Origin of the sequence: Amycolatopsis coloradensis (assembly GCF_037997115.1) — a bacterium.
Taxonomy (GTDB): Bacteria; Actinomycetota; Actinomycetes; order Mycobacteriales; family Pseudonocardiaceae; genus Amycolatopsis; species Amycolatopsis coloradensis_A.
In genome coordinates, this window is sequence record NZ_CP150484.1 from 1714409 (window position 1) to 1769599 (window position 55191).

Genomic DNA, 55191 nt, shown 5'->3' on the forward strand with positions numbered 1-55191 from the left:
CTTCCGATCTCTTCACTGCGCTAGACGCAGTGAAGGGGGCCTTCACGTACCGCGAGGTCAGCGCCCCTGGAACGCCTTCACGGCCTCCAGCGCGGTGTCCGGGTGGTCCGCGAAGTACCCGTCGACACCCGCCTTGAGGAACGCCTCCTGCTCGGCGAACGCGTTGCCGTATTCGGCGAGGTTCGCCGACGAGCGCAGGCTCTGCGGGAGGAAGTTGTTCTCGTTGCGGAACGTGTACGGCCCGACCTTCAGCCCGGCCTGGTGCGCGTCGGCGACCAGCTTGGTCGGCTGCCCCAGCGCGCCGTTCACCACCGGGATGACCTGCGCCTTCTCCGGGCCCAGGTAGTCCGCGTACTTCGAGATCTCCTTCAGGCCCGCCGGCGTCACGAGGTCGGCGTACGTCCGCGGGTCGCCCTTGGCGACGAAGTCGGCCGGAGCGCCGGTCGCCGAAGTCAGCTGCAGCAGCGGCACCCGCACCTGGCGCGAAAGCGCGATCAGGTTCGACACCTCGAACGACTGGATGATCACCGGCGCCTTCGGGTGGTTGAGCCCGTTGCGCTTGAGCAGCTCGACCAGCTTCGGCTCGGTCGGGTTCTTGATCGAGGAGAAGTAGGTCGAGTGCTTGATCTCCGGGTACGTCCCCAGTTCACGGCGCAGTTCGCGGCCCAGGCGGCGCGTCAGGTCGATGACCTCCTGGTAGGTGGCGATCTGGTAGCGGCCGTCGTAGATCTTGTTGTTCGGCCGCAGCTGCGGGATCCGCTCGGTCGCGCGCAGGGTCTTCAGCTCGGCGAGTGTGAAGTCCTCGGTGAACCAGCCGGTGAACGACGTGCCGTCGATGACCTTCGTCGTCTTCCGGTTCGCGAACTCGGGGTGCTTCGCGACGTCGGTGGTCCCGCCGATCTCGTTCTCGTGCCGCGCGACGAGCTGGCCGTCCTTGGTGGGCACGAGGTCGACGTCGACCCAGTCGACGCCCTGGCGGTAGGCGAGCTCATACGAGGCGAGCGTGTGCTCCGGGCGGTAGCCGGGGGCGCCGCGGTGTCCGACGATCACCGGACCATCGTGACCCTTCGCCAGCGCCGACACATCTTGGGCGCTCGGCTCGGCAGCGCCTGCCAGCCCTGTGACGCTGAGTACGGCGAGTCCGGACAGGGCGAGCACGCCCAGGCGCTTTCGCATGGTGGGTAACCTCTTTCGCTTCAACTCGGGGTACCGCGCAACCCTTGACGCAGGAGGCGTCCGGACGGCGAAGACGGACCGGCGGAGCGCTGACCGCCGGGTGAACGCCGGATGGAACCACCCGCTCGAGGACGGCGACGTGTTCGGGGCTGTGTTGATCGGTGACCCGCGACCGCGATCGCATCACCGGGGCAGGTTCGTGTTTCCGCAGGTCAGACGTTATGGTGCCCCGCCGCCACGATAGCGGGGCCTCCGGCCGGGGCGGGTTTCACGTGGCTCCGCCGACAGGGCGTCCCCGGCCCGGTTACCCTGTGCGTCGTGCGCGTACTGGTAATCGGGTCCGGCGCCCGTGAGCATGCACTCGTCCTCGCGGTCGCGGAAGACCCTTCCGTCACCGCGCTGGCCTGTGCCCCGGGCAACGCCGGCACCGCGGCGGTGGCCGAACAACTCGGCGTGGACGCGGCCGACCCCGAGTCCGTCTCCGCCCTCGCCAAGCAGTGGCAGGCGGATCTGGTGGTGGTCGGTCCCGAGGTCCCGCTGGTGGCCGGTGTCGCCGACGCGGTCCGGAAGGCGGGCATCGCCTGCTTCGGTCCGTCCGCGTCCGCGGCAAGGATCGAGGGTTCGAAGGCGTTCGCGAAGGACGTCATGGCGGCCGCCAAGGTGCCGACGGCGCACTGCGAGGTCGTCGACAACCCGGCCCGCCTCGACGCCGCGCTCGGCCGCTTCGGCCCCACCTGGGTGGTCAAGGACGACGGCCTCGCCGCGGGCAAGGGCGTCGTGGTCACCAAGGACGTCGACGTCGCGCGCAAGCACGCCCTGATGCTGCTCGACGGTGGGCACCCGGTGCTCCTGGAGTCCTTCCTCGACGGCCCGGAGGCCTCTCTCTTCTGCTTCGTCGACGGCCGCACGGTCGTCCCGTTGCTGCCCGCGCAGGACTTCAAGCGCGTCGGTGACGGCGACGCGGGCCCGAACACCGGCGGCATGGGCGCGTACGCCCCGTTGCCGTGGGCGCCGAAGGACCTGGTCGACGACGTCGTCGCCCGCATCGTGCAGCCCGTGGTCGACGAGCTCGACAACCGCGGCGCCACCTTCTCCGGCCTGCTCTACGCCGGTCTCGCGCTGACTTCCGAGGGCCCGCAGGTCATCGAGTTCAACTGCCGTTTCGGCGACCCGGAGACCCAGGTCGTCCTGGCGCTGCTGCGCAGCCCGCTCGGCAAGGTCCTGCACGCGACGGCGACCGGCGAACTCGCCGATCTGCCGCCGCTGGAGTGGGACTCCGGCGCGGCGGTCACCGTCGTGCTCGCCGCGGACGGCTACCCCGGCAAGCCGAGGACCGGCGACGTCATCACCGGTGGCGAGCTCGAAGGCGTGCTCCACGCCGGCACCCGCCGCCGTGACGACGGTGCCGTCGTCTCCTCCGGCGGCCGCGTGCTGTCGGTGGTCGGCACCGGCAAGAACCTGAAGGCCGCCCGCAAGGACGCCTACGCGACGGTCGAGAAGGTCCACCTGGCCGGCTCCCACCACCGCACCGACATCGCCCTGCTCGCCGCCAAGGGAGAGATCGCCACCCCGGTCTCGTGAATTCCGGACGGAACCGCTCGGGCGGCCGCTGCGTCTAACCCGGTATTTCCTGAGAAGCTTAGGCGCTCGATACATCGGCGTTGGTAGCCTCGACAGGGCGAACGGTCACCGTGCGTGTTTCCAAGGGGTGGGGAATGGCAGCATCGAGCAAGGTCCAGGACCTCACGTCGGCGGTCCCGACGCCACCGTCGGTGGCCGACATCAGAGTCGACCCGTCGAAGCTGCTCGAAGTGGCGAAGATCGTCGAAGAGCAGGTCGACGCGTTGCAGGACAAGCTCATGACGCGGCTCGACCAGCTGCGGATCGACACTCCGGCCAACGACACCGTGAGCGTGCACGCGACCAGCGTCTGGAACGAGCTCGTGGCCGACGGCGACCAGTCGTACGCCGCGCAGGTCCGGGCGTACGTGGCCGGTCTGCGGGGCCTGGTCAACCAGCTCCGCACGGCGGCCAAGGAGTACAAGACCAGTGATGCGGACAAGGCCGCCGCGTTCGGGGACCGTGGTGTACACCGGGCGTAGGCCTCGTGTGCTGGTGACCGGCGGGGTGCTCACCCTCGTGCTGGCCGGATGCGCCACGGACACGGGCGGGCAGGCGTTCCCCGACGAACCCGCGCTGGCCTCGGCCACGCAGGGCGCCAAAGCGTCGGCACTGCCTGCCAGGCCCGCCGAACTGAGCCTGCGGGGTGTCGATCCGTGTGCCCTGCTCACCGATCCGCAGCTCGACCAGCTCAAGATCAACAGCAAACCGCGCGCGGCCGCGGAACCGATCGACGGCCCGACCTGTGTCCTCGACTCGGACGCCGCGCAGCCCTTCCATGGCTATTACGTCCGCACGATCACCGCGGACGTCGAAGAGTGGTTCACCGGCAAGCGCCGCAAGAACAGCATGACGACGGAACCGACGGCGGTCGGCGGGTTCCCGGCCATCCGGAACCACCGTGACGCCGGCACGCCGGGCGACTGCGAAACGCTCGTCGGTGTCGCTCAGGGACAGACGCTGGCGGTGCGGGCGGTCGCCGTCACCGCCGGCGCGTTCACCATGCCGCAGCTGTGTGAAATGTCCGCACAGGCGGCCGATTCGGCTTTGCAGACCTTGAAAGCACGCAACTAGGGAGGGCGGCGTGAACGTTTCCGACCTCGCGGGCAGGCTCCGCGATCTTCGGTTCGACGGCTACACCGACACCGGGATCGCGACCGAGATCGAACGCTTCCGCAGCGGTGACGGCACCGGCAGTATCGGTATCGCCGTCGACGCGTTGAAATCCGTCGCGGGCGCGCTCGCGGACACCGACAAGACGCTGCGTGACGAGCTGGGCAAGCTCGGCGTGGAATGGCAGAGCGAGGCCGGTGGCGCCGCCGGTCAGGTGTTCACCGAACAGGCCGGCTTCTCCCAGGACGCGAACTCGAAAGTCTCGCACTCCGCGGAGATGATCTTCGCGCAGGGTGAGGCCTTCAACCGGACCCTGCACAAGCTTCCGGATCCGGAAGTGGTCCGGAAAGGCGCCGGCGGCCTGACCATCGGTGACGTCGTCCTGAGCCTCATCGGGTTCGAGACCGACCACGCCAAGAGTGTCAGCGCCGCGAACAACGCGCGGGCGCAGGCACAGGAGGCGTTGAACGACTACGCCAAGACGAGCGGCGAGAACCTGCTGTCGACCGACACGCTGGCCGACCCGCAGGCGATGAACCTGACCCAGACCACGACGGCCGCCGGAGCGGGTGGCGGTTCCGCCCCGCTCGACTTGGCGGGCACGGCCACGGACCTGACCCCGGACGGCAGTGTGCGGCCCGCGTCGGCCGCCGTCGAATCGAAGTACGTGCCGCCGGTCGCGCAGCCCGTCGGCAACCCGAAGGCGCCGTCCTACGACGCGCCGACCCCTGCCTACGGCGTCGCCATGGGCGGCGGGACGGTACGCAAAACCGGTGCGTCGTCGCCGAACGCCGGGGCCACGGCTCCCGCGGCCGCCGCCCCGACCACGCCGTCCGGCACGTCGAGGCCGGCTCCCTCGCCGGGCGCCGGATGGGTGACGCCGAACCGGCCGTCCCCGCAGCCCGAACAGAGCAGGCCGTCGTACCCGGTCACCGGCTCGCCGACCTCGCCGCCGTTCGTTCCGCCGGGCGCGCCGAACACCCCGAACGTCCCGCCGGGTCAGTCCACCGGCAGTGCGCCGCCGAACAGCACCACGTCGGCGCAGCCGGTCGGCAAAGCGTTCGGCACCGGCCCCGGTCTCGACAGCGCTGTCGGCAAGGGCCCGGGCTCCAGTTCGGGTCCCGGTGTCTTCGGCAACGTCGGTGGTGGCGCGGGCGGCGACCAGGCGCTCGGCAAGGGCCGCTCGGTCGGCTCCGGACCGCAGGCGCCGATGGCCCCCGGCAACGAATCCGGCCGCGGTTTCCCCGCCGTCTCGAAGATCACCGGCCCGGCCGCGGGCGACCTGGGTGCCGGTGCCGCGGCGCTCGGCGCCGGTGTCGCCGGTGGTGCGCTGAGCGGCGACAGGGAACGCGACCGCCGTCCCCGTCAGGAAGGCGGCGTGAAGCCGACCCGCCAGCTCCCGATCGGCGAGCTTCCCGAAGAGGAGGCCATGCGGCGCTCGGAGAAGATCGGCGCGAAGCAGCCGAAGCCCGAGTCGAAGTTCATGGAGCGCGCGGCCACCCAGGACGTCGAAGAGGACGCGGAGCACATCAGGCGTTACGGCGTCGACGACAAGGACCTGTTCACCGACGAGCGGCTGGTTTCGCCGGACGTGATCGGTGACCACGGCAACCGGGAAGCGCGCTGAACCTGTGCCGAACGACAACGGCAGCCTGGTGCTGTCCGCACTCGAGTTCGAAATGCTCTGGGAAGCCGAACGGCTGCCCGGCCGCCATGTCGCACTCGACGTGCCGAGCCCCGGAACGACCCACACGGAGCGGGCGGCGCTGATCGAAGAGGCCTGGGAATCCCTGCGCGCGCGAGGTCTCGCGCGGGGACACCAGGCGTCGGGCGAGCTGGTCGACATGCTGAACCTGTTCGCGCATCCCCGCGTCGCGATCGACGTCTGGGTGTGGACCGACCGCGAGATCAAGGGCCAGGCGGTGAGCGTCGGCAACCAGGCCTTGCTCGGCGTGATCGACTCCGGTCAGGTGTGGCTCATCCCCGCCAGGGAGAGCTCCCTCGCCGAGGCCGCGGTCTCGGTCGCGGGTGATCTCGGCCCCGGCGTCGGCCAGTCGATCAGCATCCCGCACGACGTCCTCGTCCAGGCCGACGCCGCCGCCCGCGGCGACGCGAAAGCCCTGGTCACCGCGCTGGAAGACCTGGACGTGCCCCTCTGGCAGGCCCAGGAGGTGGCGGGCATGCTGCTCGGCCAGGAGGCGCGCGGCCAGTTCGGTGTCGAACGCGCGGGCCGCGACGGCCGCCCCCGGCGGGCGGACAGCGTGGTCGCCTTCTACGACACGGACGCGGGCCGGTACCTGTTCCAGGTCGCGCGGAACCGGGACGGGCGGGATTGGGCGACCATCACCCCGGCGGACAACCAGTTGCTGGCGACCAGGATCCGGGAAGTCGCCGATTTCTGACTTGCCCGATTCGGTTGTTTCGTGAAGTCGATATCGGCGGGGTGGAAGTTGGCGTGGATGCGCGCACGGCCCACTGACGAGGTCTTAAAGTATGCGCGGGAACCGTCCTGATCGGCCGCGCGTCTGATCGGGCGGATACGAGTTTTTCCGTGAAGGGGATGACGAACCGTGCCTGTGTACGACCCGGAATCCATGGGGATCGCCGCCGGTCAGGTGGAGAAGCTCAAGGACGAGTTCGAGAAGACCAAAAAAGGCGTCACCGGGATGGATGACGAGAAGGAAAGCCCCTTCGGCGGAGTGGACGAGCACGGCGACGCCCAGGGCGCGGTCGGCAAGTTCAAACAGGGCGTCCACAACGAATTCGATTCGGCCGGTCAGCTGATGGAGGCCACGGCCTTCGTGCTGCGAAAGGCGGCGGGTTTGATCAAGGAGACCGAAGCGGTCCACGTGGACAACCTGAAGGTGCACGGAGACCTGTGACGATTCGCCAGGCCGGGGGCCGGAGAACAAGGGGGCTTGAGCAGTGGGTTTGAACGGTGTCGGCGCCGGGGTGCCGGACGGCTGGGGCGAACTGGTCAAGAAGGCCGAGCAGATCGAAAAGGTGAACCTGGCCGCCATTCAGAATGCCTCGAAGCAGTTCAAGACGGCCGCTGACAACGCGGGCGACCACAGCGCGGCGTTGTCCAACTCGACCCAAGCGTTGAACGGCGGGGTCTGGGCCGGGCCCGCCGCGGACGCCTTCTTCGAGTACGTCAAGTCGATCACCAAGGCCGGGAAGAACGTCGAAGAGCAGCTGGGCAAGGTCGTCGACGACCTCGATCGTGTCCACGCCGATCTCGGCAACATCAAGACCCAGGTCGCCGACGCCTACAAGGGCGCCGAGGAAGCGATCAACAAGCGGAACACCCAGGCGGAGACGGACAAGAACGCGGCGATCCAGGCCGCCGCGCAGGCCGAGAAGGATCACAAGCCGGCGCCGAGCCCTTCGGCCGACGAGATCATCCAGAAGGCCAAGACCGACATCAACAAGATCGCCGGCGACGCCGACACCCGGGTCAAGGGCCTGCTCGACCAGGCCAACCAGATGATCCAGAAGTCCCAAGAGCTGATGAAGAAGGACATCGAGGGCGGCTACTCGAAGGTCCCGATGCCCGGCAAGGACGGCAGCGTCCCCAAGCGCACCGGCGGTCTCCACGCCGGTGGCGGTGGCGGTGGAGGAGGCGGCGGTGGCGGTGGGGGCGGCGGTCTCGGGCCGAGCGGTGGCCCGCCGTCGACGACGCCGCCGGGCAACGTCCAGCAGTGGATCCAGGAGGCCATCAAGATCCTGCAGGCCAACGGGATCCCGGTGACCGAGGCGGATATCCAGAAGATCTGGACGATCATCGAGAAGGAGTCCGGCGGTAACCCCAACGCCATCAACAACTGGGACTCCAACGCGGCGAAGGGCACGCCGTCCAAGGGTTTGATGCAGTGCATCGACCCGACCTTCAACGCGCACAAGCTTCCCGGGCACGACGACATCTACAACCCGGTCGACAACATCATCGCGGGCGTCCGGTACACGTTCTCGCGATACGGCGGCTTCGAGGGGCACCCGGGGCTGAAGTCCATGGCCGGCGGCGGCGGGTACCAGGGCTACTAGCGACCTCGTGAGTGGCGTTTCGGATCAGAACCCGAAACGCCACTCACGACCAACGGAGGGGCTGACCGCCACGCCGACTGGGCCACCCGCGCCCTCGACGGGTTCTCGGTTCTCCTCGCGAAGGCAAGTTAGCCTCACCCGCATGTCCTTCCCTGGCCCCGCCGCACGTTCCGCCGTCCCGCCGTTCCACGTCATGGACGTCCTTTCGGCCGCGCAGGCCCGGCAGCGCAGTCACGGCGACCTGGTCCCGCTGCTCGCGGGGCAGCCGTCCGCGCCGGCGCCGCGGCCCGTGCTCGAAGCGGCGCAGCGGGCGCTGAAGGACCACAACCTCGGCTACACCGAGCAACTCGGCATCCCGGAACTGCGTGAGGCCGTCGCGGAGCACTACAACCGCACTTACCCGGTCGACGTGAGCCCGCAGGACGTCATCATGACGACCGGTTCCTCCGGTGGCTTCCTGCTCTCGTTCCTCAGCGCCTTCGAGGCGGGTGACCGGGTCGCGATGGCGCGTCCCGGCTATCCGGCCTACCGGAACCTGCTGAAGGTGCTCGGTTGCGAGGTCGTCGAGTTCGCCACCGAGGCCGAGACGAACTTCCAGCCGACCGTCGCGCTGCTCGACGAGCTGGGGCCGATCAAGGGACTCATCGTGGCCAGCCCGAGCAATCCCACCGGCACCGTCCTGCCGCCGGGTGAACTGGCGGCGATCAGCGGCTGGTGCGCGTCACACGGCGTGCAGCTGATCAGCGACGAGATCTACCACGGGATCTCCTACGGCGCCGGGCTCGATTGCGCCTGGCAGTACGGCGACGAAGCGCTCGTCCTCGGCTCGTTTTCCAAGTACTTCGCCATGACCGGCTGGCGGCTCGGCTGGATGCTCGCGCCCCAGCGGCTGCATCGCGCGATCGACGTCCTGACCGGTAACTTCACCATCTGCCCGCCCGCGGTCTCCCAGCACGCCGCGGTCTCCGCGTTCACCCCGGAGTCGTACGCGGAGGCCGACGGCCACGTCGAGCGCTACCGGGCCAACCGCGATGTGCTCTTCGCCGGCCTCAAGGGCATCGGCATCGACAAGCTCGCGCCGGCCGAAGGCGCCTTCTACGCCTACGCCGACGTCTCCGCTTACACGAACGACAGCCTCAGCTGGTGCCAGCGGCTCCTCGCCGACACCGGTGTCGCGATCGCCCCCGGGATCGACTTCGACGTGAGCGACGGCGGCCGGTTCGTGCGGTTCTCCTTCGCGGGCTCGCGCGAGGACATCGACGAGGGCGTCCGCAGGCTCGGCGACTGGCTCGCTCAGGGGGAACCCGGAATTCACCCTGAACGTTAGGCGGAATGAAGGCGCTCGCGAGCTCCGCCTGACAACCTGGACTCACCGGGCCCGCACGGGCACGGTGAGGCAATCGGAGGATGCCATGTTCTGGAAGATCGTCGGCGGGCTGATCCTGGCTTGGGTGGCCTTCATGGTGCTCGGATCCGTGCTCGGTTTCCTCGTGAAGGCCGTTTTCTGGATCGCCGTCATCGGCGGCGCGGTCTTCCTCGGCACGGCCGCGTACGGCGCCATCAAGGGCAAGGGCACCCCGAAGCAGCTCCGCCGTTAGGGCTTACGCGCCACCCCGCCGAGCGACGTGAAGTTCACGGGCGAAAGCGGGGTGAAGCGCGGCCCGTCCGGCCACCACAGGTGCGGATACGTCAGGCCGGGCTCCATGAGATCGAGTCCCTCGAAGAAGGACTCGATCTCGTCACGCGTGCGGTACAGCGTGTCCAGCCCTGTGCCGTTGAAGCGCTTCTCGAGTGCCGTCGCGACGTCGGCGGCTTCGGAGCCGTCCGCTGGATTGTGCTGGTGCAGCAACACGACGAATGAGCCCGGCGCCAGCGCGTCGACGTAGGTGCGGACGATCTTCCGCGCCTCGTCGAGATCCTGGATGTGGTGGACGATCGCGCACAGGATCAGCCCGGCCGGCCGGTCGAACTCCAGCCGGTGGGTGCGGGTGAGCCCCTCGATGACCTCGGCCGGTTCGGTCAGGTCGGCGGCCGTCATATGCGCGAAGTCGTTCGCCGCGAGCAGCGCGCGGCCGTGCGCCTGCACCACCGGATCCCGGTCGACGTAGACGACCTGGGCCTCGGGGTTGTACCGCTGCGCGACCTGGTGCGTGTTGTCCATGCTCGGGAAGCCGGAGCCGAGGTCGAGGAACTGGTCGATACCTTCCCGGTCGGTCAGATAGCGCACGGTCCGGACCAGCCAGTGCCGGACCTCCTTGGCCATCGCCGGCGCGTCCGGCGAGATCTCCAGGATCTGGCGCAGCGCCACCCTGTCGGCCTCGTAGTTGTCCTGGCCGCCCATGAGGGCGTCGAAGACCCGCGCGATGCTCGGCCGGTCGAAATCGACGGGCACGAACGGGCGTCGGTCCGCGGACATGGGCACCTACCGGGGGTGAATCGGTTTGGACGCGTTCAGCGTAGGTCATCCGCTTCACCGCGCGTAAGCGGATGAGCGGCGAGGGTGAATTATTCCTCCGAAGAGCCGAAGCCGGATTTCGCCGTGGTCACGCCGACCCAGCGTTCCGCCCGCATCCCGACCGCCCGCGCACCGTCCACATTGGACTGCCGGTCGTCGAAGAACAGGCAGTCGGCCGGTTCGGCGCCGAGTTCGGCGAGCAGGATCCGATAGATCTTCGCGTCCGGCTTCATGCAGCCGAGGTCACCCGAAAAGAGCTTCACGCGGAACAGCTTCGCCCACTCCTGCTCGCGCACCCAGCGGCCGAAGGTGGACGACGCGTTCGAGAGCAGCGCGAGCGCCGCGCCCGCCTCGTGCAGCCCTTCCAGCAGTTCGAGCACGTCGGGCTCGACGTGCGTCCAGCCGGTGACGTCGATGGCGGTCAGTTCATCGGAGAACGCCTTGTCCACCGGGACGTCCAGCGCGCGGCCGATGCTCTGCCAGTACTCGAGGTCCGTGCCGCCGGAGTCGTACCGGACCCGCTCGGCCCAGTAATGCGGCTCGAAGTCGGCGACTTCGAGACCGAAGGCCTTGGCCAGGGTCGGCAGCGCGTCGGTGTGTGCGCTGATGACGTCGCCGTAGTCGAAGACGATCCAGTTCATGTTCAGCCCCCGGTCTTGACGCGTTGAAGGGTTTCCTCGATGTCCGCCGCCGAAAGGTCCCGGTGCGCCACGAACCGGATCCGGCCGGAGCTGGGCAGCGTCCGGATCCCGAGCCCGGCCAGCCACGCCAGCCTGCCTTCGAGGTCGGGAGCGGTCACCTGCACGATATTGGTTTCGGGAGTGTTGACCTCCCAGCCGTGCTCCGCGAGCCCGGTCGCGAGCCGTGTCGCGTTCTCGTGCGTCTCGGCGAGGTCGCCGATGCGATCCAGCGCGACCATGCAGGCCGCGGCCAGCACGCCGCCCTGGCGGATGCCGCCGCCGAGCATCTGACGCATCCGCCGTGCCTTCTCGACGAACTCCGTGCTGCCCGCCACCACCGAACCGACGGGCGCCCCGAGCCCCTTGGAGAAGCAAGCGGAAACGGTGTCGACGCCGACCGTGAGCGCCGCGGGCGGGATCCCCAGCGCGACCGACGCGTGCCAGATGCGGGCACCGTCGAGGTGCACGGTCAGCCCGGCCTCCTTCGCCACCGCGACCAGCTGGGCGTGTTCGTCGGGCGGGGTGACCGCGCCACCGGCCGTGTTGTGCGTGTTCTCCAGGCACAGCAGCGGCGTGCGCATCGCGTAGTACGGCCCGCGCGGGACGCCGATCGCGGCCGAAAGCGTCTCCGGCGTCGGACGGCCCGGTCCGGCGTCGTGTTCCAGCGGCTCCGGCATACCGCCCGCGAGCCAGGCGGCGGACCCGAGTTCGTCGGTGATCACGTGCGCGCCGCGCGGCGCGAGGAACCGGTCGCCGCGCTGGAGATGGCTGCTCAGCGCGATCAGGTTCGCCATGGTCCCGGTCGGTGTCCAGAGCGCGGCGGGCATGCCGAGCAGTTTCGCGGCGCGCTGTTCCAACGCGCCGACGGTCGGGTCGCCGTCGAGGACGTTGTCGCCGACCTCGGCCTTCGCCATGGCCTGGCGCATGACGTCGTCCGGCCGGGTCACGGTGTCGGAGCGGAAATCGATCTGCGGGAGAGAGCGCGAGGTCACGGTACGATCACATCACATCGACGGGCCTGCGGTGAATCTCCTCCCCGGCTGGTCCGCCACGCCCGCTCATGCAACCGTGGACGCCCCCGGTTCCGTCCTACCCACCGACGAGGCAAGAGCGGAGACAACAACCGCGTGAACCAGCGCGACGAACAAGAGTTCGCGGAGTACTTCGCCGCGAAGCGGGACTCCGTGCGCAGGACCGCGTACATGCTCTGCGGTGACTGGCATCGTGCGGACGACCTCGCGCAGACGGCGTTCGTCGCGCTGCACCGGAGGTGGAAGAAGATCAGAGAACGGGCGGCGACCGACGCCTACGTACGGAAGACGCTGGTCAGGGCGGCCATCGACGAGTCGAGGCGGCCGTGGCGGCGGGAGTGGCAGACCGAGGAGCTGCCCGAGCCGCCGCAGGACGGCTTCGACCTCGGCGAGCAGGTCGTCACCAGGGAAGACCTGCTGGCCGCGTTGCGCGAAGTGCCCCCGAAGCAACGGGCCGTGCTGGTGCTCAGGTTCTTCGAGGGGCTGGACGTCGGTGCGGCGGCGAAGGCGCTCGGCTGCAGCGAAGGAAACGTGAAGAGCCAGACCGCGCGCGGGCTGGCGAACCTCAGGCAGGTCATGGAGAAGGAGGAGGTGGCACGGGATGGACGAGAATGACCTGAAGGCGTTGTTCCGTGACGCCCCCGGTGAAGCGCCGTCGCCGACCTTCGACACCGCCGACGTGGTCCGCGCCTCCAAACGCGCCACCGCTCGACGCCGAAACGGTATCGCGGTGGCCTGTAGTGCGCTGGTTTTGGCCTTGGCCGGAGTGGGCATGTTCGGCGTGCTCGGCGGAACCGAGCTCCAGACGGGGAGCGCGGTCAAATCCGACAACGAAGCGGCTTCCGCGGAGCAACCCGGGGCGCAGTCCGCACGTCCTCTTGACAACGGGGACCCCTCGAACTTCTCGAACCCGCCGCCTCAGCAGGGGGGCGACGGGCCAGAGAGGACCGGCCAGAAGACGGCCGAAGGCACCTACGGGTGCGACCAGGTGGACCGGGAGCTCGCCACCGCCCTCGCTGGCGAGCTCCCGGTCCCCGTGGATGTCGCCAAGTCGACGCCCGGCGACCTCTGTACGACGGGAGCCAGGTCCGCGGGGTTCCAGGTGCCGGGCGGCACGGTCTCCGCCGCGGTTTACCCGGCGGGCTCGTCCGTCCCGGTGATGCCCACCGGAGCGGCCGAGGCGCGGCGGACCACCCCCAAGGGCTCTCTCGTGGTCGTGGTGAGCCTCGGCGACGGCTCGGGCAGGCCCGCCTTCCCCGAGTCCGACGTCGACAGGCTGGTCGGCGTGCTCGCCGCCCGCTACTGACCGAGCTGGCAAAATAGCCCGCCATGACCGCCGCAGCGACCACGCCAAAGGGTGAGCGACGCCGTGCCGAACTCATCGAGGCCGCCGCGTCGCTGCTGGCCGAGGGCGGTTTCGACGCCGTGCGGCATCGTGCGGTCGCCGAACGCGCGGGGTTGCCGCTGGCTTCGACGACGTACTACTTCGATTCGCTCGAAGAGCTGGTCACCGCCGCGGTGGAGCATCACGCGAAAGTCGAGCTGGAGGACGGGAGGCAGCGTCTCGACGAGCTGGCGACCCGCAACCGCGGCGTCGAGGCCACCGTCGACCTGGTGCTGGACATGCTCCTCGGCCCGCTTCGCCCCGATCGCGAGGCCGACGCCGAAGCGGTCCTTCTGCGTTACGAACGCCTCGTCGGGACAGGGCGCCGTCCGTACCTTCGCCCCCTGATGCGGACGCTGTCGGCCCAGCTGTACGAGCTGCTCCACGAGATCTTCGCGCGCTCCGGCACTCCTGTGGACGCCACCGAGCTGGAGCGGCTCGTCGCTCTGGTCGACGGCGCCGTGGTCAACGCGCTCATCGAGGTCGACCCGGAGCCGCGGGCCGCCGCCGCGCGCATGCTCCAGGCGGCCCTCGCCTAGCGCCGGTTAGTCTGGCCGCGTGACGGACAAGCCCCGCATCCCCAACGTGCTCGCCGGCCGCTACGCCTCGCCTGAGCTGGTCGAACTCTGGTCCCCGGAACGCAAGGTCGTGCTGGAGCGCGAGCTCTGGCTCGCCGTGCTCCGTGCGCAGGCCGACCTCGGCGTCGAGGTGCCGGACGGCGTCGTCGCCGACTACGAACGCGTCCTGGAGCAGGTCGACCTCGATTCGATCGCCGCGCGCGAGCGGGTCACCCGGCACGACGTGAAGGCCCGTATCGAGGAGTTCAACGCGCTCGCCGGGCACGAGCACGTCCACAAGGGCATGACGTCGCGGGACCTCACCGAGAACGTCGAGCAGCTGCAGGTGCTGCGTTCGCTGGAGCTGGTGCGTAGCCGCGTCGGTGCGGTGCTCGCCCGGCTCGCCGCGATCGCGGTCGAGCACGCCGACACGGTGATGGCCGGTCGTTCGCACAACGTCGCCGCGCAGGCGACGACGCTGGGCAAGCGCTTCGCCACCGCCGCGGACGAACTGCTGGTCGCCTTCGACCGGCTCGAAAACCTCATCGGTCGCTACCCGCTGCGCGGGATCAAGGGCCCGGTCGGCACCGCGCAGGACATGCTCGACCTGCTCGGCGACGAGTCCACTTTGGACGAATTGGAGTCGCGGGTCGCGGCCCACCTCGGTTTCGAGAACGTGTTCACCAGCGTCGGCCAGGTGTACCCGCGCTCGCTCGACTTCGACGTGCTGTCCACCGTCGTCCAGCTCGCGGCCGCCCCGTCGAGCCTCGCGAAGACGATCCGCCTGATGGCGGGCCACGAGCTGGTCACCGAGGGCTTCAAGCCCGGGCAGGTCGGCTCGTCGGCCATGCCGCACAAGATGAACACCCGTTCGTGTGAGCGCGTCAACGGGCTCGCCGTGGTCCTGCGCGGCTACCTGTCGATGATCGGCGAACTCGCCGGCGACCAGTGGAACGAAGGCGACGTGTCCGACTCCGTCGTCCGCCGGGTCGCGCTGCCCGACGCGTTCTTCGCGCTCGACGGCCTGCTGGAGACCTTCCTCACGGTGCTGGCCGAATTCGGCGCCTTCCCGGCGGTCATCGGACGTGAGCTCGATCGCTATCTGCCGTTCCTCGCGACCACCAAGGTGCTCATGGCCTCGGTCCGCGCGGGCGTCGGGCGTGAAACCGCTCACGAGGCGATCAAGGAGAACGCCGTCGGCGTCGCGCTCGCGATGCGGGAGCAGGGGCTGGCCGAGAACGATCTCCTCGACCGGCTCGCCGCCGACGAGCGTATCCCGCTCGACCGTGGTGAGCTGGACAAACTCCTCGCGGACCGGATCTCGTTCACCGGTGTCGCGCCCCGTCAGGTGGCGGCGATCGCGTCCCGCGTTGAGGGCATCCTTGAGCGTTTCCCGGAGGCGGCGAACTACTCGCCGTCCCCGATTCTCTGACCTGTGAGGAGCCCCACCCGGGGGCGTTCACAGAGTGAGACGAAGTTACTCGATCGGGCGAAATGCCTAATCTCGATCGCTGAACCCGGAGCGCCAGGCCGCCCATGAGGCGGCCTGGCGTGTTTGTATCGCGCCTTGCGCGCCGAAACCCACGGAAGAAGCGATGAGATCCACGCTGTCGAAAATCGTCGCCGTCGTCACAGCCGGAGCGGCCACCCTCGCCCTCGCCGCCTGTGGCTCCGGTGACGCGGGTGCGAGCGCCCAGAAGCTGCGGGTCGGCACCCTGACCGACGCACCGCCGTCCATCTACCTGGAGAACGGCACCTTCACCGGCTACGACAACGAGCTGCTGCGCGACATCGCGAAGCGCGAGGGCTTCGAGGTCGAGTTCGTCGGCACCGAGTTCGCCGGCCTGCTCGCCGCCGTCGCCTCCAACAAGTTCGACATCGGCAGCTCCACGATCTCCACCACCGAGGCCCGCAAGAAGACCGTCGCGTTCAGCAACGGCTACAGCACCGGGTTCACCACGATCCTCACCAAGAAGGGCGCGTCCCTCAAGGACGTCGGCGCTTTCAACGGCAAGCGGCTCGGCGTCGTGCAGGCGTCGGTGCAGGACGACTTCGCCGGCGGCAAGGTCCCGGGCGCCAACGTCGTCCGCTTCCCCGACTACAACGCCGGTTTCGCGCAGCTCAAGGCGGGCAGCCTCGACGGCTGGGTCGTGCCGAAGGACATCGGGCAGAAGTACATCGACCAGAACCCGGACGTGCCGCTGGAGTTCGGCTACACCGTCGAGACCAAGGACACGCCGTCCGCGTTCGCCGTCCGCAAGGACAACAAGGAACTGCTGAAGAAGCTCAACGACGGCCTCGCGAAGGCCGTGGCGGACGGCACCGTCGCCCGCCTGCACGCTCAGTTCTTCAAGACCGAGCCGCTGCCCAAGGAACTCGAAAAGGGCGGCCCCGGCCTGCCCGTCCAGAACGCGGGGGTCTGAAAACCATGAAGACGACACCAAGGGTTCGGGACATCAGCGGGCGGCCTATGAGGCAGTCCTTGCTCGCCACGCTGGCCGTGGGTCTCGTCGCCGTCCTCGCCGCTTGTGGTGGCGGCGAGTCCTCCACCGAGAAGACCCTGCGCGTCGGGACACTGAGCGACGCGCCGCCGAACATCTACGTCGAGAACGGCAACTACACCGGCTTCGACAACGAGCTGCTGAAGGCCATCGCCGCCAAGCAGAACCTGAAGCTCGAGTTCGCCTCGACCGATTTCTCGTCGCTGCTGGGCCAGGTCGCGAACAACCAGTTCGACATCGGCAGCTCGGCCATCGCGCAGACCGACGAGCGCAAGAAGAACGTCGACTTCTCCAGCCCGTACAACTTCGAGGTCATGAGCATCCAGACCAAGGACGGCTCGCCGATCACCGAGGAGAAGGGCCTGTCCGGCAAGCGGGTCGCGGTCATCCAGGCGACCGTCGGCGACAAGTGGCTCACCTCGACGGTGCCCGACGCGCAGGCCGTGCGCTTCCCGGGGTACGCCCCGGCGCTGGCCGCGCTCAAAAGCGGCGCCGTCGACGCCTACATCCTCGACCAGGCGATCGCCGAGACGAACGTCAAGGAGAGCGCCGACGTGAAGCTCAAGGTCGTCAAGTCCTTCACCACCGACGTGCCCCACGGCTTCGCGGTGAAGAAGGGCAACGCCGAGCTGCTCACCAAGATCAACGAGGGCCTGAAGCAGGTCATCGCCGACGGCACCTGGGTCAAGCTGCACGAGAAGTTCCTGCCGACGGCCCCGGTCCCGGACCAGTTCAAGGCGTGAGGATCACGATGAAGAAGTCACTCGCCGCCGCTGTCGGTGCTGTCCTCGTGGCGGTACTGGCGGCGTGCGGTGGAGGAGAGAACTCCAGTACAAGGCCGCTGCGCGTCGGCACGCTCAGCGACTCGAAACCCAACGCCTACCAGGAAAACGGCGTGTTCACCGGGTTCGACAACGAGCTGCTGAAGGCCATCGCCGCGCACCAGAACCTGAAACTCGAGTTCGTCTCCACGGAGTTCTCGACCCTGCTGAGCCAGGTCGCGAACGGCAAGTTCGACATCGGCAGCTCGGGGATCTCGCAGACCGACGAACGCCGCAAGACCGTCGACTTCTCGGCGCCGTACAACTACCAGTCGCTCGGTATCGAGGCCCGCGAGGGCACCGGTATCACCGACGAGAACTCCTTGGCCGGTAAGCGGATCGGGGTCGTGCAGGGCACGGTGTCGGACAGCTGGCTGGCGGCCAACGCGCCCACCGCGCAGGCCGTCAAGTTCCCGCAGGACGCCGCCGCCCTCGCCGCGCTCAAATCGGGCGCGATCGACGGCGCGATCTTCGACCAGGCGACCGCCGAGGAATACGCGGCGAAGAACCCGGACGCGAAGCTCAAGGTGGTCAAGGCGATCACCACGACCATCCCGCACGGGTTCGCGGTCAAGAAGGGCAACACCGAGCTGGCGGGCAAGATCAACGCCGGGCTCAAGGCGGTCATCGCCGACGGCACCTGGGAAAAGGTGCACCAGCGCTTCGAGCCGAACGCGCCGGTGCCCGCGGAGTTCAAGGCCGGGCAGAAGTAAGTGGACGATTTCCTCAACAGCTTTCTGAACTGGGAGTACATCTGGGAGGTCTTCCCGGACCTCCTCGGGACCGGTCTGCTGAACACGCTGATCCTGTCGGTGTTCTCGGCGCTGATCGGCACCGTGCTCGGCATGCTGCTGGCCACGATGGGCCTCTCCGGCAAGGCGTGGCTGCGCTGGCCCGCCAGGGTGTACACGGACATCTTCCGCGGTCTGCCCGCGATCCTGACCATCCTGGTGATCGGACAGGGCGGCGGGATCCTCATCCCGTCGTTGTCGCGGAACCCGTACCCGCTGGGCATTCTCGCGCTGAGCCTGATCGCCGCCGCGTACATCGGCGAGATCTTCCGCGCCGGTATCCAGAGTGTCGAAAAAGGACAGATGGAGGCCAGCCGCGCGCTGGGCATGAGCTACACCAAGGCGATGACGCTCGTCGTCATCCCGCAGGGCGTGCGGCGGGTGCTGCCCGCGCTGGTGAACCAGTTCATCGCGCTGGTGAAGGACTCCAGCCTGGTGTACTTCCTCGGCTTCCTCGCCGAGCAGCGCGACCTGTTCCGCATCGGGCAGGACCTCGCGGCGAACACCGGAAACCTGTCGCCGCTGGTCGCGGCGGGTGCGGTGTACCTGGTGATCACCGTGCCGCTGACGCATCTGGTCAACTACATCGACAAGAAGCTCCGCACCGGCAAGAAGATCCGGGTCGACGACGAGGGCGGCGAGCCGGAACTCCTGAACACCGGAAAGGTGCCGATGCCATGACGTCCGCCGTACGTTCCTCCAGCGTCGAGCTCCGCGACATCCACGTCTCCTTCGGCACCCTCGAAGTGTTGAAGGGTGTGAATCTCAAGGTCGAGAAGGGCCGCACTACCTGCATCATCGGCCCGTCCGGCTCCGGTAAGTCGACGCTACTGCGCTGCGTGAACCGCCTCCAGGAGCCCGATTCCGGCGACCTGCTGCTGGGCGGCGAGAGCGTCATTTCGTCCGACCCGGACGCGCTGCGGCAGCGGGTCGGCATGGTGTTCCAGCATTTCAACCTGTTCGGGCACCGCAGCGTGCTGGACAACATCACGCTGCCGCTGCGTAGCGTCCGCAAGCTCGGCAAGGAGGAAGCGGCGGAGATCGCGCAGGCCCGTCTCGCCGAGGTCGGCCTCGCCGACAAGGCGCCGTACCGGCCGAGCGCGCTCTCGGGCGGGCAGCAGCAGCGGGTCGCGATCGCGCGGGCGCTCGCCATGGAGCCCGAGGTCATGCTGTTCGACGAGGCGACCAGCGCGCTGGACCCGGAGCTGGTCAAGGGCGTCCTCACCCTGATGGCGGGGCTGGCCGAGCGCGGCCTGACGCTGCTCGTGGTCACCCACGAGATGGGTTTCGCGCGTGGCGTCGCCGACGAGGTCGCGTTCATGGACGAGGGGAAGATCGTCGAACAGGGTGCTCCGGAGGCGATTTTCGACGCTCCGCGGAGCGAGCGTTTGCAGCGGTTCCTGTCGCAGGTGTTGTGAGGAGCCGGCGAGCAAGGGCGGCGGTGGCGTGGTGGGGCACGTCTCGTGAGTGGTAAGGACGGTTCTAACCGTCCTTACCACTCACGAGGCCTGAGTCGTTAACCTGCGGCTATGGCGAGAGTGGCGAAGCTGGTCTATTACCCGGTCAAGGGCTGCGCCGGGACGGCGGTCGAAACGGCCGACGTCACCCCGGCGGGCCTGCGGTTCGATCGTGCCTGGATGGTCGTCTCCCCGGAGGGTGAGTTCCGCAGCCAGCGGAAGCATCCGGTGATGGCCGCGATCCGGGCCGAGGTCCTGGACGACGGCGCCCGTCTGCGACTCGCCGCTCCCGGCGTCGAAGATCTCCTGGTCGAGACGGTCACGGACGGACCGCGGCATCCCGCGGCGACGTTCACCTGGCAGGGCAAGGGCGTCCACCAGGGTGACGAGGCCGCCGAGTGGTTCTCCACCGTCCTCGGCCTGCCGTCGGTGTTCGTCGGGCTCGCGCCGGAACACGAGCGCGTCACCAACGGCGAGATCCCCGGCACCGCGGCCTTCGCCGACGCGCACGCGATCCTGCTGACCTCCGAGTCCTCTTTGGACGGTCTTAACGAGCGCATCGCGTCGCGCGGCGCCGAGGCCGTGCCGATGGACCGCTTCCGGCCCAACATCGTCGTCTCGGGCTGGCCGGAACCGCACCGCGAGGACGACGTCCGTTCGCTCACCGCCGGTGGCCTCGAACTGGGGTACGCCAAGGTCTGCGTCCGCTGCACGGTGCCGATGGTCGACCAGGAGACCGGTGAGAAGGCCGGTCCGGAACCGATCCGTTCGCTCGCCGACTACCGCCGCGAGCCCGAGGGCGGCGTCTCGTTCGGGATCAAGATGGCGGTGACCGGCCCTGGTCAGGTGTCCGTCGGCGACGAGGTGATCGTGCACTCCTGGGCAGGCCCCAGCCCGAGCACGTCCGACGCCGAGCCGCCGTTCACGGCGACCGCGAGCCGTCCCGCGGAATCGGTGTAGAGCACGTTCCGGCCCGGTGGCACCGTGCCGAAGGTGTCGCCGACCAGCGCTTTCACCAGAACGTGTTCGCTGCTGACGGAGACCGTGCCGGACAGCCCGGCCAGTTCGAGGTCGGCGGGGCTCGCGGCGAGCTGGACGTTGCCGAAGTGGTCGACCGTGAGCACCTCGGCCACCAGCTTGCCGGGGAACACCGCGACGAACGGGTCCGGCAGGCGCACGAGATCGTCGACGCGTGGCCCGAACTCCTCCGGGGCGACGCCGAGCGCGAGATGCGCCGCCGCGGGGGCGAAGACGTCGCGTCCGTGGAACGTCGACGAAGTCACCGGAAGGTGGTACTCCGGGGCCGCGAGTTCGTACGCCGCTATCACCCCGCTGAGTGTTTCGGCGGCGGGAATGAGAAGTCCGTTGTCCGGGCCGACGAGCATTCCGCGCTCGGCGACCACCACGACACCGCGCCGCGCCGTGCCGACGCCGGGGTCCACGACGGCGAGATGGACCGACTCCGGCAGATACGGCGCGGTCTGGGCGAGGACCTCGGCGCCGGTCCTGACCTGCTGCGGAGGGATCTCGTGGCTCACGTCGATCACCCGTACGGACGGCGCGATCCGCGCGATCACGCCGTGGCACGCGGCCACGAAACCGTCTCTCAGCCCGTAGTCGGTCGTGAACGAAACGCAGTGGATCGGCATGATCAGCCATCATCCTTGATCGCTAGGGTGCAGCCGTGACGACGCTCGAATACCCGAAGATCGCCGCCGGCAAGGTCCGTGAGCTCTACGCCGTCGATGACGAGCATCTGCTGCTCGTCACTTCGGATCGGATCTCCGCCTACGACGTCGTCTTCGACACGCCCATCCCGGACAAGGGGCGGGTGCTCACCGCGATGAGCGTGTTCTGGTTCTCCCTGCTCTCCGATGTTCTCCCCAACCACCTGGTCTCCTACGCAGACGAACGCATCCCCGCCGAGGTCCGCGGCCGCGCGCTGCTGGTGCGGCGGCTGGCGATGCTGCCGCTCGAAGCCGTCGCCCGCGGATATCTCACCGGTACCGGTCTCGCCGATTATCGCGCGTGCGGCAGGGTTTGCGGCGTCGAACTTCCCCCGGGCCTGACCGAGTCGTCCCGGCTCCCCGAACCGATCTTCACTCCCGCGACGAAGGCCGACCACGGCTCGCACGACGAGAACATCGCCTTCTCCGACGTCGTCGGGCAACTCGGCCGCGAACTGGCCGAGGAGGTCCGTGAGGCGACGCTGGCGGTGTATCGCCGCGGCGCGGAGTTCGCCGCCGAACGCGGCATCCTGCTCGCGGACACGAAGCTCGAATTCGGCATCGACCGCGAGGGGAACCTCGTGCTCGCCGACGAGGTCCTGACCCCGGATTCCTCGCGCTACTGGCCCGCCGGTGGATACGCGCCGGACCGCCCGCAGCCGTCGTTCGACAAGCAGCCCCTGCGGGACTGGCTCACCAGTCCCGCGTCCGGCTGGCATCGCCGGGACAGACCGGGGTCGCCGCGCCTGCCCGAGGACATCGTCGCCGCCACGCGGGCGAGGTACATCGAGTCGTACGAACGCATCACCGGCCGGTCGCTGCAGGATTGGCCCGCCTGACCTGCGGAGTTCACTCCGACGTCAGTCCGCCGAAAGCCCGGGCTGGCTCACTGGCGGGGTGGATGCACGTTTGCTGGTTTCCCTGTCCGGCGTGACCACCCGGACGTTGCACCGCTGTGCCGATCTCGCGGCCGAGCTCGACCGGCGCAGGGTCCCGTTGTCGGTGCTCTACGCCGCTCGCACCGGCGAGGGCCCCGTGACCGAGTGGGTCCGGACGCGCCGTACCCACGGCGACTCCGTCCTCCTGCACGGTTACGACCACCAGGTCCCGCCCACCCATCGTGCCGTCTACCTGGGCAAACGCGCCGAGTTCGCGGCTCTTCCCGCGCACGAGGCGCGGCTGCGGCTCATCGCGGCGAAGGCGGCGCTCGACGCCAACGGCATGGCCGTCGACGGGTTCGCGCCGCCGCGCTGGATCGCGTCCGAGGGCACTCTGCAGGCCCTGCGCGAGCACGGGTTCACGCTGTGCGCGGACTTGGTCTCGGTGCGGGATCTGGTGTCCGGCCAGGTCCAGCGCGCCAGGGTTCAGGAGTTCGGTGGGCCGAAACACCGGACGGAGACCGTCCGGTGTTTCGCGCTCGTGCTGGCCGCCGCCAGGGCCGCGCGCCGCGGCGGGCTCGTCCGGCTCGGCATCGACGCCGCGGACCTCGCCCGGCCGGGGCTGCGGCAGGCGTTCCTCGACGCCGTCGACGTCTCGCTGGAGAACCGCGCATTCGGAACCACCTACGGCTCGCTCTCGCGAACGCGGGTTAAATTGTCGGGATGACCGACGAGGGGGACGCACCGGCGACGCTGATGCGGCTCTGGCGGCGAGCGGAGCGTCCGACACGCGGCAGGCCGTCCGTACTCGGCATCGACAGCGTCGTGGCGGCCGCGGTGGACCTCGCCGATCGCGAAGGCGTCGCGAACGTGACGCTGGCGAGCGTGGCGAAGGACCTGGGCGTCACGAAGATGTCCCTGTACCGCCACATCGGTTCGAAGGCGGAGCTGCTGGAGCTGATGGCCGATTTCGCCATCGGCGATCCGCCGACGGTGGAGCCCGCCGGTGATTGGCGAGCCGAGCTGACCACGTTGGCCGAGGCCAACCGCGATGTCCTGATGAAGCACCCGTGGCTGGTCGAGCTGCCGCTCGCCGGCCCTCCTGCCGGGCCGCACGCGGTCGCGTGGATGGACGCGATCCTGCGGACGCTGCGCGACACGGGCCTCGACTGGGGTACCAAGGGCGGGATCCTGGTGCTGGTCAGCGGCTTCGTCCGCCTCGCGTGCGCGCAGGCCATCCAGCTCGCCGAGGGGCGGAAAGAGAGCGGGTTGAGTCAGGCGCAGGCCGAACAGGCCTACGGCAAGGGCCTCGCCGAGCTGATCGACCCCGGACGTTTTCCCGATGCGGTGGGTTTTCTGACCTCGGGGCTGGGTGACTCCGAACAGAACTCCGACTTCGACTTCGGTCTCGGCGTCGTGCTCGACGGCATCGCCGCGCTCGTCGACCCGAGCTGACAAAGCACCTCTCCTGTCTTTAGTATCCGTCGGACACTAATTAGTGTACGTTGGATACTAAAGGGGGAACCATGACATCGACACCGCCGAGCGAGCGAGTGCTCGCCCCGGACCTGGCCAGGGGTTTCGCGCTCCTGCTCGTGGCGCTGGCGCATACCGCGAGCATCTTCCTCGGGAACACGCCGGGCGTCGACCAGACGCCGCAGGGCCTGGAGCGGCCGTACTACGTGCTGCTGTTCGTGCTCGTCCACGCGTGCGCGCTGCCCCTGTTCGGCATGATGCTGGGCTACGGGATGGTGCAGTTCGCCGAGCGCCAGGAGGCGTTGGGGCAGCCATGGCCGCGGACGCGTGGCGTCCTGCTTCGCCGCCACGCGTGGCTGCTGGTTTTCGGCGCTGTCGACGGCGTGCTGTTCTTCTCCGGCGACGTGCTCGGCGCGTACGGCGTGATCGGCGTGGTGTTCACCCTGCTGCTTCTGAAGCGCGGCAAGGGTTTCTATCGGATTCCGGTGGTGTACCTCGGGATTGGCGTCTGCTACCTCGCCGTGCTGATGTACCTGGTGCTCACCGGCGGCTCCGGGAGCGCGCCGGTCCCCTCCGTCGAGGACGTGTCGTCCCTGGCGCCGACGTACGGCGACGCCGTGCGCGAGCGTCTCACCGAATGGCCGATGACCACGGCGGTCCTGCTGTCGTCCATCCTCTTCGTCTGGGTGGGCGCCTGGGCCGCGAAGAAGCGCATACTGGAGGAACCGAATCGGAGACTGCTCCTCTTCGGCGCGTTCGGCGGTTTCGGCGTCGCGATCGCGGGAGCGCTGCCGATGAGCCTTTTCGCCGGTGACTACGTCGGCTTCGACGAAGGAACCGCCGTGCTGGCGAAGCTGATGTACGAAGGCGCCGGTCTGTTCGGTGCGATCGGCTACGTCAGTTTGTTCGGCCTCGCCGGCATGGCGGTCGGCAAGAAGCGCCGCGGTGTCGTGGTCACCGCGATCTCCGCGCTCGGCCAGCGCACGCTGAGCGCGTATCTGTTCCAGTCGGTGGCGTGGCTGATCCTGGCGCCACCGTTCATGCTGGGACTGGGCGGCAGCACGTTCGTCGCGGCCGCCTGCGGGCTCGGCGTGTGGCTGCTGACGGTCGTCGTCGCTTACCTGATGCACCGCCGGTCGTATCGGGGACCGGCGGAGATCCTGGTGCGGAAACTCGCGTACCGGAGCTAGAGCTTCACCGGCTCCCCGACATCGAGCACCTTCACCTCGGTGCCTTCCGGGGCGAGGTTGGCGAACAGGCCGTAGTGCATCTGCGGCCGTGCGAGGACGGCTTCGTGGATCGGGACGGCGAGGCGTGGCGACACCGCACGCAGGTAGTCGACGGCCTCGCCCGCCTTGAGCCACGGGGCGCCGGTGGGCAGGCCGAGGACGTCGATCTTCTGTTCCGGCACGAAGAACGAGTCGCCGGGGTGGTAGAACGCGCCGTGGTCGACGAGGTAGCCGACGTTCGGGATCACCGGGATCTCCTCGTGGATCACCGCGTGCTCGCCACCGACGACGTTGATGCCGCTGGAACCGATCTCGAAGGCGTCGCCGGGATTCGCGATCTGGAACTCGGCGCCGATCTTCCCCACCGCTTCGGCGGAACCCGGATCGACGATCAGCCGCACGCCGGGATTCGCCGCCAGCAGCGCGGGGAGCCTGTCCATGTCGAGGTGGTCGAAATGCTGGTGGGTGATCAGGACGGCGTCCAGCTCACGCTCGCCCTCGAAGCCCGCCGAGAAGGTGCCGGGGTCGATCAGGATCCGCGCGCCCTCCGTCTCCAGAAGTGTGCAAGCGTGTCCAAAATGGACAATACGCATCGGTGTTCTCCTTCGCGGTAGCTCATTTCCACCCTATGCCCGGAGCAGGGCGTCGCCAAGTTCGGTGCGCAGGTAGCGCACTTCGCGGCCGCGTCGCCGTGTGTCGAGCAGGCCCGCCGTACGCATCGCGGTGAGATGCTGCGAGACCGTCGGCGCCGAGAAACCCAGCCTGCGAGCCAGTTCCGTGGTGCTCGCGGGTTCGTTGAGCGTCGTGAGCAGCGTGGCCTTCGTCCGGCCGAGCACCCCCGCGAGCGCGCCGGGCGGACGTTCGGGGTCCGACCAGAGTTCGGCTACCCCGCGAGCCGGGTACAGCAGCGAAGGCTGCCACGGTTCCATCGTGATCACCCCGACCGAAGGCCACGCGAAGACGCCGGGGATGAGCAGCAATCCGCGTCGGTCGAGGTGGACGCGGCCGCGTTCCTTCATCTCGATCACCAGGACGTCGTCGACCAGTCGCACGCGCGGGTGGATGTCTTCGAGTACCAGCGCGATACCGCCGGCGGCCAGGCGTCGCGAGCGTTCCTCGATGTCGGCGACCAGGAATCGGCGCATCCGGGGCCAATGTGGCTCGACCAGTTCGGTCCAGGCGATCTCCATCTGGCACGCCAGCAGATCCCTTGCCTCGGCGGGATCTTCCGGCAATCCGCTCAGGTCTGCGTCTACTTTGGACAGTTCATGTGCGACCTGCTCCGGCGCCGTACGGCGGATTTCGGCGAGCTGGGCGGACGCGGTGGTCTCCGGGCCGCTCGGCGGCGGGCTGAGGAAATCGGTGATGTAGTGCCGCGCGCTCATCACCTTCGCGAAGCCGTCGATGGGCAGGTCCGGCAGTTTCGCGGCGGCCTCGCGCAGCCACGGCAGGTGACTCGGATGCCCGCGCCGCCCGAGCAGCGTCTGCATCGCGCCCATGGTCTCGTCGAGCGGGGAGATGCCGAAGCGGACGCGGTTGGCGCTCTCGGCGGTCAAGACCAGCTCGATCATCTGATTAGGGTATTCCCTAATCAATGGTTTCGGCCAGACCGGGTTCGGCAGTGTTCGTGGCATGACGTTGCTGCGTAATTCCGGGTATTGGCGCTGGTCGGCGGGGGTCCAGCTGAACCGGCTGCCCGCCACGATGGCGCCGCTGGCCTTCACCGTGCTGACCACCGCGGCGACCGGTTCGTACCGCCTCGGCGGCATCATGATGGCCGTCTTCGTCGCCGCCGAGATGGTCGGCGCCGTGCCGACAGGGCGGTTGCTCGACCGCGTCGGACCCGCACGCGGTCTCGTCGTGCTGCTTCCACTGGTCGCCGCGGGACTGTTCCTGCTGGCCGCGGTCGCTTCGACCGGAGCGCCGGACTGGGTGCTGCTCGCGCTGGCGATCCCACCGGGACTGGTCGCGGGCGGTTTGAACGGTGGCTTCCGGACGCTGCTCGCCGGGACGGTGACCGAAGAGGAACTGCCGAGGGCCGTTTCGATCGACGCGATGATCCTCGAAGGCGTCATCGTCGGCGGACCGCTGCTGGTGGCGCTCCTGGCGACGTCCGGCCCGGCCGTCCCTGTCCTCGCGATGGCCGTAGTCGCCCTGTTCGCGGCCCTGCTCGTGCCGCGGCGAAGCGTCCCCCGGAATCCACGAAGGACGGTCGAGCGGCAGTTGATCCCGGTCGCCGCCTGTGTGCCCTGGCTGGCGGGCCTGTTCACCGTCGGGCTCCTGCTGTCGACCATCGAGGTCGGGCTGCTGCCGCTCGTCCAGCGCCTCGGCGCCCCCGAATCGGCGACGGCGATCGTCATCGTGGTGCTGTGCGGCGCCAGCATCGGCGGGAGCGCGCTGTACGCGGCGCGGGGGAAGGCCGGCGATCCGCGGCTGTTCCTTGCCGGTTTCGTGCTCGGCGGGATCGTGGTTTCGGCGGGCTTCGGCTGGGCCGGGCTGCTCGGCGGGGTCGGGCTGATCGGGATCTGCACCGGTCCGCTGATGGCGGTCTCGTCGGTCAACCTGCAGAAGCTGTTGCCGGAACGCCGCCGGTCGGAGGGGTTCTCGCTGGCGTTCACCGTGCAGGCGTCGGGCTTCGGGCTGGGCTCGCTGGCGATCGGGGTACTGCCGGTCTGGATGGCCCCGCTTCTCGGTGTCCTTGCGGCCGTCGTCTCCTGTGCGATGCTGGTGGCACGCCCCAGGCGAGCTATTGGCACGCCGTCAGTAACGTCGTAGCCTGGGCTTTGAGCCGAGACACGGGAGAAGTCGATGACCGCAGTCCAGCCGAAGCCGACCGCGCACAGCGTGGGGGAGACCTTCGATTCCCTCAGCCCGGCGACCGACGAGGTCGTGGGCACCTACCCGGTGCACACCAAGGAGGACGTCCGCGCCGCCATCGCCCGCGCGAGGGACGCCGCCGAATGGTGGGCCGGGCTCGGCTACGACGGCCGCGCCGAACGCCTTCGCCGCTGGAAGGGCGTCATCACCCGCAGACTGCCGCAGCTCTGCCAGGTCGTGCGCGACGAGACCGGGAAGCGGATCGCCGACGCGCAACTGGAGAGCGTCCTCGCCATCGAGCACATCGCGTGGGCGGGCAAGCACGCGCGCAAGATCCTCGGCAAGCAGCGCCGCGCCGTCGGGCTGGTCATGTCGAACCAGGCGGCGACGGTCGAGTACCAGCCGCTCGGCGTCGTGGGCGTGATCGGCCCGTGGAACTACCCCGTCTTCACGCCGCTCGGCTCCATCGCCTACGCCCTCGCCGCCGGCAACACCGTCGTCTTCAAGCCCAGCGAGTACACGCCCGGCGTCGGGAAGTGGCTGGTCGACGCGTTCAACGAGGTCGTCCCGGAGTGGCCGGTGCTGCAGCTGATCACCGGCTTCGGCGAGACCGGCGCTTCGCTCGTCAGCGGAGGCGTCGACAAGATCGCCTTCACCGGTTCGACCGCCACCGGCAAGAAGATCATGGCCGCGGCCGCCGAGACGCTGACCCCGGTGATCATCGAGGCCGGCGGCAAGGACGCGGTCCTGGTCGACGCGGACGCCGATCTCGAGGCCGCCGCCGACGCGACCGTCTGGGGCGCGTTCTCCAATTCGGGCCAGACCTGCATCGGCATCGAGCGCGTGTACGTCCACGAGCGCGTGCACGACGAGTTCGTCGCGAAGGTCGTCGAGAAGTCGAAGGACGTGCGGGCCGGCTCGGACGCGGCCGCGCAGTACGGCCCGGTGACGATGCCTTCGCAGCTTTCGGTGATCAAGCGCCACATCGCGGACGCCATCGAACGCGGCGGGAAGGCGCTGGTCGGCGGCGTCGACGCGGTCGGCGACCGCTACGTGCAGCCGACGGTGCTCGTCGACGTGCCGGAGGACTCCGCCGCGGTCCAGGAGGAGACGTTCGGCCCGACCGTCACCATCGCCAAGGTCCGCGACATGGACGAAGCCGTCGAGAAGGCCAACGACACGAAGTACGGCCTCGGATCGGCGGTGTTCTCGAAGTCGCGCGGCCTCGAACTGGCCGGTCGGCTGCGCACCGGCATGACGTCGATCAACGCACCGCTTTCCTTCGCCGGTATCGCTTCGCTGCCCTTCGGCGGCGTCGGCGACTCGGGCTTCGGCCGGATCCACGGCCCGGAAGGCCTGCGCGAGTTCGCCCGGCCGAAGGCCGTCGCGCGGCAGCGGTTCACCGCGCCGATCGTGCTGACCTCGTTCTCCCGCAAGGAAAAGACCGACGTGCTGGTGGCGAAGCTCATTACGGTGCTGCACGGCAAGCGCTGAGCCGCCGCCGGTCAACCCTCGTGTGCGATGAAGGGGCCTTTCATAGCAGAATTTGCTACCACGCCGGCGGCCGGCATGGCGTCCTTCACGGTGGCGACNTCATAGCAGAATTTGCTATGAAAGGCCCCTTCATCGCGCTTGTGAGGGCGTGAAAGGACCGGTCACGAGGCCCGGATGAGGTCCGCGGCCTTCTCCGCCACCATGATCGTCGGCGCGTTCGTGTTCCCGCGCGGCACCACGGGCATCACCGAAGCGTCCACCACGCGCAGCCCCTCCACCCCGCGCACCTTCAGCGACGGGTCGACCACGGCGTTCTCGCCCGTCCCCATCGAGCAGGTCCCGACGGGGTGGTACAGCGTCTGCGTCCTCTCGCGCACGTAGTCGGCCAGTTCGCCGTCGGTCAGGTCGTGCCGCTCCGGCAGGAACGGCTTGTCCAGATACCGCGCCAGCGGGCCGGACTTCCCGATCTCCACCAGGGCGCGCAGTCCGGCGAGCATCTTCTCCATGTCCACGGACTCGGCGTAGCACGCCGGGTCGATTTCGGGCTTCCACAAGGGATTCCCCGACTTCAACCGCAGTCGTCCCCGGCTCGCGACGTTCACGAGGGTCGCCGCCGACGTGAAGCCCGACACCGTCGGCTCGTGCATCCCGTTGTCGTAGAACAACGTCGGCGCGACGTGGATCTGCATGTCCGGCGGTGAAACACCGTCCGCGGCGGGGAAGAACGCGCCCGCCTCGCCGATGTTCGAAGTCAGCGGGCCGCGTTTGGTGAGCTGGTACCGCACCAGGCCGCCCGGTGTCGCCGCGTCCACCAGGTCGGTGGTGCCGCGGGTCGACCAGATGATCCCGCAGGCCGGGTGGTCGTGCAGGTTGCCGCCGACGCCGGGAAGCGCGGCGACGACGTCGATCCCGTGCTCCCGCAGGTGTTCCGCCGGACCGACCCCGGAAAGCATCAGCAGTTGCGGCGAGTTCACCGCACCGCCGCTCAGCAGGACCTCGGTCGACGCGCGCACCGTCGTCTCGGCGCCTTTGTCCAAATAGGACACACCGACGGCACGGGTGCCTTCGAAGACGACGCGGGTGGCTTGCGCATGCGTCCGGACCGTGAGGTTCGGGCGCGACAAGGCCGGCCGCAGGTACGCGTCGGCCGTCGACCAGCGGCGGCCCTTCTTGCACGTCACCTGGTAGACACCGGCGCCTTCCTGTGACTCGCCGTTGAAGTCGTCGGTGCGTTTGAGACCCCAGGCGACCGCGGAATCCACCCAGGCATGGGACAGCTCGTGGGTGAAGCGACGGTCCTCGACGTTCAGCGGCCCGTCGGTGCCGTGCAGTGGCCCGCCGAGCCGCTGGTTCCCTTCCGCCCGTTTGAAGTACGGCAGGACGTCGTCGAAACCCCAGCCCTCGGCGCCGTGCCCGTCACGCCAGCCGTCGTAGTCCGCGCGGTTGCCGCGGATGTAGATCATCGCGTTGATCGAAGAACAGCCGCCGAGCGTCTTCCCGCGCGGCCAGTACAACGTCTTGCCGGTGTGCTTCTGCTCGACCGTCTCGTAGTTCCAGTCCCACTTCGTCTTGAACAGGCCAGGGAACGCGGCGGGGATGTGGATCTCGTCGGCGTCGTCCTCGCCGCCCGCTTCGAGCAGGAGCACCCGCGCCGACGGATCCTCGCTCAGCCGGTTCGCCAGTACGCATCCCGCGCTGCCCGCGCCGACGATCACGTAGTCGAAGGAGTCCTGATCGGCCACGGTGCCTCCTGCTGCTCGCCCGGTGTTGACGCCCCGTCAAAGGGCTCATCTTGGCCCAACGCCCGCGCTCCGAGCATCCCCCAGTCGAAGGATCGGTGCGAGCTCAGTCGGAGTCGGGGGAAAAAGAAGCCACGCAGGGGCCACCCTCGGCATCATCCTCGGTCTCGACCCGGCCAGGCTTCTGGACGCCGTCGACTTCACCGGTGAGGTGCAGGATCGTCTGCTCGGCGGTGGCCAGCACGTCGGCCTTCTCGACGGTGTACCTCGCCTCGCCGTGGATGATCTGCTGCACGCCGTCGCGGGTCGTGTCTGGCACCTTCCCGCACAGCACGGACAACGCCGCCGGGATGTCGCGCGCGTTGATCGCGTCGACGAACTTGTTCCCCGCCTCTTCCCCGGTCTTGACGTCGGGCCGCGGCGACGGCTTCGTCTCGATGCCCGGCAATGGCTCGGGCTCGCCGCCGATCTTGGCGTCGCGCACGCACCAGCCGCCCTCGCCGGGGATCATCGCGATCCCGACGGTCTGGCCGCCGGTGGTGAGCGCGGCCGAGTACTCCTGCGGCGCACGCTGGCGCGCGGGCGTGCTGAGCTGTGCGCCTTCGGAGACGGCCATGACCTGCTCGAAGGTGTAGGACCGCTTCGAGCGGATCGGGCACCAGAGCGAGCTGACACGATCTTCGCCGACGCCGTTCGCGAAAGACTGGCTCAGCTGCTCCGGCGTCGCGCGCGAGGTGGTGTCGGCCTTGGCCTTGAAGAACCCCGGCGTCACGAAGCCGGTGAACGCGACACCGCCCGCGATCAGGACGAAGACCAGCGCCAGCGTGATCCAGAGCCAGGCCTTCGACTTCTTCGGCGGTGTGTACTGCCCGTAGGTCATGCGGCAACCGTAGTGAAGTAGGCTCTGGCGGTACCCACGACCTGCGTGAATAAGGAGCAGCCTGCCGTGGCCCGAGTCGTCGTCGACGTCATGCCCAAGCCCGAAATCCTCGACCCGCAGGGCCAAGCCGCGCTCGGCGCCGCCGGTCGTCTCGGCTTCACCGGGATCGCCGAGATCCGTCAGGGCAAGCACTTCGAGATCGAGGTCGACGACTCCGTCGACGACGCGACGCTCGAAAAGATCGCCGAGGGTTTCCTCGCGAACCCCGTCATCGAGCAGTGGACCATCAAGCGGGTGGACGCGTGAGCGCCCGCATCGGGGTCATCACGTTCCCCGGCACGCTCGACGACGGTGACGCGGCCCGCGCGGTCCGCTACGCCGACGCCGAAGCCGTGCCGCTGTGGCACGCGGACGAGGACCTGAAGGGTGTCGACGCCGTCGTCGTCCCGGGGGGCTTCTCGTACGGCGACTACCTGCGCGCCGGCGTCATCGCCCGGTTCGCGCCGGTGATGTCGTCGGTGATCGAGGCCGCCCACAAGGGCATGCCGGTGCTGGGCATCTGCAACGGCTTCCAGATCCTGTGCGAGGCCGGGCTGCTGCCGGGCGCGATGATCCGCAACGCGGGCCTGCACTTCATCTGCCGTGACCAGTGGCTGCGCGTCGAGAACAACGACACCGCGTGGACCACCCGGTACGACAAGGACGCCGAGATCCTCATCCCGATGAAGAACATCGACGGCTGCTTCGTCGCCGAGCAGGCCACTCTCGACGAGCTTGAGGGCGAGGGCCGCGTGGTGTTCCGCTACGTCGGCGGCAACCCGAACGGCTCGCGCAACGACATCGCCGGGATCCGCAGCGAGAACGGCCGCGTGGTCGGGCTCATGCCGCACCCGGAGCACGCCATCGACGCCCTCACCGGGCCCTCCGACGACGGGCTCGGCATGTTCTACAGCGCCGTGGACGCCTTCGTCTCCGCCTGACCCAACTGACATGAAGGACTCCTTCATCGCAAAATTCGCGAGGCCCGGGAAGACCTGCTTCCAGGCGTTNGCCTGACCCAACTGACATGAAGGACTCCTTCATCGCAAAATTCGCGATGAAGGAGTCCTTCATGTCACGTCAGGAGGCGGCGGCCACCAGAGCCGCGTAAGGTCCACCTGCGGCCAGCAGCTCCGCGTGCGAACCCAGCTCGGTCACCCGGCCGCCCTCGATGACGGCGACCCGGTCCGCCGCGGCCGCGGTGTGCAGCCGGTGCGCGATCGCGATCACCGTGCGCCCTTCGAGCACCGCGCTCAAAGACCGCTCCAGCTCCCGCGCCGAACCCGTGTCCAGCAGCGACGTCGCCTCGTCCAGCACCAGCGTGTGCGGGTCGGCCAGCACCACCCGCGCCAGCGCCAGCTGCTGCGCCATCGCCGCCGGGACGGCGACCGCCCCGGCCCCGACCTTCGTGTCCAGCCCGTCCGGCAGGCTCGCCACCCACTCCGCAGCGCCGACCGAGGCCAGCGCGGCCAGCAGCCGGTCGTCGGTCCAGTCCCCGGCGGGCAGCGTGAGGTTGTCCCGCAGCGTCCCCGCGAAGACGTGCTGCTCCTGCGTCAGCAGCAGGACCTCGCCACGCAGGACGTCGTCCGGCAGCGTCGACACCTCCGCGCCGCCGATGCGCACCGAGCCCGACGTCGGCGCCGACATCCCGGCCAGCAGCCGTCCCAGGGTCGACTTGCCTGCACCGGAGGGCCCGACGATCGCCAGCCGTTCCCCGGCGGGGACTCGCAGGTCGATCCCGTGCAGCACCTCGCGGTCCGCGTTGTAGCCGAAGCGCACGTCGCGGACCTCGATGTCCTGGCCGCGCGGAGTCTCCGAGGCCGTCTCCGAAGACGGGGCGGGCCGCACGCCCAGCAGCCGCCGCAGCGAAGCCCCGGCGACCTGCATGTCCGCGAGCCAGAACAGCGCCTCGTTCAGCGGGCCGGTCATGACCTGCGAGTACAGGAGCATCGCGGTGATCGTGCCGAGCCCTTCCCAGCCGTTCGAGTAGGCGAGCAGGCCCAGCCCGAGCATCACCGGCACCGGCAGCACGTAGCTGATCTCCAGCGATGGGATCCAGCGCATCTGCAGCGCCCGGATCTTGCGCTCGCCCAGCATCGACGCGTCGAGGCCGTCGTGCCCGGTCCGGATCCGGCGGCCGGTCAGGCTCAGCGCCTCCGCCGTCCGCGCGCCCTCCGCCGTCTCGTGCGTGGTGGACTGCAGCTCGGACCACTTGTCGAGCATCCGCCGCATCACGTCGGGGATCCGCCGCTGGTACCAGATGTTCACCGGCACCAGCAGCGGCAGCGCGACCAGCAGGCCCAGCGCCAGGAACGGCGACGTGATCACCATCGCCACCACGGTGAACACCACCGTGACCGCGGCGATCAGGATTTCCGGCGCGCCGAACCGCACCGCGTGGTCGATACGGCTGACGTCGGTGGTCGCCCGGCTGAGCAGGTCACCGGTGCCCGCGGCCTCGACCGTCCCCAGCGGCAGGTTCAGCGCGTTCCCGACGAACTCCTCGCGGTTGCGCGCCAGGATCCGCTCACCGAACACCCGCGCGCGGAGCCGGGCCAGGCCCTTGAACCAGGCCTGTGCGCCCAGCACGACCACGAACGCGACCGCGAGCCAGGTGATCGTGGTGGTCGTCGTACCTTCGACGACCTCGTCCACCAGCGCACCCAGCAGCCTCGGCCCGGCCAGCCCGATCGCGGTCGCGACGCAGAACAGGCCGAGCATCACGGAGAACTCGCGCTTGTTGGCCCGCGCGGTCTCCTTGATCCACCGTCGAACGTCCTTCTTGTCTGCCAGCGGCAGCTTCTTCATGCTGTCATTTCCTTACCCCCGGGGTGGCGGTCAAAGGCGGGCGCGGCGGGTCCGTCTTCAGGCGACCGCTTTCGTGCTCACGACCACATCGGCCACGTGTGTCCACAGTGGACTCTGGCTGAACACGACGGTGGTCTTGCCGCGCCGCAGCTTCGCGACGCGTTCGGTTATGCGGGCTTCGGTGTGCGCGTCGACGGCCGAGGTCGGCTCGTCGAGCAGCAGGACGTCGGCGTCGGTCGCCAGCGCGCGGGCCAGGTTCAGCCGTTGCCGCTGACCGCCGGAGACCTCACGTCCGCGTTCGCCGATCACCTCGTCGACGCCGTTGGGCAGCGCGTCCACGATGTCGTCGGCGTCCGCCGCGTACAGCGCTTCGGTGATCTCGACGTCTCCGGGCTCGGCGGGGGTGACCTGCTCGCGCAGCACACCGGAGAACCAGATGTCCTGATTGTGCGCGAACACGACCCGCCGCCGCAGCTCGTCGAGGGAGACTTGGTCCACCGGAACCCCGCCGACGAGCGCAGGTTCACTCGGATCGGTGAACCGCGCCATCCGCGAAGCCACCGCTTCGGCGTCGGCCCCGACGTCGATGACGGTCAGCTTCCCGGCCTCGGCCTTGATCCCGGACGTCTCGTCGTACAGGTCCAGCGGGCCTTCCGGCAGCGGCACCGGGTGCTCCGGCTCGGCGAGCGTGCGCTCGGTGGACAGCAGTTTGCACACCTTCCGCGCCGCGACCAGCGCGGCGCTCAGCACACCCGCGAACTCGGTCGCCGTCGTCACCGGGATCACCAGGAACACCGAGACGCCGTAGAACGTGATCAGCTCGCCGACGCCGATGGTGCCGTTGATCGCCAGCTGCGCGCCCAGCCAGGTGATGACCACCGTGACCAGACCCGGCAGCGCGACCTCGGCCGCCGCGAGCCACGCCTCGCTGCGCCCGACCTGGACCCCTGCCGCCCGGACCCGCTGGCTGGAGCGGCGGAAGCGGTCGAGGAACTGCTTCTCGCCGCCGACACCGCGAAGGATCCGCAGGCCGGAGACGATGTCCGCGGCGAGCGCGTTGACGTCGGTCTTCTCCTCGCGCTGCTTCGTCTGGCGCTTCTCCAGTGGCTTCAGCAGCGGTCCGATGCCGACCACCGCCAGCGGGACACCGATCAGCGCGACCACGCCGAGCAGCGGAGACGTCGACAGCAGCGCCGTCGCGCACACGATGAACGCGATCAGCGAACCGAAGGCCCGCCCGAGCACCTCGAACGAATCACCGATCGGATTGATGTCGCTGGTGGTGATCGCGACCACGTCACCCGTGGTGGTCGTATCCCGCAGGTTCGCGCCCAGCTTCGCCGCGTGTTCGGTGGCGAGGCGCTGCGTCACCCCGGCGCCGTGGATCCAGCAACCGTAGGACGCGAAGTGCTGCACCGTGCCCGCGATCGTCTGTGCGATCCCGAGGCCGGCGGCCGTGAGACCCCAGAGCCAGACGGAATCGCCGTCGCCGCGGCCGATCGCGTCGATGCCCCGGCCGATCGCGACCGGCAGCAGGGCGATCGGCAGCGACCACAGCGCACCGCTGATCGCCGAAACGGCGAGCAGTCCCGGGCGCGCGAGCATCATCCTGATCAGGTACCGCCACGCGGTCGGCTTGGCGGGCAGTCGTAGTCGCGGAAGGGGATATGTGGCGGAAAGCACGATTGCCGACGGTAAGCCGATCACCGTCGCGGGCGCGACCGATTTATCCGTGGGCGACCGCGAGCGGCCCCACGCGCTCGCCTACTCTTAAGGCCGTGGCGAACCCTGATGCGGACACCGTGACCAGCACCGTTGACACCACTCAACGCGCCGAGGCGACCCCCGAACTGACCCAGCCGTACGTCGAGCTCGGCCTCGCCGACGACGAGTACGCCCGGATCAGGGAGATCCTCGGCCGCCGTCCGACCGACGCCGAACTGGCGATGTACTCGGTGATGTGGAGCGAGCACTGCTCGTACAAGTCCTCGAAGAAGCACCTGCGCTACTTCGGCGAGACGGCCACTCCCGAGATGAAGGAGAAGATGCTCGCCGGCATCGGCGAGAACGCGGGTGTCGTCGACATCGGCGAGGGCTGGGCGGTCACCTTCAAGGTCGAGAGCCACAACCACCCGTCCTACGTGGAGCCGTACCAGGGCGCCGCGACCGGCGTCGGCGGCATCGTGCGCGACATCATGGCGATGGGCGCGCGCCCGCTCGCGGTGGCGGACGCGCTGCGCTTCGGCCCGGCGGACGCCCCCGACACCCGGCGCGTGCTGCCCGGTGTGGTCGCCGGCGTCGGCGGTTATGGCAACTGCCTCGGCCTGCCGAACATCGGCGGCGAGCTCGTGTTCGATCCGAGCTACTCCGGTAACCCGCTGGTCAACGCCCTGTGCGTCGGCGCGATGCGCGTCGAGGACCTGCACCTGGCCTTCGCCTCGGGCAAGGGCAACAAGATCATCCTGTTCGGCGCGCGCACCGGCCTCGACGGCATCGGCGGCGTGTCCGTCCTCGCCAGCGACACCTTCTCGGGTGACGAGACTGGCGGGACATCGGGGGGCCGCAAGAAGCTGCCCAGCGTCCAGGTCGGCGACCCCTTCACCGAGAAGGTGCTCATCGAGTGCTGTCTCGAACTGTTCGCCCAGAAGCTCGTCGTCGGCATCCAGGACCTCGGCGGCGCCGGGCTCTCCTGCGCGACGTCGGAGCTGGCGGCCGCCGGCGACGGTGGGATGCACATCTACCTCGACCGGGTTCCGTTGCGCGCCACCGGGATGACCCCGGCGGAGGTGCTCTCCAGCGAGTCGCAGGAGCGGATGTGCGCGGTCGTCTCGCCGGAGAACGTCGAGGCGTTCATGAAGGTCTGCGAGAAGTGGGACGTCATCGCCACCGACATCGGCGAGGTCACCGACGGCGAGCACCTGGTCATCACCTGGAACGACGAGGTCGTCGTCGACGTGCCGGCGCACACCGTGGCGCACCAGGGCCCGGTGTACGACCGTCCGATCCAGCGTCCGTCCACACAGGACGCTCTGCAGGCCGACACCTCGGCGAAGCTGCCACGTCCGTCCACTTCGGACGAACTGCGGGCCGACATCCTCAAGCTGATCTCGTCGCCGAACCAGGCGTCGAAGGAATGGGTGACCTCCCAGTACGACCGCTACGTGCGCGGCAACACCGTGCTCGCGCAGCCGTCGGACTCGGGCGTCATCCGGATCGACGAGTCCACCGGCCGCGGTGTCGCAGTCTCGACCGACTGCAACAGCAAGTTCGTCTACCTCGACCCGTACGAGGGCGCGAAACTCGCGCTGGCCGAGGCGTACCGCAACGTCGCCACCAGTGGCGCGAAGCCGGTCGCGGTGTCGGACTGCCTGAACTTCGGCGCGCCGACCGACCCTGGCGTGATGTGGCAGTTCGAGCAGGCCGTGCACGGTCTCGCCGACGGCTGTGTCGAGCTCGGCATCCCGGTCACCGGCGGCAACGTCAGCTTCTTCAACCAGACCGGTGACGTGGCCATCCTGCCGACCCCGGTGGTCGGCGTGCTCGGCGTGATCGACGACGTCACCCGCCGCATCCCCACCGGAATCGGCGCCGAGGCCGGGGAAACCCTGCTGCTGCTGGGCGAGACCCACGACGAGCTGGACGGTTCCGCCTGGGCGCGCGAACTGCACGGCCACCTCGGCGGCCGTCCGCCGCGCGTGGATCTGGCGCGAGAGAAGCTGCTCGCCGACATCCTCATCGCCGGTTCCCGCGACGGCATGATCTCCGCCGCGCACGACATCTCCGACGGCGGCCTGATCCAGACGCTCGTCGAGACCGTCCTCATCGGACAGTGCGGTGCCCGCGTCTTCCTCGACGCTGAGCAGGACCCGTTCGTGCAGCTGTTCTCCGAGTCCGCGGGCCGGGTGCTGGTCGCCGTGCCGCGCACCGAGGAACTGCGGTTCACCGAGATGCTGACCGCGCGTGGCCTGCCGTGGCGCAAGACCGGTGTGGTGGACCCGGAGTCTGGCTCGCTCGAACTTCAGGACATCACGGAGTTCACGCTGGACGAGCTCCGGGAGACCTGGGAGAAGACGCTCCCGGCCCTGTTCGACTGAGCTGAAGGGGACTTTCCCCGCATAGGACGCAGCGAAGGGCGCTTTCACCGCATGTGATGCGGGGAAGGCGCCCTTCAGCCTTCTTCGGGAAGAACTGAGCCGGCCGGGAACTTCGCGCCCTCCAGCGAAGGAGGTTCCTCGAAGGTCGCCACACTGAAGTCGACAGGTCTCGCGACGACCGTGTTGTCCAGCGACACCTTCCGTTCGAACCTCGCCCTCGTGAGCTCGAACCCGCCGTGGATGGTCGCGTTCTCGAGCAGGAACTTCCCGGAAAGCTGAGCGTCGGTGAGGTCGAGATAGGACAGCACCTCGCAACGATCCGCGCCGAACCAGCCGATCCGCCTGCCGAGCAGCCCCAGCTTGTCGAGCCGGGCGTCGCTGAGGTTGAGCGAAAGCGTCGGCCCGGTGGTCCCGGCGTGGGGAAGGATGTCGCGGATCAGCCGCTCGGCCGCGCGCCGGACCAGCCGTTCCCGTTCCGCCGCCGCCCGCTTTTCCTTGTCGTCGTCCCAGTCGAGGCCCGGATCGAAACTCGGATGCTCGAACGGCCGCCGCAGGTAGGCGCACAACACGTCGAGCACCGTCTGCCGGTACTCCGGACGCGTCCTGGCCAGCCCGGCGAGGGAATGCATCGCCCCGACCCGGACCTGGTCGGCTTCGTTGCCCAGCAGTTCGATCGACTTGGCGAAGCGCTCGTCGGAGATCCGGCTGCGCTCGATCTCGTGCCGGTCCTCTTCGGTCCGCCTTCGCCGGTCGTTGAGCCAAAGCCCGTAGAGCGCGGCGATCGCCCCGCCCGCCAGCGCGCCGGTCTTGAGCGCGTCGCCGCGGCTGGTCGCGCGGTCCATGAGCAGCCAGGCGGTGACCCCGACGAGCACCACGACCGAGGACAGCAACGTCCACAGCAGCGGCGACCTGAGCAGGCGCCTCATCAGTCCTTCACCGTGAGCCGGGCGCGGCCGTCCGGCAGGGTCTCGACGGACCAGCCCGCCGGGAGTTCGTGGTCCCTCGCCGGTTCCACCGACGTGTTGTAGAGCGACACCGTGCCGGGCGGTTCGCGGAAACTCAGATCCCCGAAGCCCTCGAACCGCGCGCGGCGCAGATCGAGCGTCCCCTTGAACTCGGCGTCCGCGAAGACGGCGTCCTTCGCGAAGACACTGTCCTTGAAGGAGGTCTCGCCCGCGAACACGGTGCCGCGGAACTCGACGTCCTCGGAGAACCGGACCCCGCTGAACCACGCCCGCTGTTCGAACCTGGCGTCACTGCACCGGAAGAAGCCGATGCGCTTCTCCTCTTTCGTTCCCGCGCCGGTGAAGTACACCGGCCCGAGGAACACACAGCCGGACAGGTTGGTACTGCTGTACAAACCCGCGTAGCGGAGCAACAGCTTGCCGATCTTCCGCTCCGAGAGATCGAAGTACTCCAGTACCGCGCCGGTCAGGTCGAGGTCGTACGCGTGCGTTCCCTCGGAATCCGCGGCCGGGAGCAGTTCCCCGATCAGCCGTTGCGCGGTCTGCCGCACCTGGAGTTCTTGGTCCTCCTCCGCGGAGCCCTCCGCCGGTGCGGTGTTCCCGTCCCGTTTCGCCGTGTCCTTGTACCGCGGATGCTGGAACGGCCGCCGCAGGTACGAGCACAGGATGTCCAGCACGGTCTGCTTGTAGATCTCGCGGCCGCGAGCCAGCCCCGCCAGCGCGTGCAGGGCCCCCACCCGCACCTGGTCGGCTTCGTGGCCGAGCAGTTCGACGGCCTTCGCGAACCGTTCGTCCGAGATCCGGTCCCGGTCCTGGTCGGCCCGCCGCAACTCGAGTTCCTGCCGCTGCCGTTCGACCTCCTGCCGCCGCTCCTCGACCCGGCGCCGCCTGTCGTTGAGCCACAACGCGTACAGCGCGACGATGGCGCCCCCGGCGATGCCGCCGGTCTTCAGCGCCTCGCTGCGGCTGGTCGCCGGATCCGTCAGCAACCAGCCGCCGACCGCGAGCAGCAGTACGAGCGAGACGACGAAGGTCCAGAGCAGCGGGGAGCGGAGAAACCGCTTCATCCGCTCAGAATACGAAGAAGTTGCGGACGCAGAAGGACTTGTCCGGGTTGTCGTCCGAGGAGATCCCCGACCCGCTCACCTTCTTGCCCTTGACCGTGCCCTCGATGTCACCGGTGATGAACCCGTCGCCGATACCGGCAGTCGAGGTGACCTCCAGCTGCGACGGCGCCGGGGCCATGATGTCGATCGAGTCCCCCATGGTCGCCTTCATGTCCTGGCACACCAGCGCCAGCGCGCCGGCCTTGTCCCCGGCGCTCACCTTGGCCAGGAAGTCCTTCAGGTTCTGGATGCCCTTCGGGTTGCCCTCGGAGCCCGTGCCCCCGCTTTCGGTGCTCCTCGGGCTGCTCCTGGGCGAGCTCGACTTCGGGCTGCTCTTCGGCGCGGAGGTCGGCGCCTGTTCGGACGACGACGCGGGCGGCGCGGCCGTGTTGTTCCCCTCGTCCTTGCTGAGCAGGAAGCCCGGCGCGACGAACCCGGTGACACCGAACGCGATCAGCACGACCAGGCCGATCACGATCCCGATGATCAGACCGGTCTTGCTCTTCGACGGCGGCGCGGGCGGGCCGCCGAAGCCCTGCTGGTAGCCCTGGTTGTTCGGGTCCCAGCCCTGCTGGGGCTGCTGCGGGTACTGCTGGGTCTGGTCCCAGCCTTGCTGGGGCTGCTGCGGGTACTGCTGGGTCTGGTCCCAGCCCTGCTGCTGCCCGTACTGCTGTGGCTGACCGTACTGCTGGGTCTGGTCCCAGCCACCCTGGTGCGGCTGCTGTCCCTGGGGGTCCTGGCCATAGGGCTGGCCTGGCTGGGGTGGGTAGGTCATCGGTCTCGCCTTCCGTACTGGGGCCTGAGGCTTCTGATCAGACGACCGGCGGTCAGCGCTGGTTCCGGATCCGCCCGTGCCAGGGATTTCAGGGCATTCTGCTCGGAAGGTACCGTGCGTTGAAAGCGGCGCGCGAAAGCGGCTCCCGGCCGAGGCCGGGAGCCGCTTGTTCACGGAATGCGCAGCTCAGCCGTTGGCCAGTGCCTGCAAGCGGTCGTAAGCGCCGTTGAAGGTGTTCTGGTCGAGCGGGCTGGAGGTGTACTGCCACACGGTGTAGTAGCCCCAGCCGTAGGGCAGCGCACCCACGGTGGACGCGTACCGCGCGATCCACAGCGGGACCGTGCCACCGAAGTTCTGCGACGTGCCGACACAGGTGCTCCACCAGCTCGTCGAGGTGTAGATGACGGGCCAGCGGCCGGTGCGTGCCTGGTAGCGGTCGTGGAACGCCCGGATCCACGCCCCCATCGCGGACTGGCTCAGGCCGTAGCAGGTGGCGCCGTACGGGTTGTACTCCATGTCCAGCGCGCCCGGCAGGGTTTTGCCGTCCTTGGACCAGCCGCCGCCGTTGTTGACGAAGAAGTCGGCCTGCGCCGCGCCGCTCGAGACGTTCGGCAGGGCGAAGTGGTACGCGCCGCGGATGAAGCCCTTGTTGTAGGAACCGTTGTACTGCTGGGCGAAGTACGGGTTCTTGTAGCTCGTGCCTTCGGTGGCCTTCGTCCACACGAAGCGCTTGCCCTGGTTCCACCAGTAGTTCCAGTCGACGTTGCCCTGATAGCTGGCCACGTCCATCCCCGCGACCGTCGCGAGCACGCCGGCCTCGGGCTGCGGCTGGGCGGCCTTGGCCTTGGAGTCCGGGGTGGAGGTGTCGCCTTCCACCCGCCGGATCTGCGATCCGATCGTGTGGTCGTTCTGCTGGAGATCCTGTTCGATCGACATGATCTCGGGGGACGGGGCGGCCGACGCCTGGACCGTGCTGCTGAGCAGGAGCAGCGCGGAGCCGACGGCGATGGCGATTCTTCGGGAAGTGCGCATTACGACAATCCCTTCACGGATAACCCTCGCTGAGGACGGCGACCTTGCAGGTGGTAGCCGTCCGGGCACGATTGTTGACGACGAGTGCCGGGTTTGTCACTAACTTCCGTGAAATTGGTACTACACGTGGGTGATTTTCATTTCCAAGTAGTCCTCGTTATGTGATCTTGTAACGCCCACTCGGGTGAGTGTTCAGCCGAGCGAAAGCGCGCGCACGCGATCGACCGTGCCGTTGAACCAGTTCTGGTCGCCGGGCAGGCTGCCCTTGTTCGAGAACTGCCAGATGGTGTGGGTCTTCCAGCTCGCGGGCAGCTCGCCGATCTCCGTGTTGTAGCGCGCGATCCACAGCGGGTTCTGCCAGAACACGGTGCTGTTCCCGGTGCAGCGCTTCCACCAGCTCGTCGACGTGTAGATCGCGGGATGCCGCCCGGTCCGCCACAGGTAGGTCTCGGCGAACGACGCCATCCATGCGACCATCTGCGCCGGCGTCTTGCCATAACAGGTTTCGCCGTACGGGTTGTACTCGACGTCCAGCGCGCCCGGCAGCGTCTTGCCGTCCTTGGACCAGCCGCCGCCGTGGTCGACGAAGTAGTGCGCCTGCGCGGCGCCGTCCGAGATGTCGGGGCGAGCGAAGTGATACGCGCCGCGGATCAGGCCGACGCCGTAGGAACCGTTGTACTGCTGGGCGAACCGGGGATTGACGAAGCCGGTGCCCTCGGTCGCCTTCACGTAGACGAACTTCGCGCCGGTCCGGGCGGCGGCGGGCCAGTCGACCTCGCCTTGATGACCACTGACGTCGTGGCCGAGCGTCTGCGCTTCGCCGCCGTACAGCGGCCCCACCGACACGTTGACGCCTTCGTGCAGCGCGATCTGTGAACCGGCGTAGTGCTCCTCGGCCCCGTCGTAACGAGGCCCGCTTTCCCGTGCGACGGCGGGGGTCTGCGCGAGCAGCAAAACCCCCGCCGCGAGGACGGCCCCCCAGCCTTTTGAACACACTCTGCGACTCATCACGTCGTCACGATCCCCCGCGGAAAGGGAATCAGCGACTCGAACATCACTCGAAAGAGTGGCGTTCGGCCTGAATAAATTGGGCCGAGTGGGTTAATCGGCCCTAACGACGCTCGTCCGAAAGGGCTTTGTCGAGGTGCTCCGAGGGGATGATCGCGGTGAGCCGGTCGTGGGGATTGATCGTCACGGGGTGCCCGGCGAGCAGCGGGACCATGTCCCGGCCCAGTACCGCCCTCGCGTGCGGCCATTCGCGCGGCACCAGCGACTTCGCCGTGTACGCGGGAACCAGCACCTTGCCGTCGGTGTTGTGGAAGCCGATCACCGTGCGCTGCACCGGCGAAAGGGCGTAGACGAACAGCGTCGAGTCGAGGATGACCCGCGGCAGGTCGGCGGCCGGACGGTGGTTCGTGCGCACCAGCTGGAGCAGCTGCTCGAGTTCGTTGCGCGGCTCGGGGAAACCGAGCGCCTTGGGCGAGGGACGGTAGCGATCGTTGGGGTGGAAGTCCTCGACGATCTCGCCCCCGCCGTTCACCGGGTACGCGCCGACGACCGCCCAGGACGGCACCGGGCCGTCGGGGTCGAAGGCCTCGTCGATGACATAAAGCCAGCTGTTGGGATTGGCCTTGGCGTTGGCGCGCATCTCTTCGGTGATCTTCGGCTTGGCCTGTTTCCGCTTGCCCGCCGGGCTGGACGCCAACCGATCCGCCTCGTCCCGCTGCGCCATCGCCATCCCCACGTTCCGGGTGCCTGAAGGTTCGTTCGCGCTCACTCTACTGTTCTCCCATGGCCTCTTCGCGTTCGGTCGACCCCGCTGAGTTACGAGCCGCGATCGCGGCGATTTCCCCCTGGTTGAGCGGATCCGGTCCGGAACCGGCTCGTACCGAGCTGGCCGCGGCAGTGCGGCTGAGCCTGCGGACGCTGGCCGGGGACGCTCCGGGGAAGAGTGTCGAAGTGCGGGTGCCGCCGTTCGCGGCTGTGCAGTGTGTCGAAGGATTGCGCCATACCCGCGGGACGCCGCCGAACGTCGTCGAAACGGATCCGCGCACGTGGCTGGAATTGGCGACCGGGCTGCTCGGCTGGGTCGAGGCCGTCGAGTCGGGGCGGGTCACCGCCTCCGGGAGCAGGGCCGACCTGGCCCGCTGGCTGCCCTTGGTCCGCCTCTAGATCCCGCCCAGCCCTGCGATGAAGGACTCCTTCATCGCAAAATTCGCGATGAAGGAGTCCTTCATTGCAGGGCGCTGAGTCTTAAGCCTTGCGGCCGATGCCACCCGAGATCGTCCGCTGGGCCGTGTTCAGCTCCTTGATCCGGGGGCCGTCCGGCCACCAGTCGGCGCACAGCCGGACGCCGGGCTCGACCATCTCGAGGTCGTGGAACAGCTCCTCGATCTCGGCCTTGGTGCGGAAGGTGCCCGAGCCCATCGGGCTGTGGATGAAGAACTCCTCCATCTTGCGGGCGACCTCGGACAGCTCGTCCTCCGGGTCGGAGAAGTGCGAGATCGCCACGTACGAACCCGACGGCAGCGCGTCGATGTACTTCTTCATGATCTTGGCGGGCTCGTCGTGCGGCCCGTTGTAGTGGTGCAGGGTCCCGAGCTGCAGCAACGCGATCGGCTGCGTGAAGTCGATGTGCCGCCGGATGTCCGGGTTCTCGATGATCCGCTCCGCCTCGAAGATGTCGTCCGAGACGAAGTGCGTGTTCTCGTTCTCTTCGAGCAGCGCGCGCCCGTGGGCGAGCACGACCGGGTCGTTGTCGACGTAGACGACCTTGATCTCCGGGTTGATCCGCTGCACCACCTGGTGCGTGTTCTCGGCCGTGGGCAGGCCGGATCCGAGGTCGAGGAACTGGGTGATGCCCGTCTGGCTGGCGAGGAACCGGCACGCGCGGATCAGGAAGCCGCGGTTCTCGGTCGCCAGGTCCTGCGCTTCGGGGGCGGCCTGCTGGACCTTGCGCAGCACCTCCCGGTCGATCTCGTAGTTGTCCTTGCCGAGCAGGAAGGCGTCGTACACCCGGGCGATGCTGGCCCGGGTCGGGTCGACACCCACGGGCACTCGTTCCGTCCGGGTCGGGGCGTCGGGCATCTTGAACCTCACAAAACTGTGTCGGAAGTCTCGGGCTCTACGTAGAGTAGAACCAGGTACGCGACCGGTAAACCGAGCCATCCCTGTCGTGTCGAGGCCCAAACGTGTACTTTCAGTAATCGGCTTGTTCCCCTGTGAGTGTCGTCGTGCGAAAGGTCCCCGGTCGATGAACGCGGTCACCCCGCCTGGCGGTGAGCAGTCCCTGGGTCCCACCGCGCGACGGATGATCCTCGGCTCTCAGCTCCGCCGGATGCGTGAGGACGCGGGCATCACACGCCAGGAGGCCGGCTACAGCATCCGGGGATCCGAGTCGAAGATCAGCAGGCTCGAGCTCGGCCGCGTCGGCTTCAAGGAACGCGACGTCGCCGATCTGCTGACCATGTACGGGATGACCGATCCCGGCGAGCGGCAGCAGTTCCTCGACATGGTCAAGGAGTCGAACGAGCCGGGTTGGTGGCGCCGCTACGGCGACCTGATGCCGAGCTGGTTCAACGACCTCGTCGGGCTCGAAGAGGCCGCGGCCCGGATCCAGGTGTGGGAGCCGCTGTACGTCACGGGTCTGCTGCAGACCGAGGACTACGCGCGGGCGATCATGAGCCACGGCCGCAAGGACATGGTCAACGAGCAGGTCGACCGCCGGGTCGCGCTGCGGATGCGGCGGCAGAAGATGCTGTCGCGGCCGGACGCGCCGCGGTTGTGGCTGGTGCTCGACGAGTCGGTGCTCTACCGGCCGATCGGCGACCGCGAGGTGCTGAAGGGCCAGATCGACCACCTGCTGGAGATGATCCAGCAGCCGAACATCTCGGTGCAGGTCCTCCCGTACGACCGGAGCGGCTACTCCGCGGACAGCGCGTTCTCGCTGCTTAGGTTCGCGGAAGAGGAATTGCCGAACATCGCCTACACCGAGTACCTGACCGGCGCGCACTACATCGACAAGCGCGACGAGATCGAGCGGTACAGCCGGGCGCTGGACATGCTCGCGGTCGACGCGGAGACGCCGGACCGCAGTCGCCAGATGCTGATGAAGCGCCGCGCCGAAATCTGAGCCGCTCACCGTTGTGGGGCTGCCTGCCGTATCCGTGAACGGCCGAGATTTCCTTGCGTGTCCTCGAAAAAGTGGCCACAAGTGGTAGTTGTTCACTCGACAGGGGCTGCGCTCGTCACCCTTTAGTGGGACGGTCGAGGACTTAAGCCACCACCCTCCGCGAATTCTGCAAAAACTTCTGCACGTGCATTTACCGCTGCAGCCACACGTGCTAACTTTGGGATCACAGGCAAATGCACATGCAGATGCATTGCCCGAAGTCTTCTGTCGGGGAAGGTGGGGACCATGGCTGAACAGTTCGACAACGGCATCCCGGCCGATCGTCTGACCGGCGCCCAATGGCGCAAAGCCAGCTACAGCAACGCGATCGGCAACTGTGTCGAGGTGGCGCCGCTCGCTTCCGGCGAGATCGCGATGCGCAACTCGCGCTTTCCGGCCGGGCCGGCCCTGATCTACACCCAGGCCGAGATGGCCGCGTTCCTCGCGGGGGCCAAGGACGGCGAATTCGATGACGTCCTCGGGTGACACCATCACCGCGGAGATCACCGATATCGAAAGCGGCCTGCAGGAACTGATCCACCGCGGGTACCAGTTCGTGCACCCGTGCGACGCGAACGGCGAGGTCCTCGCCGTGGTCGGCGTGCGAGTCCACGACAACGTGGTCGACGTGGTCCGGCTCAACGCCGAGGACGACGTCGTCGCCACCCGCCTGCCCGGGACCGAGGAGGACATCCTCGAGCCCGAGGTCTCGCTGTGGCGGTTCGCCGGCGACGCGGCGACGGTGCTGACGGCACTGCTCGCGCTTCCGGACGAGCGGACCCCCGGCTCGCTGTACGTCCCGGAGACCGCGGCCAAGGGCTGCTGGGTTCCCGGCCGTGGCGGCACGTCCAAGTGGCTCGCCGCAAGCTGATCCGGGGGCTCATAAGCACAGTCGACCGCCTCTGTCGAGGGGGAGCGGCCGGCTGGTCGGGGGTCGTGAGTGCCGGGCCTTGACACCCGCCCGTCACTCACGGTCATAAGAACCCGCTCCGGTCGAAGACCCCGCTATCGCGGGGGCAGGGGCGCCCTGTCCGCCATCGCGACTTGGAAGGCCGGCCCGCCCTGCCGACGTCGTTCGCGGCTGCGGGTTCACTCAGTGTTACAGCGCGAAGCGTGTCCAGTGCCACTTCGTGCGGCGCGTTGATCTCCTGCTCACCGTTTACACTGGTGGCGGCCTGCCCTCTTTCTCCCTGGGAGCACCTCGGTGGTTTCCGACCCGTCCCTCGCCGGACAGCCCGTGACCGACCAGCCCGATCCGGAACCCCGCGAGGAATGCGGCGTCTTCGGTGTCTGGGCGCCCGGAGAAGAGGTCGCGAAGCTGACCTACTACGGGCTCTACGCACTTCAGCACCGCGGCCAGGAAGCGGCCGGCATCTCGGTCTCCGACGGTTCGCAGATCGTCGTCTTCAAGGATCTCGGCCTGGTCAGCCAGGTGTTCGACGAGCAGGTCCTGCAGTCACTGCAAGGACATATCGCCGTCGGCCACTGCCGCTACTCGACCACCGGCGCGACCATCTGGGAGAACGCGCAGCCGATCTTCCGGACCACCGCCACCGGCAGCGGGTTGTCCTTCGCGCACAACGGAAACCTCGTCAACACCGCCGAGCTGCGGGATCGCACGGTCGAAGCCGGGCTCAAACCGCACGCGGGCCTGACCGGTTCGTCCAGCGACTCCGACCTGGTGTGCGGGCTGCTCGCGGCCAACGCCGCCGACAAGGGCATCGAAGCCGCCGCGCTGGAACTGCTGCCCACCCTCAAGGGCGCCTTCTGCCTGGTCTTCGCCGACGAGTCCACCTTGTACGCCGCGCGCGACCCGCACGGTGTGCACCCCCTGGTGCTCGGCAGGCTCGAACGCGGCTGGGTCGTCGCGAGCGAGACGGCCGCGCTGGACATCTGCGGCGCGTCGTTCGTCCGCGAGGTCGAGCCCGGTGAGCTCATCGCGATCGACGCCGAGGGCCTGCGGTCCTCGCGGTTCGCGAACCCGGAGCCCAAGGGCTGCGTCTTCGAGTACGTGTACCTCGCCCGCCCCGACACCTCGATCGCCGGCCGCAGCGTGCACGCCACCCGCGTCGAGATCGGCCGGAAACTCGCCGCCGAGCACCCGGCCGACGCCGACCTGGTCATGCCGGTGCCCGAATCCGGCACCCCGGCCGCCATCGGCTACGCGCAGGGCTCCGGCATTCCCTACGGCACCGGCCTGGTGAAGAACGCCTACGTCGGCCGCACCTTCATCCAGCCGTCGCAGACCATCCGCCAGCTGGGCATCCGCCTCAAGCTGAACCCGCTGCGCGACGTCATCCGCGGCAAACGGCTCGTCGTCGTCGACGACTCCATCGTCCGCGGCAACACCCAGCGCGCCCTGGTCCGCATGCTGCGGGAGGCGGGCGCGCTCGAGGTGCACGTCCGGATCGCGTCGCCGCCCGTCCGCTGGCCGTGTTTCTACGGGATCGACTTCGCTTCCCGTGCCGAACTGGTGGCCAACGGCGTCGACCTCGACGGCATCCGCCGCTCCATCGGCGCGGACACCTTGGGCTACATCTCCCTGGACGGGCTGGTCGCGGCTTCGGAGCAGCCGAAGTCGCGGTTGTGCACCGCGTGCTTCTCCGGCGAGTACCCGATCGCGCTGCCCGAAGACGCGCTGATCGGGAAGCACCTGCTGGAGAGCCTGGACTCGGTCAATGGCGCGGCGAAGCCCGTCAGCCCTGCCGGGTACGGTGCTGAGGACGCCATCCGGCGTCCCTAGACCTCTCTTCCAGAGTTGGAGTCCGCTTCCGTGAGCGAGTCCACGAGCGCCACGTACGCCGCCGCCGGCGTCAGCATCGACGCCGGTGACAAAGCCGTCGAGCTGCTCAAACCGCACGCCGAGAGGGCCACGAGGCCCGAGGTGATGGGTGGGGTCGGCGGTTTCGCCGGGTTGTTCTCCCTGAAGCTGGACAAGTGGAAAGAGCCGGTGCTGGCCTCGTCGACCGACGGGGTCGGCACCAAGATCGCCGTCGCGCAGGCACTCGACAAGCACGACACGGTCGGCATCGACCTGGTCGCGATGGTCGTCGACGATCTGGTCGTCACCGGCGCCGAGCCGCTGTTCATGCAGGACTACATCGCCGTCGGCAAGGTTGTCCCGGAGAAGATCGCGGCACTGGTCGGCGGCATCGCCGAGGGCTGTGTCCAGGCGGGTTGCGCGCTGCTCGGCGGCGAGACCGCGGAGCACCCCGGCCTGATGGGCGAGCACGACTACGACCTTTCGGGCACCGGCATCGGCGTCGTCGAGGCGTCGAACGTGCTCGGCCCGGAGCGGGTCCGCCCCGGTGACGTCGTCCTGGCGCTCGGCTCGTCCGGCCTGCACTCCAACGGCTACTCGCTCGCCCGGCACGTGCTGCTGGACATCGCGCGCATGCCGCTCGACGGGCACGTCGAGGAGTTCGGCCGCTCGCTGGGCGAGGAGATGCTGGAGCCGACCAGGATCTACGCGAAGGACTGCCTCGCGCTGGCGGCCGAGGCCGACGTCCGCACGTTCGCGCACATCACCGGCGGCGGCCTGGAGCAGAACCTCGCCCGAGTCATGCCGCGCGGCCTGGTCGCGCGGCTCGAACGCGGCACCTGGACCCCGGCGCCGGTGTTCGCGCTGATCGGCCACCGCGGCAAGGTCGAGCGTGCCGAGCTGGAGAAGACGTTCAACATGGGCGTCGGCATGGTCGCGATCGTCGGCGCCGACGACGTCGACCGGGCGCTGGCGATGCTGACCGCGCGGCACGTGCCGGCGTGGATCCTCGGCGACGTGCAGCCCGCGGAAGACCCGGACGGCCCGCGTGCCGTGCTCTCCGGTGACCACCCGCGCTTCTGAATATTCTGTTGGCCCTGGTGGAACACTGGGTCCGTGGCTGATGACGTGGTGGTCGGCACCCGGTTCGTGATCCCGGGTGCCGAATTGAGCGAACGGTTCTCCCGGTCGTCGGGTCCGGGTGGGCAGGGCGTGAACACCACGGACTCGCGGGTCGAACTGTCCTTCGACGTGGCCGGTTCGGCGTCCGTCCCGGAGCATCTCCGGGCGCGAATGCTGGATCGGCTTTCGTCGCGGCTGGTCGACGGGGTCGTCACGATCACCGCGTCCGAACACCGCTCCCAGCTGATGAACCGGGAAGCCGCGCGGGCGCGGCTGGTGACGCTGCTGCTGGACGCGTCGGCGCCTCCGGCAGCCAAGCGGCGTCCCACCAAACCTTCGCGAGGTTCGAAGGAACGCCGCCTGGCGTCGAAGAAGCGCCGCGGCGAGGTCAAGAAATCACGCCGCGGCGGCTACTCAGACGATTGACAGGTGCACGCATTCGGCGGCGGTCTTGAAGCCGACCCGGCCGTAGACGCGTTCCGCCTGCCCGGCGCCCGGCGTCAAGAACACCGACCGGCCACCGCGAGCGTGGGCTTCGCGTGTCAGGTATTCCGTCATCGCCGCGGAGATCCCGCGGCTCCGGTACTCCTCGATCACCCCGATCCCGGCGATCTCGGTCGCGCCGTCGAGGATCGGGGTCGCGACCCCGCCCCCGACGACCTCGCCGGTCTCGGCCACGGCCATCACCGAGAGGGTCTCGCCGCTCAGCTGATCCGGTGAGGGGTCGAGGTGCCGATCGGGATCGTCTTCCCCGAACGCCACGTTCTGCGCCCGGATCATCTGCCGGAGTTCGCCGTCGGTCTTCGGGGTGATCAAGCTGATGCCGGCCGGTTCCGGTTGTGCGACGACCTGCCCCGGGGAGCAGATCATCAGCGGAACCCGCCGCTCCAGCGTGTAGCCGCACTCGACGAGCACGGCCTCGGCGGCCGGAACCGCTTCGGTGAGGAACTCCAGACGCGGCACGAGCCCGCGCTCGCGGAACGCCTCGGTGAGGGCGGCGACGTCGTCCTCGGTGGGAACGGCGCAGTCATCGGGGATCGCGTAGTTGAGGAAGGGGCTGTCGGCCTGGAGGTAGTACGTGGCCAGGAACGGCCCGATCCGCTCGGTCTCCCGGAACTTCGCCGCGGTGAGGCGGATGTAGGACTGCAAAGCACGAATCGTCTCGGAAAGCACTGGTGGAAAGCCTTTCGGGCAGAAGAAGGAGACGCACGGGAGGATCCGCGTGCGTGGTGGAGCTGGCGTATGCGCCGGCTAGCTCGTGCCGACGCCACCGAAGGCGTCAGGCATGAGGCATCCCTCTTTCTTGGTACGCAGCAGGCTTTCGCGATCACTCTCGCACGACGGTCAACCGATTTACCTCCGCTGCGGATGCGCGATGCTCGAATACCGCTCGTCCCATACCGATCTCGGGACCCGCAGCCGGACGGGGGCGTCGCACACCCGCCGGACCTGGACCGGGATCCGCACCGGCGGCCGGACGTCCAGGCGGTGCCACAGACGTTTGCTCAGCGCGGCGCCCGCCACGGCGCCCAGTGTGTTCAGCAGGATGTCGTCGGCCGAGGTCACCCTGCCCACCTGGATCAGATATTGCGTGCCTTCCACCAGCACCGAGACGGCCAGCGCGCCCAGCGCGATCCGGCCCAGCGACCGCAGGCGGCGGGACCGCACCGGGAGCAGGGCGCCGAGCGGGCTCAGCATGAGGACGTTGCCCAGCGCCTGCCAGAGATTGGCGCTGTCGGACAGGGCCAGCCGCAGGTCGGTGCCGGGTTCGAGGTTCAGCCTGCTGTCCTGCGCGCCGGTCACCGGCATCGTGACCAGGCACAACACCAGGAAACAGGCCAGTGCGAGCGTCATGTCGACAGCGGCCGTCGCCGACGCGGAGAAGGGGTCGGCACGTCTTCGCCGTCGATGCGCCGCGAGGAGCGGCCACCCGAGCAATGCGTACGGAATCGCGATGATCGTCAACGGGATCATCCCGCCGAAAGCGCGGAGCAGCTCACCCATGGCCTTCCTTTCCGGAGCGCCCAAGATCACCTTCGCATCACAAGATCGACTCGGCACGGCGGAGTGAACGCACTAAGAGGTGATCTTTCCCGGTGGCGGAAAAGGTTTTCCCATGCTGGTGACCGTCCACAAAGGAACCTGTGGACAAACCTGTGGATGACCGCGAACTCTTCGGAAGAAGGCCTTATCGCGTAAGGAAAAGCCTTGTGGGTGACCTGTGTACTACTTGCCGTGTCCGGCGAGCTCCCGCGCGTGCTCGAGCAGCTTCTGCAGGTGCAGTCCGCGACGCACGTCACACGGGTGCGAGGTCGTCCCGCTCGCGGCCATCGCGGCGAAATCGTCCAGGAGCGCGATATACGACTCGCCCGCCGAGCCCGGCTTGCGGCCCAAGGTGCGGTAGCCGTGCTCGCCGTACACGGCCACTTCGACGACCGTCGGCTGGATCGGCAGCCTCAGCGACAGGGTCGCCGTACTGGTCGCGCCACCCTCGTGGGCTAACAGCAACTGCCACAGATCGTCATCGGTCCGGTTCGCGGCGAGCACCTCGGTGATCTCTCCGAGAGCCGCGTCCAGCAGATCGAGGGCGTGCGGGCCGATGTCGGCGAGCGCGCCGGAGTCGTGCCGCCACGCCGACGACTGGTACTGACCGCCGAGCAGCGCGCCCGAAAGCCATCGCGCCCCGCCGCCACGCCAGCCGCCCGCTTCCTTGATGCCGTCGAGCCACTCGCGCGTCATCGGCGAAAACCGCAGGATGAGAACCACGAGGGCCGCGACACCGGCGGCCTCCACCGCGTCCGCGAGCCGCCGCGCGCCGTCGAGGTCGGCGGCGATCGGCTTCTCCAGGATCAGATGCTTGCCCGCTTCGGCCGCCTTGACCGCCAGCTCCGCCTGGACGGCGGGCGGCACCGCGAACGCGACCGCGTCCACCTGGTCGAGCAACTCGTCGAAACTGTCGACGGCTTGGGCGCCATGCGCCTCGGCCAGCTCCTTCGCGGCCTCGGGACGTCTGGCCCAGACCGCGCGCAACGTCATCCCGGGGTGATCGGCGAGACCTGGCGCGTGCACCGTCTTCGCCCACGGACCGGCACCGACCAGACCCGCGCGCAGCTGTCCCTGTCCCACGCCTCCGAGTCTAGGTGTGCCGCCACGCAAGCTGAACGCACCATTGAGTTGCGTTTATTGCGTTTGTTGCGAATAATTCATTGAGAGCCGATACTGGGACCACGTTGAACACGGGAGCAGTGATGACTGCGTTGACCATCGACCAGATCGTCCCGGGACGCCACGACATCGACGTGGCACTCGAGGCGCTTCCGCACGTCGAGGCCTATCTGGCCAGGCGTCATGAACGGGACACCGTGCGGGTCGTCGTCGATGAGAACGAAGAGTCCGTGGTCGTTCCCCGGGGAGTCGTGGATCTGATGGCCCGGGTGCTGGCGTTGGTGGCGGCAGGCGAGAGCGTGTCCATCGTCCCGTCACACGCGGAACTGACCACACAGCAGGCGGCCGACCTGCTCAACGTTTCCCGGCCGTTCCTCATCGGGCTGCTGGAAGCGGGGCGGATCGAGTACCGCACGGTCGGCAAGCATCGCCGCGTGAAAGCCGGTTCCCTCCACGACTACCTGCGTGAAGACGACCGACGCCGCCGCGAGGCCGCGGACGAGCTTTCCGCCCTGAATCAGGAGATGGGGCTGACCTAGCAAGTGGCCTTCGTGGTCCTTTGCGACGCCAATGTGCTCTACCCCAACGTTCTGCGTGATTTCTTGCTCCGGATCGCGCAGAGCGGGTTCGTGCGGGCGAAGTGGACGGACGAAATCCTCGACGAGGTCTTCCGGAATCTCCGGAAGAACCGGCCCGATCTCGACCCGCTCAAGCTCGACAGGACGCGACAGCTGATGAACGCCGCTGTCCGGGACTGCTTGGTCACAGGCTACGAGCCGCTCGTCACCACGCTCGAACTGCCGGACCTGGACGATCGGCACGTGCTCGCGGCGGCGATCAAGGCGCAGGCGCGGGTCATCGTGACCGAGAACCTGCGGGATTTCCCGAAAGGGTTCTCGGCCGCTGGAACGTCGAAGCCCAGAGCGCCGACGACTTCGTCCTGGACCGGGTCGAGCTCAGTGAGCGTGTGGTCGTGGACGCGGTGCGGCGCATAGCCGCAGCGCTCCGCGCTCCGCCCACCAGCGTCGCCGAAGTTCTCGATGCCTTGGAGCGGCTGCGGCCTACGCAAGTCGGTCGCGGCGCTCCGTCGCTGTGAAGAGGCCGGTCAGGAGTAGCTGTAGAACCCGCGGCCGGTCTTCTTGCCGAGCAGGCCGGCGTCGACCATGCGCAGCAGCAGCGGCGGCGAGGAGTACAGCGGCTCCTTGAACTCGGCGTACATCGAGTCCGCGATCGCCTTGATGGTGTCCAGGCCGATCAGGTCCGAGAGCCGCAGCGGGCCCATC

59 protein-coding genes (1 of these 59 running past the window's edge) are annotated in these 55191 nt (G+C 68.6%); 37 read left to right on the top strand and 22 right to left on the bottom strand.

Annotated elements, in window-relative coordinates; genetic code table 11:
• Positions 1 to 57: 57 nt before the first annotated feature.
• Positions 58 to 1176, bottom strand: coding sequence for a glycerophosphodiester phosphodiesterase (locus tag LCL61_RS07860; protein ID WP_340686226.1), 1119 nt, complete (start codon positions 1174 to 1176; stop codon positions 58 to 60).
• A gap of 318 nt (positions 1177 to 1494) precedes the next feature.
• On the opposite strand from LCL61_RS07860, the gene purD reads away from it, so the two are divergent.
• The 9 genes from purD (at position 1495) to LCL61_RS07905 (ending at position 9551) form a co-directional block, all read left to right on the top strand.
• Positions 1495 to 2757, top strand: coding sequence for a phosphoribosylamine--glycine ligase (gene purD / locus LCL61_RS07865; RefSeq protein WP_340686227.1), 1263 nt, complete (start codon positions 1495 to 1497; stop codon positions 2755 to 2757).
• Between the two features lie 134 nt (positions 2758 to 2891).
• A complete protein-coding gene (locus tag LCL61_RS07870; RefSeq protein WP_034312497.1) occupies positions 2892 to 3278 on the top strand; it encodes a PE domain-containing protein in 387 nt (128 codons plus the stop codon).
• A complete protein-coding gene (locus LCL61_RS07875; protein ID WP_340686228.1) occupies positions 3229 to 3870 on the top strand; it encodes a DUF3558 domain-containing protein in 642 nt (213 codons plus the stop codon). Before LCL61_RS07870 ends, LCL61_RS07875 begins: the two co-directional genes overlap by 50 nt.
• Positions 3871 to 3880: 10 nt before the next feature.
• Positions 3881 to 5536, top strand: coding sequence for a hypothetical protein (locus LCL61_RS07880; RefSeq protein WP_340686229.1), 1656 nt, complete (start codon positions 3881 to 3883; stop codon positions 5534 to 5536).
• Between the two features lie 4 nt (positions 5537 to 5540).
• Entirely contained in the window at positions 5541 to 6311 is a 771-nt protein-coding gene (locus tag LCL61_RS07885) for an ESX secretion-associated protein EspG (RefSeq protein WP_340686230.1), read from the top strand.
• Between the two features lie 168 nt (positions 6312 to 6479).
• Positions 6480 to 6791 (top strand): hypothetical protein, encoded by a 312-nt coding sequence (locus LCL61_RS07890; RefSeq protein ID WP_340686231.1) that lies wholly within the window; start codon positions 6480 to 6482, stop codon positions 6789 to 6791.
• A gap of 43 nt (positions 6792 to 6834) precedes the next feature.
• Complete coding sequence (locus LCL61_RS07895; protein ID WP_340686232.1) at positions 6835 to 7953, top strand: transglycosylase SLT domain-containing protein; 1119 nt, start codon at positions 6835 to 6837, stop codon at positions 7951 to 7953.
• Between the two features lie 142 nt (positions 7954 to 8095).
• A complete protein-coding gene (locus LCL61_RS07900) occupies positions 8096 to 9280 on the top strand; it encodes a pyridoxal phosphate-dependent aminotransferase (RefSeq protein ID WP_340686233.1) in 1185 nt (394 codons plus the stop codon).
• Positions 9281 to 9365: 85 nt separating this feature from the next.
• The gene (locus LCL61_RS07905) at positions 9366 to 9551 is read left to right on the top strand and encodes a hypothetical protein (protein ID WP_007032516.1); all 186 of its coding nucleotides are present in this window, start codon (positions 9366 to 9368) and stop codon (positions 9549 to 9551) included.
• Here LCL61_RS07905 and LCL61_RS07910 read toward each other — a convergent pair.
• From LCL61_RS07910 to LCL61_RS07920, 3 genes are all read right to left on the bottom strand, one after another.
• On the bottom strand, positions 9548 to 10369 hold the full coding sequence (locus LCL61_RS07910) for an SAM-dependent methyltransferase (RefSeq protein WP_340686234.1): 822 nt from the start codon (positions 10367 to 10369) through the stop codon (positions 9548 to 9550). The two genes, LCL61_RS07905 and LCL61_RS07910, sit on opposite strands and share 4 nt — an antisense overlap.
• Before the next feature lie 89 nt (positions 10370 to 10458).
• Positions 10459 to 11049 carry an HAD family hydrolase gene (locus LCL61_RS07915; protein WP_125679605.1) on the bottom strand — a complete coding sequence of 197 codons (591 nt, stop codon included), beginning with the start codon at positions 11047 to 11049 and terminating at the stop codon, positions 10459 to 10461.
• Positions 11050 to 11051: 2 nt separating this feature from the next.
• Positions 11052 to 12080 (bottom strand): threonine aldolase family protein, encoded by a 1029-nt coding sequence (locus LCL61_RS07920; protein ID WP_340686235.1) that lies wholly within the window; start codon positions 12078 to 12080, stop codon positions 11052 to 11054.
• 135 nt (positions 12081 to 12215) lie between these two features.
• On the opposite strand from LCL61_RS07920, the gene LCL61_RS07925 reads away from it, so the two are divergent.
• From LCL61_RS07925 to LCL61_RS07970, 10 genes are all read left to right on the top strand, one after another.
• Entirely contained in the window at positions 12216 to 12734 is a 519-nt protein-coding gene (locus LCL61_RS07925) for a SigE family RNA polymerase sigma factor (protein ID WP_005152531.1), read from the top strand.
• On the top strand, positions 12721 to 13425 hold the full coding sequence (locus tag LCL61_RS07930; protein WP_340686236.1) for a hypothetical protein: 705 nt from the start codon (positions 12721 to 12723) through the stop codon (positions 13423 to 13425). Before LCL61_RS07925 ends, LCL61_RS07930 begins: the two co-directional genes overlap by 14 nt.
• A 23-nt stretch (positions 13426 to 13448) precedes the next feature.
• Positions 13449 to 14042 carry a TetR/AcrR family transcriptional regulator gene (locus tag LCL61_RS07935; protein ID WP_340686237.1) on the top strand — a complete coding sequence of 198 codons (594 nt, stop codon included), beginning with the start codon at positions 13449 to 13451 and terminating at the stop codon, positions 14040 to 14042.
• Between the two features lie 19 nt (positions 14043 to 14061).
• Positions 14062 to 15492, top strand: coding sequence for an adenylosuccinate lyase (gene purB / locus LCL61_RS07940; protein WP_340686238.1), 1431 nt, complete (start codon positions 14062 to 14064; stop codon positions 15490 to 15492).
• Positions 15493 to 15655: 163 nt separating this feature from the next.
• The gene (locus tag LCL61_RS07945) at positions 15656 to 16483 is read left to right on the top strand and encodes a transporter substrate-binding domain-containing protein (RefSeq protein WP_340686239.1); all 828 of its coding nucleotides are present in this window, start codon (positions 15656 to 15658) and stop codon (positions 16481 to 16483) included.
• A 47-nt stretch (positions 16484 to 16530) separates the two neighbouring features.
• Positions 16531 to 17304: an ABC transporter substrate-binding protein gene (locus LCL61_RS07950; RefSeq protein WP_340686240.1), complete on the top strand. Its 774-nt coding sequence runs from the start codon at positions 16531 to 16533 to the stop codon at positions 17302 to 17304.
• An 8-nt stretch (positions 17305 to 17312) separates the two neighbouring features.
• Positions 17313 to 18095 carry an ABC transporter substrate-binding protein gene (locus LCL61_RS07955; protein ID WP_340686241.1) on the top strand — a complete coding sequence of 261 codons (783 nt, stop codon included), beginning with the start codon at positions 17313 to 17315 and terminating at the stop codon, positions 18093 to 18095.
• A complete protein-coding gene (locus tag LCL61_RS07960) occupies positions 18096 to 18854 on the top strand; it encodes an amino acid ABC transporter permease (protein ID WP_340686242.1) in 759 nt (252 codons plus the stop codon).
• Complete coding sequence (locus tag LCL61_RS07965; protein ID WP_340686243.1) at positions 18851 to 19591, top strand: amino acid ABC transporter ATP-binding protein; 741 nt, start codon at positions 18851 to 18853, stop codon at positions 19589 to 19591. Before LCL61_RS07960 ends, LCL61_RS07965 begins: the two co-directional genes overlap by 4 nt.
• Before the next feature lie 111 nt (positions 19592 to 19702).
• A complete protein-coding gene (locus LCL61_RS07970) occupies positions 19703 to 20590 on the top strand; it encodes an MOSC domain-containing protein (RefSeq protein ID WP_340686244.1) in 888 nt (295 codons plus the stop codon).
• Here LCL61_RS07970 and LCL61_RS07975 read toward each other — a convergent pair.
• Positions 20473 to 21279: an SAM-dependent chlorinase/fluorinase gene (locus LCL61_RS07975; RefSeq protein WP_340686245.1), complete on the bottom strand. Its 807-nt coding sequence runs from the start codon at positions 21277 to 21279 to the stop codon at positions 20473 to 20475. The two genes, LCL61_RS07970 and LCL61_RS07975, sit on opposite strands and share 118 nt — an antisense overlap.
• 35 nt (positions 21280 to 21314) lie before the next feature.
• Between LCL61_RS07975 and LCL61_RS07980 the strand changes: the two genes are divergently transcribed.
• The 4 genes from LCL61_RS07980 (at position 21315) to LCL61_RS07995 (ending at position 24901) form a co-directional block, all read left to right on the top strand.
• The gene (locus LCL61_RS07980; protein WP_340686246.1) at positions 21315 to 22196 is read left to right on the top strand and encodes a phosphoribosylaminoimidazolesuccinocarboxamide synthase; all 882 of its coding nucleotides are present in this window, start codon (positions 21315 to 21317) and stop codon (positions 22194 to 22196) included.
• Positions 22197 to 22254: 58 nt separating this feature from the next.
• A complete protein-coding gene (locus LCL61_RS07985; protein WP_340686247.1) occupies positions 22255 to 22962 on the top strand; it encodes a DUF2334 domain-containing protein in 708 nt (235 codons plus the stop codon).
• Positions 22959 to 23690, top strand: a complete 732-nt coding sequence (locus tag LCL61_RS07990) for a TetR/AcrR family transcriptional regulator (RefSeq protein ID WP_340686248.1) — start codon at positions 22959 to 22961, stop codon at positions 23688 to 23690. The genes LCL61_RS07985 and LCL61_RS07990 overlap by 4 nt, the downstream gene beginning before the upstream one ends.
• Before the next feature lie 71 nt (positions 23691 to 23761).
• The gene (locus LCL61_RS07995; RefSeq protein ID WP_340686249.1) at positions 23762 to 24901 is read left to right on the top strand and encodes a DUF418 domain-containing protein; all 1140 of its coding nucleotides are present in this window, start codon (positions 23762 to 23764) and stop codon (positions 24899 to 24901) included.
• Here LCL61_RS07995 and LCL61_RS08000 read toward each other — a convergent pair.
• Positions 24898 to 25533, bottom strand: a complete 636-nt coding sequence (locus LCL61_RS08000) for an MBL fold metallo-hydrolase (protein WP_340686250.1) — start codon at positions 25531 to 25533, stop codon at positions 24898 to 24900. The two genes, LCL61_RS07995 and LCL61_RS08000, sit on opposite strands and share 4 nt — an antisense overlap.
• Positions 25534 to 25566: 33 nt before the next feature.
• Entirely contained in the window at positions 25567 to 26511 is a 945-nt protein-coding gene (locus tag LCL61_RS08005; RefSeq protein WP_340686251.1) for an ArsR/SmtB family transcription factor, read from the bottom strand.
• A 61-nt stretch (positions 26512 to 26572) separates the two neighbouring features.
• On the opposite strand from LCL61_RS08005, the gene LCL61_RS08010 reads away from it, so the two are divergent.
• On the top strand, positions 26573 to 27715 hold the full coding sequence (locus LCL61_RS08010; RefSeq protein ID WP_340686252.1) for an MFS transporter: 1143 nt from the start codon (positions 26573 to 26575) through the stop codon (positions 27713 to 27715).
• A gap of 33 nt (positions 27716 to 27748) precedes the next feature.
• Complete coding sequence (locus LCL61_RS08015) at positions 27749 to 29251, top strand: aldehyde dehydrogenase family protein (protein WP_340686253.1); 1503 nt, start codon at positions 27749 to 27751, stop codon at positions 29249 to 29251.
• A 161-nt stretch (positions 29252 to 29412) separates the two neighbouring features.
• Here the strand turns inward: LCL61_RS08015 and LCL61_RS08020 are convergent, their stop codons facing one another.
• Together LCL61_RS08020 and LCL61_RS08025 are read right to left on the bottom strand one after the other, a co-directional pair.
• Complete coding sequence (locus LCL61_RS08020; protein WP_340686254.1) at positions 29413 to 30993, bottom strand: GMC family oxidoreductase; 1581 nt, start codon at positions 30991 to 30993, stop codon at positions 29413 to 29415.
• 103 nt (positions 30994 to 31096) lie between these two features.
• Positions 31097 to 31870: a hypothetical protein gene (locus LCL61_RS08025; protein ID WP_340686255.1), complete on the bottom strand. Its 774-nt coding sequence runs from the start codon at positions 31868 to 31870 to the stop codon at positions 31097 to 31099.
• 66 nt (positions 31871 to 31936) lie between these two features.
• On the opposite strand from LCL61_RS08025, the gene purS reads away from it, so the two are divergent.
• Together purS and purQ are read left to right on the top strand one after the other, a co-directional pair.
• A complete protein-coding gene (gene purS, locus LCL61_RS08030; RefSeq protein ID WP_007032538.1) occupies positions 31937 to 32176 on the top strand; it encodes a phosphoribosylformylglycinamidine synthase subunit PurS in 240 nt (79 codons plus the stop codon).
• A complete protein-coding gene (gene purQ / locus LCL61_RS08035) occupies positions 32173 to 32850 on the top strand; it encodes a phosphoribosylformylglycinamidine synthase subunit PurQ (protein WP_340686256.1) in 678 nt (225 codons plus the stop codon). The genes purS and purQ overlap by 4 nt, the downstream gene beginning before the upstream one ends.
• 139 nt (positions 32851 to 32989) lie before the next feature.
• Here purQ and LCL61_RS08040 read toward each other — a convergent pair whose 3' ends face one another.
• A complete protein-coding gene (locus LCL61_RS08040) occupies positions 32990 to 34717 on the bottom strand; it encodes an ABC transporter ATP-binding protein (protein ID WP_340686257.1) in 1728 nt (575 codons plus the stop codon).
• A gap of 57 nt (positions 34718 to 34774) precedes the next feature.
• Positions 34775 to 36400 (bottom strand): ABC transporter ATP-binding protein, encoded by a 1626-nt coding sequence (locus tag LCL61_RS08045; RefSeq protein WP_340686258.1) that lies wholly within the window; start codon positions 36398 to 36400, stop codon positions 34775 to 34777.
• Positions 36401 to 36519: 119 nt separating this feature from the next.
• Here LCL61_RS08045 and purL point away from each other — a divergent pair, with 119 nt between their 5' ends.
• Complete coding sequence (gene purL / locus LCL61_RS08050; RefSeq protein ID WP_340688524.1) at positions 36520 to 38811, top strand: phosphoribosylformylglycinamidine synthase subunit PurL; 2292 nt, start codon at positions 36520 to 36522, stop codon at positions 38809 to 38811.
• A gap of 74 nt (positions 38812 to 38885) precedes the next feature.
• On the opposite strand, the gene LCL61_RS08055 is transcribed toward purL, so the two are convergent.
• From LCL61_RS08055 to LCL61_RS08080, 6 genes are all read right to left on the bottom strand, one after another.
• The gene (locus LCL61_RS08055) at positions 38886 to 39737 is read right to left on the bottom strand and encodes a hypothetical protein (RefSeq protein ID WP_340686259.1); all 852 of its coding nucleotides are present in this window, start codon (positions 39735 to 39737) and stop codon (positions 38886 to 38888) included.
• Positions 39737 to 40843 (bottom strand): pentapeptide repeat-containing protein, encoded by a 1107-nt coding sequence (locus LCL61_RS08060; protein WP_340686260.1) that lies wholly within the window; start codon positions 40841 to 40843, stop codon positions 39737 to 39739. Before LCL61_RS08060 ends, LCL61_RS08055 begins: the two co-directional genes overlap by 1 nt.
• A gap of 4 nt (positions 40844 to 40847) precedes the next feature.
• The gene (locus LCL61_RS08065; protein ID WP_340686261.1) at positions 40848 to 41657 is read right to left on the bottom strand and encodes a Twin-arginine translocation protein TatA; all 810 of its coding nucleotides are present in this window, start codon (positions 41655 to 41657) and stop codon (positions 40848 to 40850) included.
• 186 nt (positions 41658 to 41843) lie between these two features.
• Positions 41844 to 42689: a lysozyme gene (locus LCL61_RS08070; RefSeq protein WP_340686262.1), complete on the bottom strand. Its 846-nt coding sequence runs from the start codon at positions 42687 to 42689 to the stop codon at positions 41844 to 41846.
• Between the two features lie 192 nt (positions 42690 to 42881).
• Complete coding sequence (locus LCL61_RS08075) at positions 42882 to 43697, bottom strand: lysozyme (RefSeq protein WP_340688525.1); 816 nt, start codon at positions 43695 to 43697, stop codon at positions 42882 to 42884.
• A gap of 103 nt (positions 43698 to 43800) precedes the next feature.
• Positions 43801 to 44427, bottom strand: a complete 627-nt coding sequence (locus tag LCL61_RS08080; RefSeq protein WP_257489828.1) for a type VII secretion system-associated protein — start codon at positions 44425 to 44427, stop codon at positions 43801 to 43803.
• 53 nt (positions 44428 to 44480) lie between these two features.
• On the opposite strand from LCL61_RS08080, the gene LCL61_RS08085 reads away from it, so the two are divergent.
• Complete coding sequence (locus tag LCL61_RS08085) at positions 44481 to 44861, top strand: sterol carrier family protein (protein ID WP_340686263.1); 381 nt, start codon at positions 44481 to 44483, stop codon at positions 44859 to 44861.
• 81 nt (positions 44862 to 44942) lie between these two features.
• Here the strand turns inward: LCL61_RS08085 and LCL61_RS08090 are convergent, their stop codons facing one another.
• Entirely contained in the window at positions 44943 to 45740 is a 798-nt protein-coding gene (locus LCL61_RS08090; protein WP_340688526.1) for an SAM-dependent methyltransferase, read from the bottom strand.
• Between the two features lie 202 nt (positions 45741 to 45942).
• Between LCL61_RS08090 and LCL61_RS08095 the strand changes: the two genes are divergently transcribed.
• From LCL61_RS08095 to arfB, 6 genes are all read left to right on the top strand, one after another.
• A complete protein-coding gene (locus tag LCL61_RS08095) occupies positions 45943 to 46821 on the top strand; it encodes a helix-turn-helix transcriptional regulator (RefSeq protein ID WP_340686264.1) in 879 nt (292 codons plus the stop codon).
• Positions 46822 to 47106: 285 nt separating this feature from the next.
• The gene (locus tag LCL61_RS08100) at positions 47107 to 47346 is read left to right on the top strand and encodes a DUF397 domain-containing protein (protein WP_340686265.1); all 240 of its coding nucleotides are present in this window, start codon (positions 47107 to 47109) and stop codon (positions 47344 to 47346) included.
• On the top strand, positions 47330 to 47731 hold the full coding sequence (locus tag LCL61_RS08105) for a hypothetical protein (RefSeq protein ID WP_340686266.1): 402 nt from the start codon (positions 47330 to 47332) through the stop codon (positions 47729 to 47731). Before LCL61_RS08100 ends, LCL61_RS08105 begins: the two co-directional genes overlap by 17 nt.
• A 333-nt stretch (positions 47732 to 48064) precedes the next feature.
• Positions 48065 to 49603: an amidophosphoribosyltransferase gene (gene purF / locus LCL61_RS08110; RefSeq protein ID WP_007032554.1), complete on the top strand. Its 1539-nt coding sequence runs from the start codon at positions 48065 to 48067 to the stop codon at positions 49601 to 49603.
• Between the two features lie 30 nt (positions 49604 to 49633).
• Positions 49634 to 50704, top strand: a complete 1071-nt coding sequence (gene purM, locus LCL61_RS08115) for a phosphoribosylformylglycinamidine cyclo-ligase (RefSeq protein WP_126736225.1) — start codon at positions 49634 to 49636, stop codon at positions 50702 to 50704.
• Positions 50705 to 50737: 33 nt separating this feature from the next.
• The gene (gene arfB, locus LCL61_RS08120; RefSeq protein WP_340686267.1) at positions 50738 to 51169 is read left to right on the top strand and encodes an alternative ribosome rescue aminoacyl-tRNA hydrolase ArfB; all 432 of its coding nucleotides are present in this window, start codon (positions 50738 to 50740) and stop codon (positions 51167 to 51169) included.
• Here arfB and LCL61_RS08125 read toward each other — a convergent pair.
• The 3 genes from LCL61_RS08125 to LCL61_RS08135 all read right to left on the bottom strand — a co-directional run bounded on the left by LCL61_RS08125 (position 51158) and on the right by LCL61_RS08135 (position 53869).
• Entirely contained in the window at positions 51158 to 51916 is a 759-nt protein-coding gene (locus LCL61_RS08125) for a GNAT family N-acetyltransferase (protein ID WP_340686268.1), read from the bottom strand. The genes arfB and LCL61_RS08125 overlap by 12 nt on opposite strands.
• Before the next feature lie 180 nt (positions 51917 to 52096).
• Positions 52097 to 52747, bottom strand: a complete 651-nt coding sequence (locus LCL61_RS08130) for a VanZ family protein (protein ID WP_340686269.1) — start codon at positions 52745 to 52747, stop codon at positions 52097 to 52099.
• A 222-nt stretch (positions 52748 to 52969) separates the two neighbouring features.
• Positions 52970 to 53869 (bottom strand): Gfo/Idh/MocA family oxidoreductase, encoded by a 900-nt coding sequence (locus LCL61_RS08135; RefSeq protein ID WP_340686270.1) that lies wholly within the window; start codon positions 53867 to 53869, stop codon positions 52970 to 52972.
• A 122-nt stretch (positions 53870 to 53991) separates the two neighbouring features.
• Between LCL61_RS08135 and LCL61_RS08140 the strand changes: the two genes are divergently transcribed.
• The gene (locus LCL61_RS08140) at positions 53992 to 54447 is read left to right on the top strand and encodes a helix-turn-helix domain-containing protein (RefSeq protein ID WP_340686271.1); all 456 of its coding nucleotides are present in this window, start codon (positions 53992 to 53994) and stop codon (positions 54445 to 54447) included.
• 3 nt (positions 54448 to 54450) lie between these two features.
• Entirely contained in the window at positions 54451 to 54903 is a 453-nt protein-coding gene (locus LCL61_RS08145; RefSeq protein ID WP_340686272.1) for a PIN domain-containing protein, read from the top strand.
• A 110-nt stretch (positions 54904 to 55013) separates the two neighbouring features.
• On the opposite strand, the gene LCL61_RS08150 is transcribed toward LCL61_RS08145, so the two are convergent.
• Positions 55014 to 55191, bottom strand: the final stretch of a protein-coding gene (locus LCL61_RS08150) for a 3-hydroxybutyryl-CoA dehydrogenase (protein ID WP_340686273.1). Its footprint extends 683 nt past the window's final position; the window shows 178 of its 861 coding nt (coding positions 684–861); the start codon falls outside the window, past its right edge — the gene reads right to left on this strand; the stop codon is at positions 55014 to 55016.

Coding starts and splice junctions, on each gene's coding strand:
- LCL61_RS07945 (WP_340686239.1), top strand. CDS start 15,656: ATGAGATCCACGCTGTCGAAAATCGTCGCCGTCGTCACAGCCGGAGCG.
- LCL61_RS07910 (WP_340686234.1), bottom strand. CDS start 10,369: ATGTCCGCGGACCGACGCCCGTTCGTGCCCGTCGATTTCGACCGGCCG.
- LCL61_RS07875 (WP_340686228.1), top strand. CDS start 3,229: ATGCGGACAAGGCCGCCGCGTTCGGGGACCGTGGTGTACACCGGGCGT.
- LCL61_RS08075 (WP_340688525.1), bottom strand. CDS start 43,697: ATGAGTCGCAGAGTGTGTTCAAAAGGCTGGGGGGCCGTCCTCGCGGCG.
- LCL61_RS08000 (WP_340686250.1), bottom strand. CDS start 25,533: ATGCGTATTGTCCATTTTGGACACGCTTGCACACTTCTGGAGACGGAG.
- LCL61_RS08070 (WP_340686262.1), bottom strand. CDS start 42,689: ATGCGCACTTCCCGAAGAATCGCCATCGCCGTCGGCTCCGCGCTGCTC.
- LCL61_RS07975 (WP_340686245.1), bottom strand. CDS start 21,279: ATGCCGATCCACTGCGTTTCGTTCACGACCGACTACGGGCTGAGAGAC.
- LCL61_RS08015 (WP_340686253.1), top strand. CDS start 27,749: ATGACCGCAGTCCAGCCGAAGCCGACCGCGCACAGCGTGGGGGAGACC.
- LCL61_RS08100 (WP_340686265.1), top strand. CDS start 47,107: ATGGCTGAACAGTTCGACAACGGCATCCCGGCCGATCGTCTGACCGGC.
- LCL61_RS07995 (WP_340686249.1), top strand. CDS start 23,762: ATGACATCGACACCGCCGAGCGAGCGAGTGCTCGCCCCGGACCTGGCC.
- LCL61_RS07930 (WP_340686236.1), top strand. CDS start 12,721: ATGGACGAGAATGACCTGAAGGCGTTGTTCCGTGACGCCCCCGGTGAA.
- LCL61_RS08095 (WP_340686264.1), top strand. CDS start 45,943: ATGAACGCGGTCACCCCGCCTGGCGGTGAGCAGTCCCTGGGTCCCACC.
- LCL61_RS08140 (WP_340686271.1), top strand. CDS start 53,992: ATGACTGCGTTGACCATCGACCAGATCGTCCCGGGACGCCACGACATC.
- LCL61_RS08085 (WP_340686263.1), top strand. CDS start 44,481: ATGGCCTCTTCGCGTTCGGTCGACCCCGCTGAGTTACGAGCCGCGATC.
- LCL61_RS08080 (WP_257489828.1), bottom strand. CDS start 44,427: ATGGCGATGGCGCAGCGGGACGAGGCGGATCGGTTGGCGTCCAGCCCG.
- LCL61_RS07965 (WP_340686243.1), top strand. CDS start 18,851: ATGACGTCCGCCGTACGTTCCTCCAGCGTCGAGCTCCGCGACATCCAC.
- LCL61_RS07935 (WP_340686237.1), top strand. CDS start 13,449: ATGACCGCCGCAGCGACCACGCCAAAGGGTGAGCGACGCCGTGCCGAA.
- LCL61_RS08005 (WP_340686251.1), bottom strand. CDS start 26,511: ATGATCGAGCTGGTCTTGACCGCCGAGAGCGCCAACCGCGTCCGCTTC.
- LCL61_RS07950 (WP_340686240.1), top strand. CDS start 16,531: ATGAGGCAGTCCTTGCTCGCCACGCTGGCCGTGGGTCTCGTCGCCGTC.
- LCL61_RS07990 (WP_340686248.1), top strand. CDS start 22,959: ATGACCGACGAGGGGGACGCACCGGCGACGCTGATGCGGCTCTGGCGG.
- LCL61_RS08065 (WP_340686261.1), bottom strand. CDS start 41,657: ATGACCTACCCACCCCAGCCAGGCCAGCCCTATGGCCAGGACCCCCAG.
- LCL61_RS08060 (WP_340686260.1), bottom strand. CDS start 40,843: ATGAAGCGGTTTCTCCGCTCCCCGCTGCTCTGGACCTTCGTCGTCTCG.
- LCL61_RS07905 (WP_007032516.1), top strand. CDS start 9,366: ATGTTCTGGAAGATCGTCGGCGGGCTGATCCTGGCTTGGGTGGCCTTC.
- LCL61_RS08010 (WP_340686252.1), top strand. CDS start 26,573: ATGACGTTGCTGCGTAATTCCGGGTATTGGCGCTGGTCGGCGGGGGTC.
- LCL61_RS07955 (WP_340686241.1), top strand. CDS start 17,313: ATGAAGAAGTCACTCGCCGCCGCTGTCGGTGCTGTCCTCGTGGCGGTA.
- LCL61_RS07860 (WP_340686226.1), bottom strand. CDS start 1,176: ATGCGAAAGCGCCTGGGCGTGCTCGCCCTGTCCGGACTCGCCGTACTC.
- LCL61_RS08105 (WP_340686266.1), top strand. CDS start 47,330: ATGACGTCCTCGGGTGACACCATCACCGCGGAGATCACCGATATCGAA.
- LCL61_RS08055 (WP_340686259.1), bottom strand. CDS start 39,737: ATGAGGCGCCTGCTCAGGTCGCCGCTGCTGTGGACGTTGCTGTCCTCG.
- LCL61_RS08025 (WP_340686255.1), bottom strand. CDS start 31,870: ATGACCTACGGGCAGTACACACCGCCGAAGAAGTCGAAGGCCTGGCTC.
- LCL61_RS07915 (WP_125679605.1), bottom strand. CDS start 11,049: ATGAACTGGATCGTCTTCGACTACGGCGACGTCATCAGCGCACACACC.
- LCL61_RS07970 (WP_340686244.1), top strand. CDS start 19,703: ATGGCGAGAGTGGCGAAGCTGGTCTATTACCCGGTCAAGGGCTGCGCC.
- LCL61_RS07870 (WP_034312497.1), top strand. CDS start 2,892: ATGGCAGCATCGAGCAAGGTCCAGGACCTCACGTCGGCGGTCCCGACG.
- LCL61_RS08040 (WP_340686257.1), bottom strand. CDS start 34,717: ATGAAGAAGCTGCCGCTGGCAGACAAGAAGGACGTTCGACGGTGGATC.
- LCL61_RS07900 (WP_340686233.1), top strand. CDS start 8,096: ATGTCCTTCCCTGGCCCCGCCGCACGTTCCGCCGTCCCGCCGTTCCAC.
- LCL61_RS08130 (WP_340686269.1), bottom strand. CDS start 52,747: ATGGGTGAGCTGCTCCGCGCTTTCGGCGGGATGATCCCGTTGACGATC.